Here is a 57671-nt window from a genome sequence, read left to right as displayed (position 1 = left end):
AATTCAATGAGGCTGTTGATACTTATGTTGAAAACTTGGGCATTGAAGGGGGAAGCAGAGATGAGTTTTTGTTTAGGCTTAATCTCAATAAAATACAGGCAGACCCTAATAGCAATAGGGTATTGAATAAGAAAGAGCATGGTATCCGAAAACAAATTTCGGATCTCGAAAACAATATTACCCTTTGGAAAAATAACCTTGAATTTTTCGCTTCTTCCAAAACAGCGGATAAGCTAAAAGATCAATTTGATCAAAAGATTCAAAAGGCAGAGAAGGAAATCGATAAGCTTAAGAAAAAACTTTCCATCCTTAGGGAATTTTAATGTACTCATAAATAAGGGGATAGTGAAAATCCCCTTATTTTTTTTCAAAAACCTTTTGTGCAAATAATCTATCCACATATATTTGCACCACGTTTTCGGTCAAAGTACTGGGAAAAAATAAAAAAAGCCTCCTTAGCTCAGCTGGTAGAGCAACTGACTTGTAATCAGTAGGTCGCTGGTTCGATCCCGGCAGGGGGCTCTTAAAGAGGCTGTCTCATAAATAGGGACAGCCTCTTTTCTATTCGGGCAGGTATCTGATCAAATTTTATATAGCCAAATCTCAGAGTCTTTATTTGATTTATGATACAACCTCTTTTTTTTGCTAAAATGTCAACTTATAAAGATTAAAACCGGGGTATTCATTAGAATTTCAACGTCAGGGCCAGGTTATTATGAGTTCTTATGACACAGTTGACAGTGGACATAATCAATCCTTTAACTGAAATTGCCCCATTCACCATAAAGAATGATCATTCTTCATTCGCTTAATTTTTGATTATTCTTTTCATCGATACCTTCGAACCGAAGTGATTATTCGAGTTAAATATATTGTGGAAATTCCCTTTAAATTAATTAGGCTTAAAAGCAGGTACAAAAGGATAGCGATTTACAAAAAAAAACCTCAGCTTCTAACTGAGGTTTTGCGGAATGGACGGGACTCGAACCCGCGACCTCCTGCGTGACAGGCAGGCATTCTAACCAGCTGAACTACCACTCCATTTTATTTTAAATATAGAACTTCATAAAGTTCTTGATTTCTAAGCGGAACGGACGGGACTCGAACCCGCGACCTCCTGCGTGACAGGCAGGCATTCTAACCAGCTGAACTACCGCTCCATGACTTCCTTTTGAAGTGCTGCAAAGGTAGTCATTCATCTTATTATTGCAAAAGCTGCTTTTAAAAAAATATACAAATATTTACTATGTGGTTCTATTTCAATATAATAAAATTGGTTTCCTTAAATCATTTTAAAAATCATTTGAAATGGTTTTGTGATTTCCATGATTTTGGATAAGCTAAAAATTAAAAATTTTTCTTACTAGGATTATTTTTATCTTTGTCCTATTCAAATAAACCAAGTATGCTATTAGAATTCGAAAAACCAATTGCTGATTTGGAGCTGAAACTTCAGGAAATGAAAGATTTAGCTAAAGGTAAAAATATTGATTTATCTACCGATATTCAGTCGTTGGAAGAAAAGATTCAGACTTTGAAAAAAGAAACTTTCCAAAATTTAACCAGATGGCAGCGTGTGCAATTATCAAGGCATGCGGATAGACCTTATTCCTTGGATTATATTTATGAAATCACGAGTGACTTTATCGAGCTTCATGGAGACCGTACAGTAAAAGACGACAAAGCCATGATTGGTGGAATAGGTGATATTGAGGGGCGGACAGTAATGTTCATTGGTCAACAAAAGGGAAGGAATACCAAGCAACGTCAGGAGCGTAATTTTGGAATGGCCAATCCCGAAGGATATAGAAAAGCTTTAAGGTTGATGAAAATGGCCGAAAAATTTGGCAAACCCATTGTAACCCTCATTGACACGCCAGGTGCTTTTCCTGGCCTAGAAGCCGAAGAAAGAGGACAAGGTGAAGCCATAGCTAGGAACCTCAAAGAAATGTTCATGCTTAAAGTACCTGTAATCTGTATCATTATTGGTGAAGGTGCCTCAGGTGGTGCATTAGGTATAGCCATTGGCGACAGGGTGTATATGCTTGAAAATACATGGTATTCAGTGATCTCTCCCGAATCCTGTTCTTCTATTTTATGGAGAAGCTGGGATTATAAGGAACAGGCTGCAGAGGCTCTCAAACTTACAGCCACAGACATGCAGAAAAATGGGCTTATTGATGGTATTATTGAAGAGCCTTTGGGGGGAGCCCATAAAGATATGAAAGCCATGGCCAAGACACTGAAGGCTACTATTTTGGAGGCATTGAAAGAATTGGATAAAATTAAACCGGAGAAAAGAATAGATCAGCGTATTGATAAGTTCTGTTCTATGGGAGTATTTGTAGAATAAGCCCGATAAATAAAAATTCCCACATTTTTTTTAAGGAAAAGTATTTCTTAGCCAAAAAATGTGGGAATTTTCATGCAATAGATGATCATGAAATTACATGTAATTAATACTGGATTTTTTAAACTTGATGGTGGGGCCATGTTTGGTGTAGTTCCTAAGGTGCTTTGGTCAAGGACTAATCCAGCCGATGCAAACAACCTTTGTACTTGGGCCATGCGCTGCCTATTGGTGGAGATTGGAGATAAGCTTATCCTTATTGATAATGGGATAGGAGATAAACAGGATGCTAAATTTTTCTCTCATTATTATCTTCATGGAGAAGATAACTTGGAAAAGTCTTTACGTGAGAAAGGTTTTTCATTTAATGACATTACGGATAACTTTCTTACCCATTTGCATTTTGATCATTGTGGAGGAGGGGTGCGGTACAAAAATCATGATGCCTCACAATTTGAAATGACCTTTCCAAACGCCAGGTACTGGACCAATAAAAATCATTGGGATTGGGCAACACAGCCTAATGCAAGGGAGAAAGCCTCTTTTTTGAAAGAAAATATTCTACCCATGCAGGATAGCGGTCAGCTTTCTTTTTTGGATTTACAAGAAAGAAAACTTATGAATGGATTCGAGTTTTTTACTGCAGATGGTCATACCGATAAACAAATGATACCAAAAATTTCCTATAAAGGGCATACGCTGATATTTGCTGCGGATTTGCTGCCCTCAGTAGGCCATATCCCTTTACCTTATGTCATGGGCTATGACACCAGACCCTTGATAACCCTAGAGGAAAAAAGACATTTTCTTGAAGAAGCGGCCCTCAATCAGTATGTTATATTTTTAGAGCATGACCCTATCAACGAATGCTGTACAGTTAAAATGACGGAAAAAGGTGTTAGATTAGACCAAACATTCTCCTTGGATGAACTCTGATAAAAAAATAGGCATCGCCCTTTCAGGCGGTGGTGTGAGAGGAATTTCCCACCTTGGTGTTTTGAAAGCACTCAATCAAAGGGGAATATTTCCCAATAGAATCAGTGGCAGCAGTGCCGGTGCCATTGCAGGAACACTATATGCTGCTGGTCATCACCCTGATGAAATTCTCGAAATCATCGTCAAAACAAATTACTTTAAGTTTTTGAGGCCTGCCATTAGTTGGACTGGGATACTCAAAATGGACACTGTTGAAGAACTTTTTAAAAAGTATCTTCCTGAGAATTCATTTGAGTCACTTCAATTGCCCATGACCGTAGCTGTTACTGATATCAAACGTGCCAAGGTGGTTTATTTTTCAGAAGGAGAGCTGATCAAACCATTGATGGCTTCTTCTTGTATACCCGGTATGTTTGACCCCATAGCCATCGGGAAGCATTATTATGTGGATGGAGGGGTTTTGAATAACCTGCCCGTGGAACCGCTAGATGGTGTATGTGATGTGATAATTGGAGTGAATTGCAATCATCTCCCGGTTGAACATAATATCAAAAACATCAAAAGCCTAATTGAAAGAACTGTAATCATGTCCATGAATTACAATGTTTATAGCAGAAAGGATAAATGTGATTTTTTTATAGAACCCAAGGGGCTGGCCAAGTATGGTGTTTTTGATATCAAAAAAGCGCAGGAAATCTTTCAAAGTGGTTATGAAACGGCTTTATCCTATATAGATGAAAACAAAGAAATCAGTGAATTGGCTTTAAAAACAAAAGTAAAAGCATGATGAAGTTATTGTCCAGGTTTGTTTTTTGGATTTCAGGATGGAAGCTAAATATCGGCTGGCCTAAGGGTGTGAAAAAAGCAGTGCTAATTGCGATTCCGCATACCAGTAATTGGGATTTACTCTATGCAAGGGCAGCATTTTACCTGATGGATATTCCAGTACGATTTACCATTAAAAAAGAAGTCATGGTAGGCCCTTTAGGTTGGCTGATAAAATCTCTGGGTGGAATTGCTATTGATAGAAAAAGAATTCCAGGAGGTCGAAAGCAAACCTACACAGAAGCCATGACCAATATGCTGAAAGAAGCGGAAGAATTGGTTATCATGGTGACTCCGGAGGGTACAAGAAGTTACGCGCCAAAATGGAAGACCGGGTTTTACCATGTGGCGTTAGGTGCAGATGTGCCAATCGTTGTCGGCTACCTGGATTATAAAAAGAAAGAAGCCGGGATAGGACCGGTAATTTATCCAAATGGTCTGATGCAAGAGCAGATTGAAGAAATGATGGTTTTTGGCAGGACAGTAACTGCCAAGTATCCTGAAAAGGGAATTCGTTAAATTATTCTACAGTCAGGGTTACATCGTCAAAATAAATTTTTCCTGTTACCCTTTGCCCCATAACCAGAAATACAGATAAAGATTCTACATCTTCAGGTACACTGTTAACTACCAAATCTATTGGCCGCCAATCAAAAGTACCTTCTACCCTGATTTGCTGTTGTGAAGTGATAAACCGGCCAGCCAATGAGCCCCGGCTATCCTGTACAGGGGAAAACCTCAATGAAATAAAAACATTACTATTTGGTGTAAATAACCTAATATCTTCCCCTTTTAAAAACGCCCGAAGCCTAACGGTTTGACCTGGCTTAGGTAGGTTTCTATTATATACCTGAGTCCAAGTTCCCGTATTTTCATTGAAAATATCTCTATTCTCAATGAACACAGACCGGCTGCCAGACCTAAACACATCATCACTTATTCCGAGGCTAAATCCTGGAGAGCCAATAGGGACCCATGGAGAAACATTGTCCATGCTATTGGAAAAATCCGTGTTTTTAAGTAATTCAGTTCCAACTGGTAGTAAGGCTTGCTGTTCAATACAGCTTGAAAGCAAAATCATGGCTATCAATATCGGTTTACGTAATTCCATACCCTAGAAATTTAACAATATTACGATTAAAAATTTGCCATTGTTCAATTCTAATTGATTTTGATTTTTGTCTTTATATTACAGATTGCTATCTTAGGTGGATTGCCCTTTAATGGTTACAGAATGAAAAAATATGCCCGGGTTTCTTTAATTATTTTTAGCGCTTTTGTTCTATTTCTTCTTGTATATACCTTTTTTAAATTTCAGGACCGACATCCGGATAATAATTTAAATATTTCTTACAAAAACTTCGAAGAAAGGGAGATTAATTCCGTAGGACCGGAGACTGCACCAATTCTTCATAAAAACATGCTTGAAATCCTTAAAAATTTCACTTCCAATAAACCCTAACCTTATGCAAGAAAGTATATTGACTGCTGTGTTTTTGCCTTTAGCCCTTGCGTTTATCATGCTAGGAATGGGGCTTTCCCTAAGTATAAAGGATTTCAAAAATATTATCTTATTTCCCAAAGCGGGAGTGATTGGTTTAGTCAATCAATTGATTCTTTTACCCATATTTGGCTTTGCTTTGGTAAATCTTTTTGGATTAAGTGGCGCTTTGGCAGTTGGGGTAATGATCCTTGCCGCTTGCCCTGGCGGGGCCACTTCCAATCTGATTACCCATTTATCCCGAGGTGATATAGCGCTTTCTATCAGCCTTACAGCGGTCACTTCATTCATTACGATAGTTACCATCCCTTTGATTGTCAATTTCGCCATCATGCACTTTGGAGAAGAAGGGAGTATTACTTTGCCTATTGGTGAAACAATCATTCAGATCATGGGTGTTACAGTAATTCCGGTTTCTATAGGGATGTTTTTAAAGAAGCGATTCCCAGGTCTCTCCCAAAAGGCAGATAGGCCTGTAAGGATTGCATCTGCTGTATTTTTCACTTTGATTATTCTGGCTGCCATTCTCAAGGAAAGGGATTCAATTGTTGCCTTTTTTATCCTCACAGGTCCAGTGATGCTCAGCCTGAATGTACTTACTTTAGTGGTAGGCTATTTTATTGCTACAGCTTTTGTTTTGCCCAAGCGCCAAAGACTCACGATTTCAATAGAGTCAGGTATTCAAAACGGCACCCTCGGGATAATGATTGCAGCGACTTTGTTGAAAAATTCAGAAATGACCATTCCAATTGCCATTTATAGCCTGATCATGTTTATGACGGCTACCCTGGTCATTTTCTTTGCTAATAAAAAATCCCAGGCTTGATGGCCTGGGATTTGGTTTTTTATTTGATACCGTAAAGGGCTTTGCTTACCTCTTCATATTTATCTCCCTCATTCCATTTTGGTCTTTCACTCCAATTGGCAATGTTTTCTGCTGATAAGAGGTAGCTTTTCCAATATAATACCGCATAATCCAAATCGAAACTGTCCACTTCATCGGACGGTTGGTGGTAGTGTCTACTGATTTCATCATCAAAAGCGGTAAAACCAAGACTAAATGTAGGAGCCGGGATACCTTTTCTTGCAAAATTCACATTGTCTGAGCGATCATAAAGCCCCTGCTCTGGTGAAGGGTCAGCAATGGCTTCCAGTCCAAAAGCAGCAGTTGCCTCTGAGATTAAATGATCTGCAGAAGTTCTGCCCAAACCAACCACGGTTACTATAGAAGTATCATTGTAGCCGGCATTGTCAATATTCAAGTTAAAAATAATCTGATTTAATGGAACCAATGGATTTTCAGCAAAATATGCACTGCCTAGTAACCCCTTTTCTTCTGCAGTCCAGGCACAAAGTAAAATGGATCTTTTGGGTGGGTTTTGTGCGAAATACCGGGCAGCATTGATAACAGCAACAGTTCCAACGGCATTATCCCTGGCACCATTGTAGATGGAGTCCCCCTCGGCATTGGGTCTGCCTACACCAATATGATCATAATGGGCAGAAAGCATAACATATTCGTTTTTGAGAACAGGATCAGTACCTTCAATGACTGCCACTACATTTTTACCAATGATGCTTCTATTCACCTTTCCGGCAATATTGAATTTTGCCTGGGTGATTTCTCCTTTCCCAATGGCATTAATTTGGGTATTGCTCAGGTCCCTTAGCCATATGTAGGGAATACTTTCTTCGCCTGGATTAGTGTCTACTGTAAGTTGCGTCCTGTTTAGGAAATTGGATACCAAAGCCCATGGCACTGTAGGCACATTGTATATTTCAATGATACCAATGGCGCCTTTTTGTTTGGCCAAGGCTGTTTTTTCCCTGCCAGCTGCAAAAAGGTCTGAGGGACTCAATCTGTTTGGGGCACCTACATTGGTGACCACGATTTTGCCCTGCACATCTTTCCCCTCATAATCTTTTTCCAAACCAAAACCCAGAACCACCAGTTCGTAAGAACCTGCCAGTGAGGGTCCGTCCAAAACCAATAAATCATCTCCCTGAGAAAAAGTATGATCTCCCAGAATTACTTCTCCCATACTTGGAGGCGAAGAGAGACGAAATGGTATATTTTGGTAATAGCCATTTGCACCCGGAATTTCTTTAGCCCCATATTTCCAAAACTGTTCGGCAATGTATCTGGCAGCAGCATCAATCTCAGGTCTGATAGGATCTCTTCCCATCAGTTCATCAGAGGCCAAGAACCTAAAGTGTGAAATACTTGCTCTTTCATTGAAATTGGCTTCAATGGCCTCTTTTCCATTCTGGCAAAACGCTGTAAAACTAAACAGCGATGCAAGAATAAGCAGGCTTATTTTTTCTCTAATCATGATTTTGGAATGTTTATTGGGCTAATATAGCTAATTAACTTTTTTTCAAGGGGCTTTTTATATGGCTTTTGAATTCAATCCAAAATAGCAGTCTTTTACATTAGGTGAAGTTCAGTCCCAGTGTTTTTAGGATTGCTTCAAAGTAGGGAGGTAAAGGCGCTTTAATAGTTATATTTTTTTCCGAATGAGGATGCTTAAAGTTTAATTTCCAAGCATGTAAAAGCATGTGATGAAAATCAAATTGTCTTCTGAAAAAATTGTTCTGCTTATTATCTCCATGGGTGTTGTCCCCAATAACATAGTGTCGTGCATGGGCCATATGCCTTCGGATTTGGTGCATCCTGCCAGTATGTGGATAAACTTTAATTAAAGAATACCTACTTGTGGAATACCTAGGGGAAGAAGCAAAAGGGATTTCCGTTTGACTGAGTCTCCAAAATTCCGTTTTGGCCTCTTGTAATTCACCATGTAGCTTTTTCTTAAGGGGTTGTTCGATAATGCCATGTTCAGAAACATACCCTCTGACGACACTCAAATACAGCTTGTTCACTTTATCGGTTGGGAAAAGCGGTTGCAACATGGAGGTGGTTTCCGAATCTTTTCCAAATAATAATACACCGCTTGTAGGCCTATCAATTCGATGGAGAGGATAAACCTTCTTTTGGATTTGATTTCTCAGCATTTGAACTGCCAGTAATTCCTCTTCCTCTTTGGCCAGGCTGGTTCTGTGTACCAAAACACCTGCAGGTTTATTGATAGCAATCAAATGGTCATCTTCGAAGATAATCTCTAGCTTTTGACTCAAAATCGCAATATTTAACAAATAACGCCTGAACCAATGCTTTCCGACCCACTGTACCAAGCCACAAACTGACCTGAGGCAATCCCACGCTGGGTTTCATCAAATATCACATAAAGTCCATTTTCCCGCATGATTAAAGTGGCCCAAGTTAATGGTTGCCTGTACCTGATTCGGGCCTGGTATCTCGCTGAGCTCCCCACTTGAAGAGAAAGGTCTTCCCTGATCCAATGAATATCTTTATTGGGCACGAATAGTCCATGCCTGTTCAATCCGGGATGATGTTCTCCTAATCCAGTGTAGATCAGGTTTTCCCTTGTATCCGTTGCAATGACAAACAAAGGCTTACCTGTCCCACCTACTTGGAGGCCTTTTCTTTGTCCAATGGTAAAATAATGTGCTCCATTGTGTTCACCAATGACTTTACCCTGATCTGCATGGTATTGAATAGGCAAACACAAGGCATCTAAAGTTTCATTATCAAAATCTTCTATATCGAGTCCAGCTGGTATCTTTTGTTTATCATATACCGATAAATTTTCAGGTACAACCAAGATTTTGCCCTTTTTGGGTTTAAGCTGCTGCTGTAAAAAATCAGGAAGTCGGACTTTCCCAATAAAACATAGCCCCTGGCTGTCTTTTTTGTCAGCCGTAATCAAATCCTGCTCTTTCGCAATTTGTCTAACCTCTGATTTTTGGAGGTGTCCAATCGGAAAAAGTGCCTGGGTCAGTTGCTCTTGATTCAACTGACATAAAAAATAACTCTGATCTTTATTGGGGTCTGCCCCAGCCAACAATTGGTAAATGGTTTTTCCATCTTTTTCCAATTCACCTTTTTGACAATAATGACCTGTAGCCACAAAGTCAGCTTTTAGCTTTTGGGCTGCTTTTAGAAAAATATCGAATTTGATTTCTCTATTGCAAAGAATGTCAGGATTTGGCGTTCGGCCTGATTCGTATTCGGCAAACATATAATCCACAATCCTTTCTCTATATTCTTCGCTGAGATCAATGGCCTGAAAAGGAATGCCTAATTTTTCAGCTACCAGCATAGCATCGGTACTATCCTCCATCCAAGGGCATTCATTGGAGATGGTAACGGATTCATCATGCCAGTTTTTCATAAACATGCCGATGACTTCAAATCCTTGTTCCTTGAGAAGGTAAGCTGCAACCGAGGAGTCCACTCCTCCTGATAGTCCTACGACTACCCTTTTTTTGTTTTCCATTGTTTTGAAATTAGTCATGGAGTAAAGGTCCATGAGGTTTCACTAGGTCAAAACAGTTTGAATTATCCTATTGGTTCACAAAGGTAGCAATCAATCTTTATTTCTTACATAAATCAATTTGTGCCTTCCCTTTGAACTTTCCCTTTGTTCAATTTCAAAAACCGGAATGGCACTGATAAGAGGCGTAAGTTTCTGAAATCCATAATTTCGGGAATCAAAGTTTGGCTGTTTTTTCTGAATCAGGTTACCCACATCTCCCATAAATGCCCAACCATCATCATCTGCTAAATCAGAAATGGTGTTATGGATCAAACGGATAAGTTTCGGTGTAATTTTATCTACTTGAGGTTTAGTTTTAGTCTTGGATTTATCGCCTTGGCTATAAGGCTCTTCATTTTGAAGGATCTCCACATAAATAAATTTATCACAGGCCACGATAAAGGGTTCAGGTGTTTTTTTCTCCCCCATACCTATGACCAACATCCCTGCCTCTCTCAGTCTGGTTGCCAATTTGGTGAAATCACTGTCACTGGACACCAGGCAAAAGCCATCCACTTTCTCGGAATATAGAATATCCATAGCGTCAATGATCATAGCAGAATCCGTAGCGTTTTTACCACTGGTATAACTGTATTGTTGAATAGGATTGATGGCATTTTCCAAAAGCACATTTTTCCATTTGCCAAGCTGGGGTTTGGTCCAGTCGCCATAAATTCTTTTGATTGTTGGATTCCCGTATTTGGCGATTTCTTCCATCATTTCTTTGATAGGATGAGCAGAAACATTGTCTGCGTCGATCAATACGGCAATTTTGAGGTCTTTTTCCATTTAAAAATTCATTAAAAGTTTCAAGTTAATGATTAATAATCGTTTTTAAGCTTTTTAAATCAAAAGGGAATCCAAAAGCAGATCTAATCCTGATTTTTGGACATTTTTTTTGTAAGTTGCAATGTAACCTATTTCAACTATGAGTAAAAAGAAACTTTTAATTGCTACCGGTGGTGGCGATTGTCCTGGTTTAAATGCAGTTATCAGAGGAATCTGTAAAAGGGCTAAAAAATCCAAAGAATGGGATGTTTATGGAAGTAAAGAAGCTTTCAATGGGGTATGGTCTGAACCTCCTTATATCATACCCTTAACCTCAAAAAGGACAGCAGGTATCCATGTAAAAGGCGGGACGATTTTAAAGACTACCAACAAGGCAGATCCTTTGCACTATCCTGTAAAAGATGAATCCGGAAACGTAAAGTTTGAAGATAGGACAAAAGAACTAGTGGAGCGTATTAAAGACCTGGGTTTTGATGCGGTTATTAATATTGGAGGCGATGGTTCTCAGCGGATATCAAAAGCACTTTATGATCATGGTTTGCCTGTGGTAGGTGTTCCCAAAACCATCGATAATGATTTGGCAGGAACTGATATGACATTTGGTTTTCAGACGGCTGTTCAGATAGCCACTGACAGCTTTGATAAGCTGGTTACTACAGCAGAAAGCCACCACCGAGTGATGATTATGGAGGTCATGGGTAGAGATGCCGGGTGGATAGCTTTACATACAGCTATTGCTGGAGGTGCAGAAATCTGCCTTATTCCGGAAATTCCTTATGATATCAATAAACTTGTAAAAAGAATCGAATCCCGATATGAAAAAGGGCGTGGTTTTGTCAATATAGTGATTGCAGAAGGAGCAAAACCTAAAGACGGAACGGTAGTATCCAGAGAGGGTGAAGTGGGTTCCAAGCATGTCAAATTAGGAGGTGTAGCTTTTGAACTTTCCAGTCAATTGAAAGAAGTGGGTGTGAGGGCTGAGATCAGGGAGACTGTATTAGGGCATGTGCAGCGTGGTGGCACTCCTTCAGCATTCGATAGGGTTTTGGCTTCTGCCTTTGGCGTGAGGGCTTTTGAAATGGTCATGGACGGTGCATTCGGTAAAATGGTAGCATTTGTCAACAATGATTTTGTAGAAGTACCTTTAGATGCAGCTACTAAAGAAAATAAAGTCGTCAATCCTGAGGGCTTTTTGGTGCAGGCTGCAAAGGGGTTGGGAATTTCATTTGGTATCTAAGATTAAGTGTTATGAAGGATTCATTGATATTTTATTTTGATAGGGATTTGAGCAAACTAAAGAATGAACTCAAAGCCTATAAAAATGAGGAGGACATTTGGAAAGTAAAAGAGGGAATTTCTAATTCCGCCGGTACCCTTGCTGTCCATTTGATTGGGAACCTCAACCACTATATCGGAGCCAATATGGGCAATACAGGTTATGAAAGGGATAGAGAGGAAGAATTTTCGGGTAAACCGGTGCCATTGAAAGAAATATTGGAAGAAATTGAAGAAACCCGACATGTGGTAACCAAAGCACTGTTGGAGTTCCCTGAAGACTGGTTCAGTAGGAAATACCCTTTAGAGGAATTTGGTTATCCCATGACCTATGAATACTTCATGACCCATTTGGTAGGGCACCTTAATTACCATTTAGGACAAATCAATTATCATCGGCGTCTATTGACGGATAGTCCGGAGTAAGACGTAAATTCAATTGTATGAAAAGAAATAATCTTTTGCTGTTGTTTTTCACTGTGATTCTTTTTTCCTGCAGTAACCCTCAGGGAAATAATGAAACATCAATCATTCCAAACATCATCCTCATTTTTACAGATGACCAGGGGTATCATGATGTAGGAGTTTATGGTGCTTCTGATATTGAAACCCCTCATTTGGATCAATTGGCAAGTGAAGGGTTACAATTCACCAATTTTTATGTGGCGCAGGCGGTATGTTCTGCTTCACGGGCTGCATTACTTACTGGTACATACCCCAATAGATTGGGGATACACGGGGCTTTGGATCATAGTAGTAAACATGGTCTTCATCCTGAGGAAGCAACTATTGCAGATCTTTTAAAGCCTTTGGGTTATGCCACTGCGGTATTTGGTAAATGGCATTTAGGGCATCACCCCGAATTTCTTCCAACCAATCAGGGTTTTGATGAATACTTTGGAATTCCGTATTCCAATGATATGTGGCCAAATCATCCGCAGACTAAAGATTACTATCCGCCCCTTCCAATTTATCAAAATGATAAGGTCGTGGATACCATTTGGAATGACCAAAGCATGTTTACCACTTGGTTTACTGAAAAGTCAATTGATTTTATTGAAAGAAATAAGGATAGGCCATTTTTTCTTTACCTGGCGCACCCCATGCCCCATGTTCCGTTATTTGTGTCCGATAAATTCAAAGGGAAATCCAATAGAGGACTATATGGGGATGTGATCATGGAAATTGACTGGTCGGTGGGTCAAATTATGCAAACCTTAAAACAAAATGATCTCGATGAAAATACAATTATCATTTTTTTGTCTGATAATGGTCCGTGGCTTTCCTATTCAGAGCATTCAGGGTCGGCTTATCCCCTTAGAGAAGGAAAAGGTACATCTTGGGATGGAGGGGTAAAAGTCCCTGCCATCATGCGTTGGAAAGGTACTTGGCCTTCTGGCTTGGTTCAGAAAAACCCGGCAATGACCATCGATATTTTGCCCATGCTTGCGCATCTGACCGGAGCTGAATTACCTGTTAAAAAAATTGATGGACAAAGCATACATCAAATGATGAAAGATGCTGATGCCAAATCGCCTCAAGAAGGCTATGCAATTTATTATAATAGGAATGAACTGCAGGCAATTGTTATGGAAGAGTGGAAACTTTATTTTCCCCATCTTTACAGAAGTTTAGCCCCTGATCAGGAACCACGTGCTGACGGTTTTCCTTTGGATTATACCATGATAGGCCTTGAAGAAATGGAACTGTATCATATTCCTTCTGATCCTTCTGAAGTAAATAATGTAATTTCAGAGCAACCTGAAGTGCTGGAAAGCATGCTTCAATTTGCTGATAAGGTCAGGCAAGATATAGGCGATGAGTTAAAAGAAATCAAAGGCCAAAATATCAGATTGCCGGGACAAATTTTAGAATAGTCACAAAAACAGGCCTGAAATTTGCGTTCAATTAGGAGTTACAAATGTCATTTATGAAACGGAAAATACTGGTCATTACAGGTTTTATTGCCATACTTTTTTTGCTTATCCTACCTTCAATAGCCATAAGTATTGCTTATTTCAATCAGAAGAGTCTCACACAGAAATTGGTAAGGACATTGAATGAGCAATTTGTAGGGGAATTAAAAGTAAGGGACTCGCATATAGCCCCCTTTGCTCAATTCCCGTATATCTCCATTGATTTGGAAGACTTGGTGTTTTATGCGGATAAGGTCAGCCAGTCAGATACCATTTATTACGCCAAAGATTTTTATGCAGGATTTGGCATCTGGGACCTGATCAAAGGAGATTTCATCGTCAAGTCCATCAAATTAAGTCAAGGAGATATCAATTTAGTGAAAAATGAAGCAGGACAACTCAATATACTGACAGCAAAAGGAATCCAAACTGAGGATAATGATGAAAGTTCAGAAGGATTTAATTTAGATTTGGCCTCCATTATTTTTTCAGATGTAGAAATCAAGTTTGAAGACTTGGGTAATTTGACCACCCTGTTTTTTCATATAGGAAAAGCAGAGGCAGGACTCAAAATTGATCAAGATCAGATCAAGGCCAAGCTGATCAGTAAATTGATTTTTGATTTGGAGGTGGAAAAGGAACCTACTTTTTTTTCCAATAAACATGTCAGTCTAAACTTTGACTTATTGTATGATCAAGCAATACAGAAAATTACCCTAAAGCGTTCAGATCTTTATTTGGAGGGCGCTTTGCTAGGGGTATCAGGTGAATTGGATTTGGAAAATGACATGGATTTGGATGTTCGTATCCAAGGGGAAAAACCTGATTTTAATCTTATTGCAGCCTTTTTGCCACAGGAGACAGGTGACTTTGTCAGGAGGTATAAAAATGAGGGAGAGGTTTATTTCCAAGGGAGAATCAAAGGGAAATCTGCTGCTGGTCAGATGCCTTCTATCGCGTTGGAATTTGGCTGTGATAATGCCTATTTTCTCAACCCTTCCAGAGATAAAAAAGTGGATGATTTGAGGTTTGCTGCTTTCTATACCAATGGGGAGGAAAGGAATTTGAAAACATCAGAGTTTCAGCTTTTAAATTTCAATGCCAAACCCGAACAAGGAATCTTTCAGGGAAAACTTATTGTAAGAGATTTCACCAATCCTTACATAGATATCAATTTGAATGCGGATCTGGACTTAGACTTTTTAGGAGAGTTTTTTTGAAATAGAAGGACTTCAGGGAATAAGCGGTCAGGTTTTGGTCAATATGGACTTTAATGAACTGATAGATCTTGAGGTGCCGGGGGTTTCTGGATTTGAGAACAGCATAAGGAGTGAGCTGATCGTCAAAAACCTAAATTTCTCCCTTCCGGATTTCCCTCATCAGGTAAAAAATGCCAATATCACGGCTGCTTTGGAAAAAGGGGACCTTTTTCTCGAAAAAGCAGCCTTCGGAATTTTGGATTCCGACTTTTTATTTTCCGGGAAGGTCCAAAATTTCCCCTCCATTTTTCATGGAGAGGACTTGCGTGTAAAGGCAGACCTTAAAGCCAGCTCCAAACAGATTGATCTGGAGGGGATGTTCAGTCATGACAGTACCATGTGGAAAGATGTAATTTCAGATTTTGAAATCAAACTCGCATTTGAGTCAACCGGAAAAGAACTTAAGGATTATGTGCATTTACCTAAAGGAGAGTTTTTTATTGATGACTTCCACGCCAAATTGAAGAATTACCCCCATGCTTTTCATGATTTTCATGCAGATGTCATCATTGGAGACAATGATCTTGCCGTGATTGATTTTACGGGGGAAATAGATAAAACTGATTTTCATTTTACGGGTAAGCTTCAGAATTATTCGAAATGGTTTCAGGACCATCCCCGTGGAAAAAGTATATTTGAATTTGACCTCCTCTCCAATCATTTGGCCGTTAGTGACTTGCTGACTTATGCTGGAGAAAATTATTTACCTGCTGATTATCAGAATGAAGAGGTAGATAAGTTAAAGCTGAAAGGAAACTTGGAACTGGTTTTTGATAGTGCTTTTCAATCGGCTGATCTTTGGCTGACCCATTTGGAAGGACAAATGAAGATTCACCCGCTAAAACTGGAAAAATTCAAAGGCAGAATCCATTATGAAAAAGATTACCTCACATTGGAAAACTTCCAGGGAAGCATGGGTATATCTGATTTCGAGATTCAATTGGGTTATGCGATGGGAGAAGAAAGTGAGATCAATCAGCCTAAGAATTACTTTCATTTGACTTCTGACCGCCTTGATTTGGATGCCTTGATGGGCTTTGATGGACTCGATAAAGAAAATAAGCATGAAGATGCCTTCAATATTTTTGAAATCCCCTTTACAGAATTGGATTTCTCCGCCTCTATAAAGAAATTCAATTACCATACCTTTTGGCTGGATGATTTTCTTTTAAAAGGTAGGACCAATACAAACCACTATGTGTATTTAGATACCTTGGGACTAAAAGCAGCAGATGGTACACTGGGAATCAAGGGTTATTTTAATGGTTCTGATCCCAATGAAATTTATTTTCACAGCACTCTGGTTGCTGATAAACTGGATCTTGATAAACTGTTGTTCAAATTCGAGAACTTTGGACAGGATTATATGGTCAATGAAAACCTACAAGGATTGGTGTCAGGAACCATCGTCAGTAAATTTTTGGTATACCCTGACCTGACGCCTATTATTGACCGATCCGAAGCCAAAATGGATCTGACGGTTTACCAAGGGAGATTGGTGAATTTTGGTCCCTTGCAGGCGATGAGTGATTACTTTAAAGACCGAAACTTGAGAAATGTCCGCTTTGATACCCTTTCCAACACTTTTGAACTTAAGGAGGGTATACTCAATATCCCCAAGATGAATATCAATTCAAGTCTTGGTTTCATAGAAGTTTCCGGTAAGCAAAGTTTGGACATGAAAATGGAATATTTTTTAAGAATCCCGCTTGGCCTGGTTACGCAGGTAGGTTTTAGGTCCTTGTTTGAAGGAAAGGGTAGAGAAGAAATTGATCCTGAACAAGAAGATTCCATAGTTTTCAGAGATCAAAACAGAAGGGTAAGGTTTGTAAATGTCACCATGCGGGGAACGCCTGATGATTATGAAGTAGGACTTGGAAGAGATCGGGGAAACTAAATTAAAAAACCGCTAAGCTTTAGCGGTTTTTTAAATGTCAGTATTAGCCCAACCAATTTTCCCAAGGAATTCTGCTGAGAATCAAAACCAAACCAATGGCATAAAGCATGTAAATTGACCTGAACTTCGCCCTATCCTCGGCAAATTTTTTGGCTCTTGTATATCCAATGGTAATCACTACAATGGCAAGAATATTGATAACAGGGTGTTCCAGTGCAGTTAATCTTGCTGCACTATCTGACATGGCACCACCTCCTGTCAATAAGGAAAAACCCAAAGGGCTTACGAAATAAAGAATCAGGCCTACTAACAGTTGCACGTGCGCAAGTATAAATGCCACCATGGCTATTTTTCGGTCTCTTTCTGTAAAAGGCCTATTACTTAGTGCTCCAATTAGCGCATAAATGACTACTATGGCCAAGGTGAGTAAGGCCAGATAGGCTAAACCTGAATGCAAATGTTTTAATCCTATGTACATGATCGATTGTTTTTTTATTTAAAGTAAAAGATAAAGTCCAATAATTACCAAACTTCAACCTTCGAATTCAAAAAAAGGTTGCTTTGAGGCTCAATTAATTTTCTATTTATTCAACGTATAACACTAGGCCTTTCAAATACTCAGTTTCCGTATGGAATATATTTATCGGATGATCAGGGGGTTGTGAAAGGTAATGCAATATTTTTACTTTCCTGCCAGATTCCAAAGCAGCGGCTGTTACAGTGTGGGCAAATAATTGTTTGTCAACTACCTGAGAACAGGAAAATGTAAAGAGTAGACCTCCGCTTTTAATTTTTTTCAAGGCTTCTCCATTGAGTCTTTTGTAAGCCTGTACAGCGTTATGTCTTGCTTTGATGTTTTTAGCAAATGCAGGGGGGTCCAACACAATGATATCAAAGTCATCGGTTATTTCCCGAATGTATTTGACCACATCAGCCACAATGGCGGTATGCCTGCTTTTGAATTTTCCGTTTAAGGCGACATTGGCCTCTGTAAGGGCTATGGCTTTTGCAGAGATGTCTACAGAATGGACTTCTTTTGCACCTGCTTTGAGTGCAGCCACCGAAAAACCACCGGAATAACAAAAGGTGTTCAACACTTTGCGGTCTTTACTATATTGGGCCAATAAGTGCCTGTTTTCTCGCTGGTCAACAAAGAATCCGGTTTTTTGCCCTTTTTCCCAGTCGATTTCATACTGACAGCCATATTCCAAGACTGTTTGGGTTTTAGGTTGTCCAAAAACCAAACGGTTTTCCACCCCGTAATTTTTAGGAAGGGTCTCAGCGCTTTTATCGTACACCGCATCTAATTTTTCTCCATATACCGCTTTCAAAGCTTGGGCTATTTCCTTTACCTGTCGGTACATGCCAATATGGTGGGTCTGTATTACTGCTGTACCATGGTACAAATCTATAATGAGACCGGGGAGTCCATCGCCCTCCCCATGGATCAGACGGTACACATTGGTTTCCGGGTTATGGATTAGGCCCAAAGTTTCCCTTAACCTAAAAGCCGTATTTATTTTTTTTATCCAAAAATCCGTATTGATGGTTGCTGATTCAAAACTGATCAAACGGACCATAATGGAACCATATTGAAAGTGGCCTACTGCAAGGAAATTGTCTTTATGGTCAACCACTTGTACCAATTGTCCATTCTGAAGGTCCTCGTCTTTTTGGGCTATGGCTCCTGAGAATACCCAGTGATGCTTCCGTTGGATAGAAATCTCTTTGCCTTTAAGCAGCTTTATTTTTGGATAGATTAACATCATGATTTGTTTTTTCGGGGAAAATTATAGAACCCATTACCATAGCAAAGGCACTGATACCGAGCGCTGGTAAATGGGGGTAAAAAGGGAGATCTATAGCTGATAATCCCAAATAGGCAATCATTCCAAAAACAATGGACATGATGGCACCCATTTCGGAAGCTCTTTTCCAGTACAGACCTGCTGTCAGTGGAATAAATAAGGAAACTAACATTAAAATAGAAGCACTAGCTACCAGTTCATAAATATTTGTTTTCCATTGTGCCATAAGGGTAGCAATGATGGCCACTGAGATGATATTGATTCGTAGAATCCAAAGGAAATGTTTGTCTTTTAACCTACTTCCAAAATAGGGACGGATAAGGTTTTCGGATATGATGGCAGAAGGTGCCAATAAACCTGAGCTTGTCGTGCTCATAATTGCCGACATTAATGCGCCGAAAAATAATATCTGTACATGCATGCCGCTGTGTCTTAATACCATTTCTGGAAGTAATAATTGCTTGTTTTCAAGATAGATTTCAGGGTACAGGTATTTTGCGCCTAAAGCTATGAACAATGGAAGAAGACCTATGGTTACATAAAATCCTCCGGCAAGATAGGTAGATCGGATGGCCACTTTTTCAGATTTTGCAGACATTACCCTTTGGTAGATATCCTGGCTGGGAATACTTCCCAAGCCAAGAATTATCCATGCACCCAAGTAATTCATCCAAGAAATGGGATTGGCATCAGGGAAGAACTGAAAACTACCTTCTGGTGCAGCATCTAAAATTGGCATTACCCCTCCGGCTTTTTGGGCTACCAAAATGGCAACCCAAATCAAACCCACCACGATCAAGGTTGTCTGAATAAAATCTGTGATAGAAATAGCCCACATGCCACCTAAAAAAGTGTAGAAAACCACAATTCCCGCACTGATTATGATACCTGTGGAAATACTGATGTCGGCTACGGTAGTAAATATCAAGGAAAGGGCCACTAATTGGGCGGCAACATAACCAAAGTAGGGCGGAATCATAAATATAGAAGCAAAAAATTCTACCCGCTTTCCGAATAATTGTTTGTAAACATCACCAATGGTCAGCACATTCATTCTATACATGGGTCTGAGATAGAACATCCCGAACAAAATCAAGCATAAGGCACCTCCAAAGGGATCTTCAATGACACCTTGGAGACCATGGTCCAAGTATTCGGAAGAAGCACCAAAGATGGTCTCAGAACCAAACCAAGTAGCAAAAAGGGCGGAAGCAGACAAAAAAAGAGGAAGCTGCCTGCCCGCCAAAACAAAATCATTCGAATTTTTGATCAGTTTGGACGACCAGGCACCTATTCCGACTGTAATCAGAATGTAAATGATGATTGCTGTTAAGAGCAAGCTGTATTGTGTTTAGGTTAGAGGCGAAACATAAGGCATAAGACACAAGACATAAGACACAAGACACAAGACATAAGACATAAGAAGCTAGAGACTAGAAGCGAGAATCAAATGTACCAGGTATCAAGTACCATGTACTAAGTACCATGAACTTGGTACTTGGTACATCAATCTTGAGTCTTAATTCTTAAGTCTTGTGTCTACTAACTATACATCTTGTCCCTCAAAGCCTTGATTTCTTCAGATTCAAGGTAATCATCATAAGGCATTCTTCTGTCAATCGTGCCTTTCGGTGTAAATTCAATGATCCTATTGGCAGTGGATTGTACAAAAGCATGGTCATAAGAAGTCAGCAAAACTGTTCCGTTGAATTCAATGATCGCATTGTTGAAGGCGGTAATGGACTCCAAGTCCAAATGGTTGGTAGGCTCATCCATCAGCAACAAATTTGGGTTCTGAAGCATCATTCTTGAAATCATACAACGTACCTTTTCACCACCGGAAAGTACTGATGCTTTTTTCAAGGTTTCTTCTCCTGTAAAAAGCATTCTTCCCAAGAATGTCCTCACATAAGCTTCTTCCTGATTGCTTGAATATTGTCGTAGCCAATCAATCAAATTCAATTCTGTTTGGAAATACTTGGAGTTATCATTGGGCAAATAGGCTTTGTTGATAGTAACTCCCCACTTGAAACTGCCTTTTTGTACCGGGATATCTTCCATAATGGTTTGGAAGAATTTCGTGACCGCCTGTTTGGTTTTAGAGATAAAAGCAATTTTGTCTCCCTTATCCACCATCAGGTTGACGTCGGTGAAATAGATGGCATTTTCATCTTTCAACTCCAATCCCTCCGTCATGAAAATCTGGTCGCCTGCTTCTCTTTCCGGTTTGAAAATGATCCCAGGGTATTTTCTGGTAGAAGGTTGGATGTCGTCCACGTTCAATTTTTCCAGCATTTTTTTCCTGGCAGTAGCCTGCTTGGATTTCGCCACATTGGCAGAGAAACGGGCAATGAATTCCTGAAGCTCTTTTCGCTTTTCTTCAATCTTCTTATTCTGATCGGATTTTTGCTTAGCTGCCAACTGCGAAGACTCGTACCAGAAGGTATAGTTACCGGAATAGATACGGATTTTTCCAAAATCAATATCGACAATATGGGTAGAAACAGCATCCAGGAAGTGACGATCATGGGAAACCACGATGACCAAGTTTTTAAAATTAACCAAGAAATCTTCCAACCAATTGATGGTCTCAGTATCCAGGTCATTGGTAGGTTCGTCCAGGATAAGGATGTCCGGATTACCAAACAAGGCTTGGGCCAAAAGTACCCGCACTTTTTGGTTACCGGCCAACTCTTTCATTTGCAGATAGTGTAAGTCTTCTGAAATACCAAGGCCTGACAGCAAGGCTGCTGCATCAGACTCGGCGTTCCAACCATCCATCTCAGCGAATTCAGCTTCTAATTCGGAAGCCTTTATTCCATCCTCCTCTGAAAAATCTGCTTTCATGTAAATAGCATCTTTTTCTTCCATGATGGAAAACAGCTTTTTGTGACCCATGATAACAGTTTTTAAAACATCCACTTCGTCAAATTCAAAGTGATTCTGTTTTAAAACAGCCATACGTTGTCCAGGAGTAATATTGATTGTTCCTGTGGTACTGTCCTGTTCACCGGAAAGGATTTTCAAAAAGGTTGATTTTCCGGCTCCATTGGCACCTATGACACCATAGCAGTTACCTGGAGTGAATTTTAAATTAACGTCTTCAAATAAGGTTCTTTTACCGAACTTTAAGGAGAGATTATCTACTGAAATCATGAATGGCTATTATTTTTAGAGGGGCAAAGATAGACATTTTGATTACAAAGAGCAGGGTAAAATTGATAGATACTGATTAGAAATTAGTAGATTTCTTTTCTAAATCTAACTCCTGTATCCAAATATTACGGTAAAGTACATTGTGGCCCTCTGCCTGTAGCTTAATTCCCCCGGGTCGGTCAGTAATTCCTTTCCCGCCATCATTTCCTCCATCCAATCCAGAATTGGGACCTCCCCATACCTGCTGTATCTCCCTATCCTCGTGGATTTTTTGACCGTTAAAGTAAACCGTTACCCGGGCTTTTTCGGTCAACTTACCATTTTCAAACCGGGCTGCCCTAAATTGGATATCATAGGCATTCCATTTGCCTACCCCATGGTATGCCTGAACCGTTGGTAAGTGCTCATTGATAATGGCAGCCATGCCATGAAGGCCATAATCTCCATCTAAAATCTGTATCTCATACCTGTTTTGTAGGTAAACACCTGAATTGCCACCTTCTTGCTGTACTAAAAATTCCACATGTAATCTGAAATCTTTGAACTCCTGCTTGGTGACAATATCGGCTGCACCATACAGGCCTCCGGCTGCTGCAGGGTCATTGCTGTTCATGGCAAAACCTTCATCGACCGGATCCTCAACAATTTGCCATTTTATGGGAAGTTCTGCTTTTAGCCTTGGCCCCTCCCAATAAGTCCATTTCTCATCTAACATCTCCCTGCTGCCATCGAACAATTGGATGGCACCATCTGGTTTTTTTGCATTTACCCCAATTTGTGCTGGCAGATTCCAGTATATGAGGAAACATAATAAGGTTAGTACCTGGGTTTTCATAGGTTTGTTCAAAGTTTGAATTGGCCCAAATAAGCAAATAAATTAACTTGTTTTTATGTCATTCATGGAATTTTTCATTAATTGATTGGAAAACTGCTTAATTTTCCGCTGTTAATTTAAAATTTAGATGAAGATAAAAGCTTTGATTTCAGGTTTGATCTGGTTGATTGTGGCGGCCTGTGGCCAAAACCATCAGATTTCTAAAGAAGCGCATTTGGAAGAAATCAATGACTGGCATGAAAAGCAAATGGCTTCATTAACCTCAGAGACCGGTTGGCTGAATTTGATAGGTCTGCATTGGTTGGAAGAAGGATTTACTTCCTTTGGGTCAGGGGACAATATGGATTTCAAATTGGAAGCTCCACATTTTCCAGAGGAAATAGGGAAATTTGAATGGGTTGAAGACAGGGTGTTTTTCATTCCAGAAGTCCAGGGAGTAATGGCGGAAGATGTTGAAATTCAGGAAAAAACCTTGATTTTTGATGCTAATGCCAGTGTTTCCCAAGCTATATCCTTTGGAAGCCTTCATTGGACCATTATCAAAAGATCCGATGCGTATGGGGTTCGTCTCAGAGATTATGAAGCAGAAATTGTAACATCTTTCACAGGCGTGGATCGCTTTCCTGTAGCCCTTCAATGGAGACTTATCGCTGATTTTGTCCCTTATCTACCAGCTAAGGAAATCCCCATTACCAATGTGATTGGCCAAACAAGCCCAAATTTGTCCCCTGGATATATTGAATTTCAATGGGAGGGGGAGTCTTATCGAATAGATGCCCTAGGAAATGAAGGGGATAAGGAACTGTTTTTGATCTTTGCAGATGAGACGAGCGGGGTAGAAACATATGGTGGTGGTCGCTATATGTATGTTAAGCGGCCTGATGCTTCCGGTAAAATTATTTTGGACTTCAATAAGGCGTACAATCCACCCTGTGTGTACACGCCTTATGCAACCTGTCCGCTGCCCCCAAGACAAAACATTTTAAACCTTGCCATCAGATCGGGTCATAAAAATTATGGGCACCACTAAGAAGCGGCCTCTAATTCAGTTTCCTCGTATTTAGGAGGCTTGACTTTTGCAACATTTTCCAAAAACAGTATTGTTTCATTTAAAACTGATTCCCAGTCTTCCGATGTGATACTTGATGCAATGACATGGTCACCTGTATCAGGAAAGGAAACCCTTCTTTTCATCCTGTCCGGTGTTTTTAACCTGTCAAACATTTCCAGCATTTTTGGAACAGAAACCACAAAATCCTGTTCTTGATCACTTTTATAATAATATCCCATGAAAACAGGGAGCTCTATTTTTAAAAATGTATCACCCACCATTTTACTCCTTAAAAGTACAGCTAAACTTTCAAAGCCATTAACATGATACTGTTCAGACCAGTATTTAGCTTTATCACCCTCCCTTGGGGTTATTCTTACCCCATTTTCATACACAAACCTTTCAGCCAAAAACTTGGTCCATGGTCGGAAAAATTGTTCCAGCGCATCTCCTCCTTCACGGATGGCAGGGGAATAAAGCACAAGCGCTTTCATATCCGCTCTTTCAGAGGCAAGGACCAAAGACAATGCCCCGCCCATGGAGGTGCCGATCACAATGACAGAATCCCCCAAACTTTTTCCTATCATATAGGCCTCGCGCACATCATCCACCAATTTCTGTGCAGTAAGGTGCTTCATAGCATCTTCCCGATCGATACCATGTTCCGGTAGCCGTACCAGATAAAGATTGGAACCAAAATGCTTGGCGACTTCCCTGTGCACGGGTGAACCTTCCATTTCACTGGCCCCAAAACCGTGTATATAGACGATTGAATAGGAAGTTTTGCTTTTATTAACGCTATCCGCCCAGACAATTTTTGCCTTGTTGCCGGGTTTTAATCCTTTTACCGTATCCTCTTTACTTGTTACATAGGCTTCCAAATCATACATTCTCGTAGGTACTTCTGGGTAATCGCCGGAAAGTGGTTCTATGGAAGCTTTTGGTCCCAGCATATAGGTGACTGCCAAGGCTATGGCCAGAAAAAGCAAGACTTTTAGTACGGTTTTCATAGAATGGTTTAAATTGTTGGTAAAAATAGGATTAAAAAATAAAAAGGTTCAAATATCTGATATGATTGGATGGAAATCTTAGGAATTGAAATTTTGTTATTTTTGGAAAAATCATCTCAATCAATATGTTCAATAGTAAATTCACTAAAGTACCGCTGATATTTTCAGCATACTTGTTTTTTTTGGCCTGTGCCGAAAAAGAAAGCCAAGAATTTTCCTTCAAAGTGGAAGATTTTGAACCCCATGTGATTGCCCTTTCCTCTGACGAATTTATGGGGAGAATGCCTTTTTCAGAAGGGGAGACTTTAACCTTAAATTATTTGGAGGAACAATTCAGAAATTTGGGTTTTCAACCGGGGAATGGGGACAGTTACTTTCAGGAAGTTCCCATGATGTCTATTACTTCAAGGCCTGAAGAAAATATGCGCATCCGTCACCAAGACGGTGAATTAAGTCTTCAAGGATTCCGTGATTATGTCATCTGGACTCAGCGTACTGATCAAAAGGTCAGCTTCGAAGATGCTGAAATAGTGTTTGCCGGATACGGCATTGTTGCTCCAGAGTATGGGTGGAATGATTATGAAAATCTTGATGTGGAAGGAAAAATCGTCATGGTAATGGTCAATGACCCAGGCTTTGGCAAAGACGAAACGGATCTTTTTAGGGGAAATACCATGACTTATTATGGAAGATGGACTTATAAATTTGAAGAAGCTGCCAGACAAGGGGCTTTAGGCACACTAATTATCCACGATACAGGTCCTGCAGGTTATGGTTTTAACGTGGTGCAAAATGGTTGGAACTCTCCAAAGCTTTACTTAGACTCAAGAGGTAAGGAAAAGTATAATCCTGTTTTCGAAGGCTGGGTGACCTTACCAATAGCCAAGCATCTTTTCACTTTGGCAGGTTTAGATGGGGATGCCTGGATGGAAAAAGCCAGTTTACCGGATTTTCAACCTATTCCATTGGAAATTAAAGCAAGTAGTGAGATATCTGTAGAGGTTAACTACGATCAGTCAAAAAATGCGATAGCATTGATTGAAGGTTCAAAAAGACCTGATGAATATTTGATTTATACTGCTCATTGGGATCATTTGGGCATAGGAAAGGCAGATGAAACCGGTGATAGTATTTATAACGGTGCGCTGGATAATGCCAGTGGGGTAGCAGCACTCTTGGCTTTGGGTAAGGGATTCCAGTCTGATCCACCGGAAAGATCAGTTGTCCTATTGATGGTAACTGCTGAAGAACAGGGTTTGTGGGGCTCTGCCTATTATGCAGAAAACCCTATTTTTCCAAAAGAAAAAACCGTGGCCAATATCAATATTGACGGTGTAAATCACATTGGTAAAATGAGGGATGTGTCTGTTATCGGTGTAGGGCAATCTGATCTTGAAGATCTTTTGGATGATGAACTTCAAAAACTTGGCAGATACAGTGCCCCTGAGCCTACTCCTTCCGCGGGTTATTACTATAGATCAGATCATTTTAATTTTGCTAAAATCGGTATTCCAGCGCTTTATTTTGGTACAGGAATAGATCACGTAGAATTGGGGAAAGCATATGGACTAGAAAGACAGATGGATTTTACATTAAACCATTATCATAAGCCATCAGATAAATATATTCCTGGTGAGTGGGACTTGGAAGCTGCTTTAGATGAAATTAAGCTCTACTACCAGGTAGGCCTAAGAATAGCCAATAGCAACGCTTGGCCTCAATGGAAAGATGGCTCAGAATTCAGGTCCATAAGAGAAGCATATATGAAAAGGTGACTATTTAGGGTATGGTGAAAACAGCTAAGGTGTTTTAAATTATAGTTTACTGGAAAACCTTAATAGATCAAAGTGCAAGTTTTTTCAGCAGACCCTATTTAAAGTTCCAATTAACCACATGAAGTTGTATCATAAGTCAAATGAAGGCCCTTAAATTTGGCTGGATGAAATTTGATTCAGATACCTTCTTGAATAAAAAAAACAGGCTGTCCCTATTAATGGGATAGCCTGTTTTTTATTCTTATTTATCGTACTGTCAGACTTAATTTGGGTTGTTTTTTAATAAAAATTAATAAAAACTATTGCGTGTTCATATAATTCAATGATTTATATAAATGATAATCAGGCACTTAATATAAGAGGTTGTATTTTTTTGTGAGTGGTGCAAACTTTTTATACAATAGAGTAAACTTTTTGTGAGGGTGATCCGTTAGTGCTGTGTTTGCAACAGTAAAATATGGAGAGCATTTTACAAAAAATCCGAGTGGATGTCAATGAGGATATTTACCTCAAAGATCCTTTCAGTTCTGATTTAGGAAAAGAAATAATCCGTAATTCCATTCATATGATGATGGATTTGGGATTTGAAAATTTTTCATTCAAAAAACTTTCATTGCAGATTGGTTGCACAGAGTCAGCAATTTACAGGTATTTTGAAAATAAGCATAAATTACTTTTGTATCTTACTTCTTGGTATTGGGGTTATGTGAGACAGAATTTTATTTTCGGAACAGCCAATATGGAAGACCCCAGGCGCAAATTAGAAATTGCCATAAAAATTCTAGTTAAAGGACCCATATTCACTAAAAATGATTTTATAGATCCTTTGTCTCTTAGAAGGCTATTGACAGACGAAGCAGCTAAGGCCATTATGACCAAAGAGGTAGATGAAGAATATCAAAAAGGCTTTTTCAACCACTACTTCAAATTGGGTGAAATCATAGCCGAAATTATCAAAGAAATCAACCCCTGTTTTCAATATCCCAAGACCTTGGTGTCCACGGTCATGGAATCCAGTTTGATGCAGTCTTATTATTCAAGACATTTGCCTGATATGACTGAGCACCAACCAGGTGATGAGAGAAGGGTTGATTTTTTCAATCAATTAGTTTTTAAAACGATAGCAAATGAAAATTGATTTAGCAGTAACCCCTTTGAGGAGGTTTTTCAAACTCATCGCTGAAGAAAAGAAGGAGGTATACGCCATATATTTCTACTCCATTCTGAATGGTGCTGTTTCCTTGATCTATCCATTAGGTATTCAGGCCATCGTCAACTTTGTGTTGGGAGGAAGAGTCAGTACTGCTTGGCTTTTGATGGTACTGGTAGTAGCAGTAGGTATCACCTTTGGTGGGTTTTTACAAATTTCCCAGCTCTACCTTACGGAAAAACTTGAGCAGCGCGTTTTTACAAAAACAGGCTTTAGTTTTGCATACAGGTTACCAAGAATGAAGTTGGATGCGCTTCAGGATAAATTTACGCCAGAAATTGTAAACAGGTTTTTTGATGCAGTAAATCTGCAAAAAGGAATGGCTAAAATCTTGATTGACGTTTCTTTTGCGACGGTTCAGATATTTTTTGGTATGATACTTTTGGCCTTGTACAATATATTCTTTGTTATTTTCAGCGTAATCCTGATTGCATTGGTTGTGCTGGTATTTTATTATACCAGTCCAAAAGGTATGGAAACAAATCTTAAAGTTTCCACACAAAAATATAAAACAGCCTATTGGTTAGAAGAGATAGGCAGGACGATGGCTACTTTCAAACTGGCCGGAAATTCAAAACTCCCCTTCAATACCATTGACAAGCTGCTGGCCTCTTATGTGGATTTCAGGAACAAGCATTTTGCTGTCCTTGTCTTACAATATAAGGTTATGATTGTCTTTAAAGCATTAATTGTAACAGTATTATTGGTTGTAGGTAGTTTGCTTTTGATTGACAATCAAATCAGTATAGGTCAGTTTATTGCAGCTGAAGTGGTTATCATTCTAATAGTAAGTTCTGTTGAAAAGGTAATCCTTTCTTTGGATACGGTTTACGATACATTGACTGCTGCTGAAAAAATCGGTCAGGTTTTGGACTTGCCGCTTGAAAGACAGGAAGGAACGGAAAAATCCCTTTCCACAAACAGCCAAAGTCTAAAGTTTGAAGTCAGGGATTTAGGTTATAAATCGAAGGACACCAGTTTTGATATTCTCAAGAATATCAATTTTTCCATCAATCCTGGTGAAAAAGTAATCCTTACAGGAGGAAGCGGTAGTGGAAAGAGTACTTTATTATACCTTATGGCAGGACTTTTTGGAGAACATGATGGCAGAGTCATTGTCAATGACCTGCCAATAGACACCATGAATCTTGACCGATTGAGAAGTTATATAGGTGATAGTTTGTCTCACCAGTCTATTTTCAATGGTTCTATTTATGATAATATCACTTTACACAAAGATGTCGGTGAAAAGCATGTACGGGAAATCATTGATTTGGTGGGTTTGAAGGAGTATATCTACAAACTTCCCGAGGATTGGGATACCATTTTATTGCCAGAAGGTAAAAATCTTAGCAAGCATATTATCAGTAAACTGATTTTGGCTAGGTGTTTGGTCAATTACCCTAAAGCTTTGTTGTTGGAAGATATCATTTCTTGCTTCAACAAAGAAGAACAGGAAGCCTTTATTAAGTATCTCCTCGATGGTAATTGGACCCTAATTATGGTGTCAGAAGATCCTGAAATTATAAAGAAATTTCCAAGGGTTTTAGTACTTGATCAAGGTAAGCTATCTTTTGATGGATCCTCTGAGGTGTATTTAAAGAGTAAAAAAATATAACCCCATACGTTATGTTAGATATATCAAAAAATAAAATTGGGGATAAGATCAAAGTTGATGGCTATAAAAGCCTTGGAATGAGCTTCCCCACTGGAGAAAGTAGAAAAAGAATACAAATTCTGGTTTGGTCACTTGTTGGTGCTTTTTTGTTCCTTTTTCTTCCATGGACACAAAATATCCGATCTCAAGGATTTGTGACAGCATTGAGACCGGATCAAAGGCCTCAAACTGTACATTCTATTATTGCAGGGAGGATTGAACAATGGCATGTCGGTGAAGGTGATTATGTTCAAAAAGGAGATACGGTTTTACTTATTTCTGAGATAAAAGACGATTATTTTGATCCTATGCTTTTGGACAGGACAAGGCTACAGGTAGACGCCAAGTCCATGGCGGCAAGGTCTTATGCTGAGAAAGTAAAATCATTGGATGTTCAAATTGGAGCACTTCGTGAAAACAATGTCCTTAGGAGGGAGCAGGCTGAAAACCGTTTGAAAATGGCCGAGTTACAGGTTACTTCAGATAGTATCAAATTTGAGCAGGCTAAAGTGAATTTTAAAATAGGTGAAGAACAGTTGAAGCGGGCTGAGAAGTTGTTTGAAGAGGGTTTACGTTCTCTGACTGACTTTGAACAAAGACAATTACGTTTTCAAGAGGTTCAAGCTGGTCTTATCGCTTCAGAGAATGACCTGCTTAAAAGTATCAATGCAAGAATTGCGGCGCAGATAGAACTTAATGCCATTGATAATGATTTTAGGGACAGAATGGCTAAAGCCACGGCAGATATGTATGAAGCCATGTCCGCGCAATTTGATGCTGAGGCGACCGCTACTAAATTGGAGAATCAATATACCAATTATGAGGTAAGAACCGGATTTAGGTATATCCTTGCTCCACAGGAGGGTTATATCACGAGGGCCATTCAGGTAGGTATAGGTGAGACAATCAAAGAAGGTGCAGAAATTATCAGTATACTTCCAGGAAATGCACAGTTGGCTGTAGAAATGTTTGTTCAGCCTGTAGATTTTCCATTGATAAGGATTGGAAATAAAGTGAGATTCATATTCGATGGTTGGCCTGCCATAGTATTCTCAGGCTGGCCTCAGATCACCAATGGAACTTTTGGGGGGGTCGTACATGCCATAGATAATTTTGCAGGACTAAACGGCCAATACCGAATACTTGTGGTAGAGGATCCCGAGGATAAACCTTGGCCAGATGCTTTGAGAATTGGCTCCGGCGCAGATGGTATCGCCTTGCTGAATGATGTACCGCTCTGGTATGAGATATGGCGACAACTCAATGGTTTCCCACCAGACTATTATACAAATAGGGAAAAGGCTGACAATAGAAAGGCGAAATAATCCATGCGTAAACTATTGATAATCATTTTATTGCTAGGTACTCATGCATTGCATGCACAGGAGGAGCTTTCCTTTGAAATGTATATGGACTGGGTTAGGTCATATCATCCTGTTGCTAAATTGGCTGATATAAATCTCCGGTTTGGCGAGCAGGAGCTTCGTGCCGCAAGGGGTGGTTTTGATCCTAAAATCTTTGCAGATTACAGTACTAAAAGGTTTAAAAATACAGAATACTACGATACTAGGGTAGGGGGTGTTGGGATCCCCACTTGGGGCGGTGTGGAGTTAAAAGGGATACTTGAACAAAACTCCGGTGCTTTCCTTAATCCCGAGCAAACTGTCCCTTCTGATGGACTGTTTGCCTTAGGAGCTTCTGTAAACCTTGGACAAGGCTTATTCATAGATAATCGAAGGGCGGCATTAAGACAGGCTCAAATCTTCCAAGAAGCAACCAAAGCGGAACGACAGCAAATACTGAATGACCTGTATTTGGATGCCACTGACGCCTACTGGAAATGGGCAGCAGATTACAATAACCTTAATGTTTTCGAGGAAGGATTAAGGTTGGCGGAAGAACGTTTCGAAATGGTAAAGGAAAGCTTTATTCAAGGTGATTTCCCAGCTATTGATACGGTCGAGGCCTATACCCAGGTTATGGATAGAAAGTTCAGCCTGCAGACAGCGCAAATCAACTTCTTTAGGACTACACAGTTGATCAATACTTTTCTTTGGGATGAAAATGAAGAACCAATAGATCTGGTGGAGACTATTTTTCCAGAAAACGTATTGGATCCGATGCTTTATGATTATAGTAAGGAGTCTTTAAGGCAGTATGTGCTTTCACACCCTGAATTGCAACTAAAGGATTTTGATATTGCTACAACAGAGGTAGAGAGGAGGTTTAAAGCAGATTTGCTGAAACCTGTGGTCAGGGTGAATTATAATTTCCTGACCGAAACGATCAATCCCATACAAACCTCGCCCTTCCTGGAGAATGATTATAAAATGGGGCTGACTTTTGCCATGCCCTTATTTCTGAGGAAGGAAAGAGGAAGTTTGGGTTTTACAAAGGCGAAGTTAGACTTCAAAAATTATGAAAGGGAACTGAAACTGTTCCAATTGAAAACAAAATTGGAAGGTGAGATATTTAACTTTGAAACTGTGGATGAACAGTTGGTGGTCTTTACCAATAATGTCAGTGGACTAGAAAGGTTACTTGAAGGTGAAGTAATGCGCTTTGAGATGGGGGAAAGTTCCCTTTTCTTGGTAAATGCACGGGAGGTAAGCTTATTCAATGCTCAGGTAACGCTCAACAATCTTGCTGCAAGAAGGAAGACAGCCTATGCCAAAATGCTTAATGCTGCAGGTTTAGGTTTTGATGAATAATTGCCTATTTATTTTCATCCTGAAATTCTTTTATCAATAAAAAGGGCTTACCAAGTATTATGGAGGGTAGGCCCTTTTGTTTGGTTTATTTTTTACGCTGGGGACTTTGATTAGTTAATTGAGATAAGAATTCGAAGTCTTCCAGACAATTCAGAGGTTTCTCGAGCTTTAGGTATGCTCCGATTAATCTAAAAATTGCTTCTTTTTTATTTCCGGATTTTCTGAGATTGCGTATGGAAGTAGCGCCAAATGATTTGGAAAGTTTTTTATTGTCGGGGCCTTTGAACAAGGGATGATGTAAAAAAAGTGATTTTGAAAAATTATTGGAAGGAAGTTGTGAGGCTATTGAAACCTGAACCAAGCTTGAAGCCCAGAGGTCCCTACCCCTTACAATGAGATCTGTGCCATAATGAAGATCATCTACTAATGAGGCAAGTTGGTAAGCAGGTAAACCGTCTTTCCTTCTGATGATGCAAAATGCAATTTCTTGAGGGACTTTACTTTCCACCCTTCCCTTCAAAAGATCATTTAAAATGATTTTACTTGATCCATCAAGCCGCATTCTCCATGCCACATCAGGTGATTCAAATTCAAGGTTTCTTTGATGGCAATATCCAGTATAGTACCCTTTGGGATGTAAGTTCCGGATTTTTTTTCTGCTACAATCGCAGGCAAATAATTGGCCTGAGTCTTTTAAAGTTTCTACTGCTTTATCGTATAATGAACGCCTATTTTGTTGAGAATATTCCTCCTTGAACTCTTTTATGTTTTTTGGTCCCAAATGATAAGGGAGTCCGAGAAAATCTAAGGTATCAAAAATGTCCTGCAGGTATTTATTTTTAACCCTTTCACTATCCAGGTCATCAATTCGAAGTTGGATCTTTGCATCAAATCTTTTTGCTATATGATAGGTAAAAATAAAAGAAAATATATTGCCCAGGTGCAAGAAGCCACTGGGGGTAGGTGCATATCTGGTCAATTTGAATTTAAGCTGCTCCTGCAAAACCTTCATTTTTACGTTATGCAAAATACTCAAATTGATTAAATTGAAATAAAAAGAGCAGTTCAACTTAATAATTTTTAACGCCTATAATTTTTTCTGATTGAACCCAGTATGTAATTTCGGGAAGTGAAGCATGTAAAAGGTCTAATTATTGTTTTTCTCCTGTGTTATGGCAGAATCGCTATAGCCCAAGTGGTTACAGGCAATGTAATAGATGGCCTTGACCGGAATTTTTTAGATAAGGTATGGGTGGTAAACCTTCAAAATATGGACAGTAGCCTTACCAATGAAAGGGGCTATTTCAGGGTATTGGCCAATGAAGGTGATAGTCTATTGTTTTCAAGAAATTATTACCTGCAAAAGAGAATAGTGGTTGGAAAAGACAGGCATATCCTGACAGAAGTTTACCTGGACGCGAGGACCTTACCTAGGTTTGACCTGTATGCTGACCAATTGGTGATTCCATTTAATGCCGGTAATCTTTCAAATATGCGTTCTTTAGGTGATCGGCCTACTGGACCGGGTAAAATGTACCTTGGAACTTCAGAGCAAGGTGGGATGGTTCCGGGAATTACATTGGATGGTCCCATTTCCTATTTCATGAGGTCGGAAAGGCAGAAGCGCGAATATGCAAGAAAACTGGCCTTTATGGCTCGTCAAAAGGATTACCTTGAACTTATTCAGTCAGACTCTGTGATGCAGGAATTGAAAGTAATTTATAACCTAACCGATAAAGACTTGGACGACCTAATCATCGAGTTTAACATCCAAAACCTTACTCACCAGTTTTTGGATATGGATTGGCAGCGGGTTGAAAATCTATTGATCAATTTTTTAAATCAAAGGACAAGGTATCGAGAGGAAAATGAAATCTATCCGGAAACAAAAACTTCTAATAGAAGAAAGGATTGATGATTTGACCATGGTATCCCCATGGATAAAAGTAAAGCCATCCGGAGTCCAGATGGCCTTCAACCTATACAAAAGGCAACCAGCAAAATAAGGTGTTAAGCAACTTAAAAAAATTAACACGAACAGATTGAACTCAACTTAACATTTGGCATAAGCCAAAATTAAACCTGAATGAAGTTTTTCAGGTAAATGGTGCCTGGTATCACTGAAGAGCGAAGTGTGAATATGGAGAGAACACAATTTTTTCAGGAACCAGGTCTTAATTATGAATAACGGCATGATTATCTGTCTATATACAAAAAGTTTATACCCTTTATTTCAAAGAAAGGTTACCTCATTTCTATTAATAGAATTTATGCTTTTATAAAAATTTGTTTATGATTTTCGTTTAAATGACCAAGTGACAAAAAATTTGGCTACAACTTCTCCTGATGGGTTAGTTCCCGTTGAAATCATGGTCAGTTTCCCTGTTTCATTGGGTTTGAGTCCATCAATCAACTCATTTAATACCTTCCCTTGGTCACACCTGAATGTTATCTTTTGGTTTGCTTTTTTATGGTATTCTGCTCTGAAATCGACCACCAACATGCTAAACTTTCCTTTACCTGCCAAAGACAATTGACAGAGTGCACCTGTGCTCAGTTCAGCAGCCCCGGCCAATGCTGCAAAATAAATTGAATTGAATGGGTTTTGTGACCTCCAAAAATAGGGAATAGTCACTTCGCATTGATCCATGTCGAGTTTAGTAACTTTTAACCTCCAAAAAACGGCTGAAGGAAGTTTAAAAAGCATTGCCCACCAGAATATCAGTGGATTATTCATTCTACTTAGGTATTTTTTTGCAGCAGTATTCATTAGCAATTGGTTTTATGTGATGAAAATAAGAAAAAAGTAAATATATACTTTGAAATGGCACTCTTTTTGGGCTAATTTCGTAGTAAACTTAAACAGTATGTGGAAGAAAATTATCTTTTTAATGGCATTGGGGTTATTCATTTATTCCTGTGCGAAAGTACCCATGAGTGGTAGAAGTCAATTGGCTTTGGTGAGTAATGAAGAGCTGTTACCATTGGCTTATGAGCAGTATGCCCAAGTTTTGAAAGAGAATAAAATAGTTACCAATACCCCCCAGGGGCAAATGATTGTAAAAGTGGGGAGAAGGATTGCAGAATCTGTGGAAAAGTATATGAGGGAGCAGGGCTACGAAAAACAACTGGAAGGATTTGCTTGGGAATTCAATTTGATTGAAGATGATATCGTAAATGCCTGGTGTATGCCAGGAGGAAAAGTGGCTTTTTACACAGGCATCATGCCTATTTGTCAAGATGAGGCTGGGGTGGCAGTTGTCATGGGGCATGAAGTAGCGCATGCTATTGCCAATCATGGTAGGGAAAGGATGTCTAATGGTCTTTTGCTTAACGGTCTTTTAGGAGGAGCTCAGGCCGCAATGGGACAAAATCCCACCTTGACCCAAAATATTTTCTTACAGGCATTTGGCGTGGGTGGACAATTGGGCATGTTGAAATTCTCCAGAAGGCATGAATTGGAAGCCGATCAACTTGGTCTCAATTTTATGGCAATGGCAGGCTATGACCCTAGGGTAGCACCAGGTTTCTGGGACAGGATGAGCGAAGGGAAAAATGGGGCTCCACCAGAGTTTTTGTCAACACACCCCGGTCCGGGAAAAAGAAAAGAACAACTTGAAAAACAAATGCCGAAAGCCATGGATTATTACGAAAATAGTGAATACAAATAGAAACTTGGCCTTAATGGATTTCGGTATTTGAATGAAACAAAAAGAGGCTGTCTTATAAATAGATCTTCACATTTGTTACCCAAACAAAATTCTGTTTAAGAAACAATCCCTTTGTGATTTAGTGGCTTTTTGGCTAAAAATGCCACGAATGCTCTAAGACACAAAGTTTTACTAAATAAACACCATATAAAATTTGGGCAATGTTGTGAGGCATTTATTTATGAGACATCCTCATTTTTATTTAGTGTTGATTAAAGGCTCTGAGTTTTACCTGAGTAAATTTTCTTTTGGTATCCAAAGGAAAATCCCCCTTCATCATCCAATCGTAGTAAGAAGGTTCTTCTTTAAGTACCTGTTCAATGGTTTTTCCCTTATGTTTGCCAAAGTTAAAGCATTCTTCCCCGCTCTGATTAAATATAAACCTACCCGCAAGATCAACCATTTTTTCGTTTAAGATACTGTGGATTTTCTTCATGTCATTTTCAAATACCCCCAGTTTATTACCAAGCAAATCTTCAGCTTCTTCACCATTATAACGCTCCACCTGTGCTTTGAATACTTCATAAGTAGCTATTGTATCAGCTTCTGCACTATGTGCATTTTCCAGGGTTTTTCCGCAATAAAACTTGTAGGCTGCAGCTAGGTTTCTTTTCTCCATCATGTGGAAAATCTTCTGTGCATCCAGGATATTCCTTTTTTCTATGTCAAAGTCTATACCTGATCTAAGGAATTCTTCCACCAATAAGGGAATGTCAAATTTTAACACATTAAATCCTGCAAGATCTGCACCAGCCAAAAATTGATGTAAATCTTTGGAAAGTGCTTTGAAGGTGGGGGAGTCCTTCACATCTTCATCATAAATCCCATGAATGAGTGAAACTTCCCTTGGGATCGGAATGGTTGGGTTTATTAAAGCTGTTTTTATTTCCTCTTTCCCGTTAGGATGAACTTTTAAAATTGAAACTTCAACAATTCTATCTGTTGAAATATTGGTTCCGGTTGATTCCAGATCAAAAAAAGCTATGGGAGTTTTAAGATTTAAATTCATCAGAGATGTTTTTTATTGATAATTGATTGTAATGTTGTCAAATCCATATCATCATAATTGCCCGAACTCATCAGGAGCAGGTTGCAGTGATGATAATCCTGTTCTTCAAGATATTTTTTTAATTTTTCGATAACTGTAAACAGTTGGAGGTCTTTCCTTTTGAAAGCTGCTCTCAGTGTGGCTTCATCCATCAGCTCCAGTTTTTTCAAAGATACGGCTTTTGGATTTAAATAGATAATCGCTGTATCAGCAGCATCAAAAGAGTTGGCGTAATTATGGATAAAGTCTTTGTTTAAAGAACTGTAGGTATGGAGTTCCTGCACGGCGATAAGCCTTCGTTTGGGATATTGCATTTTAACAGCTTCTACAGTTGCCTTTAATTTGGAAGGCGCATGGGCAAAATCCCTGAATAGAATACTGTCGGAGGCCTTAGCAAGTACTTGTTGTCTTTTGGCAGCTCCTTTGAAGCTTTGTATGCCCTGATAAAATTGTTTTGTCTTTATGCCAAGGCTTTTACAAATCTCCAAAGCACCCTGAAGGTTCTGAAGGTTGTGTTTCCCAAAAACATTAATAGGCAGCTCCCCTTCCTCTGTTAAAAGAAAGGTCTGCCCCTCCTTTATGATGGCAGGGTGTTCTGCATATGGTATTTTTTCGGTTTTATTGACGGGTAATGACTCAGCTATTGTTTTGACATAGGGATCACCTTCAAAGAATATGAAAGTGCCATTTTCAGGAGTCATCTGTGCCAGTTGGGAAAATTGATCTGCATAATTTTTAAAACTGGGGAAAACATTGAAATGGTCCCATGCAATACCGCTCATTAATAATATATCATGGTGGTAATGGAAGAATTTTGGCCTTCTATCAAGCGGAGAAGTCAGGTATTCATCTCCTTCAATAAGAATAAGTTTTGCATCTGAAAGCCCCACCATCAAGTCAAAACCTTCAATTTGTGCGCCAACCAGATAATCAAAATCCATACCTGAGGTTTTTAGCACATGAAGTATCATTGAGGTGATGGTAGTTTTGCCGTGACTTCCTGAGATTACTACCCTCTTTTTATTTTTGCTTTGCTCATAGATGAATTCCGGAAAAGAATAAATAGGGATTTTTAGTTCTTTAGCCCGAATCAGTTCCGGGTTATCAACCTTCGCATGCATGCCCAGAATAATTCCTTCAAGTCCTTGATGTATTTTTTCGGGAAACCAACCTTTTTGTTCAGGGAGAATTCCGGCCTCCTTCAACCTAGACCGTGATGGTTCATATATTTCATCATCTGATCCAGTAACTTCATATCCTTTGGATAAAAGTGCCAATGCGAGGTTATGCATTACTGCTCCTCCAATGGCGATAAAATGGTATTGTTTAGACATAAGAAATCAAGAATTCACCAAAGCAACCTGACAAATCTGCTCAAGGTGTAAGGTTTTTTATTTGACCAACCAAATTAAGGGAATCTTAGCTTTTAGGTCGATGGAAAAACATTTTTCTTTTTAAAAAAATGAGGCAATACTATTTTTTGACCTTCGTTTTTTATTAAATGTTTGAAATTGAGGTCCTAGCGGCTAATGTGGATATCGCGTGTATAAATTGTTCAAAAACATTTGATCAAAGCCCTTACATTTGTTTATATGGCAGATAACAAACCAAGCAATACAGGTAGGAACCTGGGAAGGAAAAAACCGGACCTCAACATAGGTGCAGGAATGGGGAAACTACCTCCCCAAGCAGTAGATTTGGAAGAAGCTGTTTTAGGTGCTTTGATGTTAGAAAAGGATGCCCTGACGACCGTTGTGGATATCTTAAAACCTGAAAGTTTTTATAAAGAGGCCCATAAAGTTATTTATTCCGCCATATTGGATCTTTTTTCTGATTCACAGCCTATAGACCTTTTGACTGTTACCAACCAATTGAGGAAAAAAGGACAGCTTGAGTTGGCAGGTGGAGCATTTTTCATTACTGAATTGACTTCCAAAGTATCTTCTGCGGCCAATATTGAATACCATGCCAGGATTGTTACTGAGCAGGCTATGAAAAGGGAGATGATCAGTATTGCCTCTGAAATCCAGAAGGATGCTTATGAGGATACCACAGATGTTTTTGAGCTTTTGGATAAAATGGAGCAGTCTCTTTTTGAAATTTCGGAAAAAAATATCCGAAAAAATTATGCTGACATGCGCTCTATCATGAAGGAGGCCATTTTGGAGCTGGAGTCCAAAAAAGGGCAAAAGGATGGACTGACCGGTGTTCCAAGTGGATTTACAGCATTGGATAGGGTGACGTCAGGCTGGCAGAAATCTGACCTTGTGATCATTGCTGCCCGTCCGGCGATGGGTAAAACAGCTTTCGTACTTTCTGTTTTAAGAAATGCAGCGGTGGATCACAATAGGCCTGTGGCCATTTTTTCTCTGGAAATGTCCTCTGTACAGCTGGTCAACCGTCTGATATCCTCAGAGGCAGAATTGGATTCTGAAAAAATAAAAAAGGAAACCTGGCAGATTATGAGTGGGAACAATTGGTACATAAAACTGCCAAGCTTTCCAAAGCTCCTTTATTTGTAGATGATACACCCGCACTTTCCATTCTGGAACTTCGTGCCAAGTGCCGTAAGTTAAAAGCGCAGCATGATATACAGATGATTGTGATTGATTACCTCCAATTGATGTCTGGAGACTCCAAATCAGGAGGAGGAGGGAACAGGGAACAGGAGATTGCCAGTATTTCCAGGGCCCTGAAGAAAATAGCAAAAGAACTCAGTATACCTGTGATTGCATTATCCCAGTTGTCAAGGGCTGTGGAAACAAGAGGAGGAGATAAGAGACCTCAATTGTCTGACTTAAGGGAATCAGGCGCCATTGAACAGGATGCTGATATGGTAATGTTCCTTTACAGACCGGAGTATTATGGAATTACTGAGGATGAGGACGGCAATTCTACCATGGGTGTAGGCGAAGTAATTATCGCCAAGCACAGAAATGGTTCTCTTGAAAATGTGAAATTGAGATTTATAGGTAAATATACCAAATTCACTGATTTGGAATTGAATGTGCCTTATAAACCTCAGGATGTGTTGTACGGGAGTAAATTCCCCAGTGGAACAGGCTCGCAGGATTTTGAGTCGGGGAATATGATACGCATGCAAAGTAAAGCCAATGGTGGTGACCTTGATGATCCTTTCCCAGGTGGACCTGGAAGTAATGAGCCTGCCCCATTCTAATTATCTTTAAATTATAAATTAAAAATCATTGAAAGCCATTGTTTTAAATAGAAAGACATCAAGTAAAATAGAGCTTGTTGATATAAACCTGCCTGTACTTGAAAAGAATCAGGTAAATGTTGGAATTAAGGCAGCTGCACTCAATCATAGGGATGAGTGGTGCAGGCAGGGACTTTATCCTAATTTACAGGATGGCGTGGTACTTGGCTCTGACGGGGCAGGTACAGTCATTGAGGCAGGAAGTAAGGATTTAGAGAAATGGATAGATAAAGAAGTGATCATTAATCCTGCCATGTATTGGGGACAGGATGAAAACGTGCAAAGTCATGATTTCCAGATATTGGGTATGCCGAGCCATGGTACCCTGGCGGCATCTGTTCATGTCACAGCGGATAGAATTCATGAAAAACCGTCATTCATGAGTTGGGAAGCTGCTGCTGCCCTACCATTGGCAGGATTGACAGCATATAGGGCATTGATGGTGCAAGGAAGGGTTAAAAAAGGAGAAAAGGTCTTAGTTACCGGTTTTGGTGGAGGTGTCGCCCAATTTGCGGCACAGTTTGCAGTTGCCCAGGAGGCGGAGGTTTATGTTAGCAGCAGCAGTGAGGACAAAATTTCAGCTGCATTGCAACTTGGAATACGTGGTGGATACAAATACAGTGATGAGAAATGGGTAAAACAGGCATTGGAAGAAACTGGAGGTTTTGACCTTATTGTGGACAGTGCTATGGGAGATACCCTCAATAATTTAATCAATGTGGTGAGACCTGGAGGAAGAATTGTTTTTTATGGAGCCACCAAGGGTAATCCCAGCGGGTTTAATGCCAGGAAAGTATTCTGGAACCAGATTAAAATTATGGGATGTACGATGGGAAGTGACCGGGATTTTGAGGCCATGTTGTCTTTTGTTAATTCCCACCAAATAAATCCAGTTGTCGATCAAGTATTTACCTTGGAGGAAGCCGAGAAAGCTTTTGACCGCATGAAAAATGGTCAGCAGTTGGGGAAAATTGTCATTAAGGTCTAAATTGAAAGACTTTTTGCTTTAAATTCAGTCCTCCATATCATTTTCAAAAAGAAAATTTTGGTAGCTGTTTTTCAGTTCCCGCAAAGTATTGTTTTCGTTTTTTTCAAGCGCTAAGGCAATTCCATCTTCATAAGTCTTTTTCGCCAAATCAATTGACCCGTTTTCTGAAAAAAAAGCGGCAGCATGGTAATAGGTAGGAAGGTAACCTTTATGCTCTCCCAGTAGTTTATGATAGAGTATGGATGCTTTATCGGGCTCTGAGTCCTGGAATTCGAGTGCCAAGGCGTACCAATTGAAGGGGTTTTCGGGTTCTTGCTCTGCAAACGATTGTAACATATTTATGCGGGACAATTTGCTCATGAATTCTTTTTTTAATTATGATTCAATTACTAAATTCACGCAATTTAAATATAAATAACTTAAAGATTTATAAATGAAAATACTTGTTTGTATAACGCACGTGCCAGACACGACTTCAAAAATCCAGTTTACAGATAACAATACTAAGTTTGATAAAAACGGTGTACAGTTTATAATCGGGCCATATGATGATTATGCTTTGGCCAGAGCAGTGGAACTCAAAGAACAGTTGGGCGCAACGCTGACAGTAATAAATGTGGGTGAAGCTGAAACGGAACCAACATTAAGAAAAGCTCTTGCCATAGGAGCTGATGATGCCATCCGGGTCAATGCTTTTCCATCTGATTCTCTATTTGTAGCTAAACAAATAGCAGCCATTGCCAAAGAGAATAATTATGATCTGATCATGATGGGCAGGGAGTCGATTGATTTTAATGGTGGGATGGTGCATGGCATGGTTGGAGAGATGCTGGGAATACCATCTGTTTCACCTGTAATGAAACTAGAGATTGAAGGTGATACTGTAAAAATGGCGAGAGAAATTGAAGGAGGCAAGGAACATTTGGAGGCTAAATTGCCTTTGGTAGCAGGTTGTCAGGAGCCAATTGCTGAGTGGAAAATTCCAAACATGCGCGGCATCATGTCAGCCCGAACCAAACCACTGCAAGTAGTAGATCCTGCGGGAGAAGAAATAGCAACGGAAGTCACCACATACCAATTACCTCCAGCAAAAGGTACAGTGAAACTAGTAGATAAAGACAATGTTGAAGAGTTGGTGAAATTATTGAAAAATGAAGCAAAAGTGCTTTAATCTTATCTTGTTAAAATCCTGAAATTAAATAAGTTATGTCAGTATTAGTATATATAGAACACGCGGAAGGTTCCGTTAAAAAAACCAGTTTAGAGGCCGTGTCTTATGGAAAGGCCCTTTCAGAAAAACTTTCAGCTGGAGAGGTTATCGCAGTTGCTTTAGGACGATTGGATTCAGGTGAATTGGCCAATGTGGGACAAGCGGGAGCGGATAAAGTCATTCATGTAGATGATGAAAAGTTGAATGCAGGTGTAATTCAGGCCCACGCAGAAGCTGTGGCAAAAGTATACCAACAGTCAGGATCCAGCACGCTTGTTTTGGCCAAAAGTTCTATGGGAGATGCTGTTGCAGCCAGATTAGCAGTAAAACTTGGTGCGGCTTTAGTGTCAAATGTAGTGGATCTTCCAGATACCAGTAATGGTTATAAAGTGAAAAGAAGCATTTATACAGGAAAAGCTTTTGCAGAAACTTCAGTTAATAAGGAACACAAAATCCTTGCTGTAAAGAAAAATGCTGTGGACCTTAAGATGAATGGTTCTGCTGCTCCGGTAGAAAAAGTGGACTTGGACATTGCCCCTGCTAACTTTGTAACGGAAATTACATCTACAGATAAAGCTACAGGAGAGGTATTGCTTCCAGAAGCAGATATAGTGGTTTCAGGTGGTCGTGGAATGAAAGGCCCTGAAAATTGGAATTTGATTGAAGATCTTGCCAAAGAACTTGGCGCTGGAACTGGTTGTTCTAAACCAGTATCAGATATCGGTTGGAGACCTCACCACGAACACGTAGGGCAAACAGGAGTAAAAGTTGCGCCTTCTTTGTATGTAGCTGTTGGAATTTCGGGAGCTATTCAACATCTTGCGGGTGTAAATTCTTCAAAATGCATTGTTGTTATCAATAAAGATGCAGAGGCGCCATTTTTCAAGGCCGCTGATTACGGTATTGTTGGTGACGCTTTTGAAGTATTACCAAAATTAACCGAAGCTGTTAAAGCATTAAAATAAAAATTAACCTGTGGATCAAACTGTTGAGTTAGAAATTCTAGGATTGTCTTCCAATCATTCACAATCAGGGTCGTTTACCTTGGTAATGGGTGAGGTAGGTAGCAATAGAAGGCTACCCATTGTCATCGGTATGTTTGAAGCACAGGCCATTGCCATAGAAATAGAAAAGATAGTTCCTAACAGGCCGATGACGCATGATCTGTTCAAGTCTTTTGCATCAAGCTTCAATTATTCGATAGATCACATTTTGATATCTGACATGAGGGAAGGCGTATATTATGCCAATATCATTTGCAAGTCCGGAGGAAAGAAAGTTGAAATCGATGCTAGACCTTCTGATGCAATTGCAATTGCGGTGAGATTTGATGCGCCTATTTTCTGTGCAGCGAAGGTTATGGAAGATTTTGCTTCGGAATACATTGAAGAGGATGAAAGGAAAGAATATGAAAAACCGGCCCCAAGCAAGCGGCCTGCAGCGAGTAGTTCTTCCAAATCGACGGATACCTTAAAAGACTATAGTCTTGATAAATTGAATCAATTACTGGAAAAGGCCATCAATAATGAAGATTATGAAAAAGCCGCCAGGATAAGGGATGAAATCAACAGGAGAAATTGAAAAAAGCCTGGTATTTAGCCAGGCTTTTTTTGTTGTAATTGAGTTGCCCCACTAAAATTAGCATAATTTAAGACTACACGCATTCTAAATGGATTATTTCAGAGGTTTAATAGGAATCATAGTACTTCTGGCTTTTGCATTGATTTTTTCAGCCAATAAAAGAGCAGTCGATTGGAGATTAGTAGGTATTGGCGTGATACTACAGGCCTTATTTGGAATTTTGATCACCAAAGTAGATTTTGTTGCCGATATATTTGCTACGGTCAGCAGGGCATTTGTGAAACTTTTAAGTTTTTCCGAGGATGGAGCGATGTTCATTTTTGGCGATTTAGCAACAGATACCTTTGGGTTCATTTTTGCGTTTAAGGTCCTACCTACGATTATATTCTTCTCTACAGTATCTGCCGGATTGTATTATTTGGGCGTTCTCCAGAAAATAGTATTTGGAATAGCTTGGATTATGTCTAGGACTATGCGTTTGTCTGGGCCGGAAAGTCTTTCGGCAGCAGGTAATATCTTCCTTGGACAAACGGAAGCTCCACTTCTAGTAAGGCCTTTTATACCTACCATGTCCAGGTCAGAATTGATGTGTTTGATGACAGGTGGCATGGCAACCATAGCAGGAGGAGTCTTGGCAGGATATGTGGCATTTTTAGGAGGGGACAGTTTGGAGGAACAGAGTAGGTTTGCCGCTTATCTTTTGGGCGCTAGCATCATGAATGCTCCGGCAGCGATCGTCATGTCGAAGATTATGATCCCCGAGCAGGACAAGGAAATCATCAATGACAAGTTGGAAGTTAATGAAGAAAATATGGGTGTAAACCTAATTGATGCCATGTCGATTGGAGCATCAGAAGGCTTGAAGTTGGCGCTCAATGTGGGAGGTATGTTATTGGCTTTCATTGCAGTAATTGCAGCCTTGAACTTTATTCTTTCAGGGCTAATAGGTGAATATACAGGTTTGAATGCCTGGGTATTGTCCAGTACGGGAGGTCAATTTTCAGGCTTTTCATTAGAGTATATTTTGGGACAGGTTTTCAGGGTATTTGCTTGGGTGATAGGCGTTGAATGGAGTGAGACACTGCAAGTGGGTTCTCTTCTTGGACAAAAAACCGTAATCAATGAGTTTGTGGCTTATTTGAGTCTGGCAGATATGAAAACTGCCGAAACTCTTTCTTCCAAATCTATTGTTATTGCAACTTATGCACTTTGTGGATTCTCTAATTTCAGTTCTATCGCCATTCAGGTAGGAGGCATTGGAAGCATTGCTCCCAATCAGCAGGGTAATTTATCCAAACTGGGCATGAGGGCCTTATTGGCAGCAACTTTGGCATGTTTGATGACAGCAACCATTGCAGGTGCCTTAGTGGGATAATAAATAAAATTTTATAAAAAAAGCCCATGAATTGAATCTCAATCATGGGCTTTTTTAGTTTTAATCAGGTAATTATTCCTCTATTACTGTGATTTTATCAATCTTATCACCTTGTTTGATCTGGTCAATAATGTCCAGGCCTTCTATTACTTTTCCGAAGCATGTATGTCTTCTGTCTAGGTGTTGGGTGTTGTCTCTGTTATGGCAAATGAAAAACTGAGATCCACCGGTATTTCGGCCAGCATGTGCCATGGACAGCACTCCTTTTTCGTGATATTGATTGTCTCCATCTAATTCACAATCAATTTTGTAACCAGGTCCACCAGTACCATTTCCTATGGGACAGCCTCCCTGAATCACAAAGTTAGGAATGACCCGGTGAAAAGTTAGCCCGTCGTAAAATCCTTTTTGAGCTAATGAAATGAAGTTTTCAACAGTTTTTGGAGCATCTTTTTCATAAAATTCAACTTTCATGATGCCCTTTGGGGTATGTATTTCTGCAGTTTTCATAAGAATAATTTTGATCAAAATTAATAAATACTCGCTTATCCTTCCAAGGATAGTAATGAAAAAGGAGTGCCAAGCACTCCTTTTAATTTGGGTTTATTTTTCCTCTAAAGGGATCAGGTTACCACTTTGGTGCTCCGGCAAGGATATCCTCTGTGGCAAATTCTTTATATTTTTCAAAGTTTTCAATAAAGGCAGCTCCCAGTTCTCTCGCTTTTTTATCATAAGCCTCTTTATCCTCCCATGTAGCTCTTGGACTTAATACTTCATCCGGTACATTTGGACAATTTTCAGGAATCTGCACACCAAAAACGCTGTGGGTTCTGTAATTTACATGATCCAATCTGCCCTCCAGTGCTGCAGTAATCATAGCCCTGGTATATTTAAGTTTCATCCTGCTGCCTACGCCATAAGGACCTCCTGTCCAGCCTGTATTGACCAACCAAACATTGACTTGGTGTCTTTCCATTTTTTCACCAAATAACTTGGCGTATAGGGTAGGATGGAGGGGTAAGAATGCAGCACCAAAACATGCAGAAAAGGTTGTTTTGGGTTCTGTTACGCCCACTTCGGTACCTGCAACTTTTGCCGTGTAGCCAGAAATAAAGTGGTACATCGCCTGACTTTTATTCAGTTTCGAAATGGGAGGGATAACGCCAAAAGCATCCGCTGTAAGGAAAAAAATGTGTTTAGGAATACCTGCCTTGGATGGAACCTGAGCATTTTTAATGTGATGGATTGGATAAGAGGTACGGGTGTTTTCGGTCACCTCTTTGTTGCTATAGTCAACTGTTCTACTGCCAGGAACAAATCTGGTATTTTCGACAATGGCACCAAAATTAATGGCATCCCATATTTCAGGCTCCTTTTCCCTACTCAAGTCTATTACTTTTGCATAGCAGCCACCCTCAAAATTGAACACTGAATCTTCGTTCCATCCGTGTTCATCGTCACCAATAAGTGCCCTATTGGGATCTGCAGATAAAGTGGTTTTCCCTGTTCCCGATAATCCAAAGAAAACCGCAGTGTCTCCATTTGCTCCAACATTGGCAGAGCAGTGCATGGATAGTACCTTGTGCTGATAAGGTAAGAGGTAATTTAAAACAGAAAAAATACCTTTTTTCATCTCACCTGCATAAGCTGTTCCACCGATAAGCAAGATCCTTTTGCTCAGGTTTATGATGGCAAAATTGGACTGCCGTGTACCATCTGTAGCAGGATCGGCCTCAAACTCAGGAGCGCAAATTATGGTAAAATCTGCTGTAAAGTTTTCCAAGTCCTCAGGGGTGGGACGAAGAAACATGTTGTAACAAAAAAGATTATGCCAAGCTAATGTATTAACTATTTTGAGATTCAGGCGGTATTGAGAATCAGCACCGGCAAATGCTTCTCTCACGTAGAGATTTTTATCCTTCAGAAAAGCCATCATTTTTGAATGTAAATGATCGAACTTTTCTTCATCAAAAGGAATGTTGATGTCTCCCCACCAAATGGTATCAGTGGTCATGTCATCTTTTACTATGAATCGATCTTTTGGAGACCGGCCAGTGAATGCTCCAGTATCTGCCATTAGGGCACCGGTATCCGTAAGTTGTCCTTCTTTGGAAAGAATGGCTTGTTCTACCAGTTCCGCAGGGCTGAGGTTCCAAAAAATAGTGCCTTTAGTACTAATTCCTAAATCAGATAAATGCTTTTTTTCTGATTTTACTTCCAGTGCTAACATAAGAATGAAGTTTCTATTTGGTTTTAAATTACCGATTCAAATATAGGGATTTAAAAAAAGTAAAAACAATAAAAAAATGCCTTTTTTTACGTTTTCAATCGATTACGAAAATAAAATTTGGCATATAAAGGATAGGGTAAATCCGTGCTTAAAGTGGGCGTAAAACCTGAAATTGAATAACTTAAGATTTGATATTTAAATTGTTTGATTGATAGCATGATAAGAGAATTTTAGAAAATTCTCTTATCATTGCATTCCTTTGTTATTTCAGAAATATTAACTTAAAAGAATTTTGAATAATCAACAGAAAACACCTGATAGTCTCTCAGGGACAGATTTATTTCCTGGACCTACCTTATTTGGGCACCCCAAAGGCCTGATGACCCTGTTCTTTACCGAAATGTGGGAAAGGTTCAGCTATTATGGCATGCGTGCACTTCTAATTCTTTTCATGACGACCGCTATTGTAGATGGTGGTTTAGGATTTGATGACAAGACATCAGGTGCGATTTATGGGCTTTACACAATGGGTGTTTATCTTTTTGCTTTACCCGGTGGTTGGTTTGCTGACCGGTTGTTTGGGCTCAAGAAATCTGTTTGGTACGGTGGAATCATCATCGCCATAGGCCACTTCACAATGGCTTTACCAGGCTTAGCGAATCTTCTTGCTGTTGGTTCAACTTCTCCAAGCGTACAATTATCCACTTTAGATACCAATTCATTTTTTCTGGGACTCATCCTTATTGTTATCGGAACAGGCTTGCTTAAGCCCAATATCAGTTCTATAGTCGGCCAGCTCTATCCGGTAGGAAGCTCTAAAAGGGATGCAGGCTTTTCAATATTTTATATGGGTATCAACATAGGGGCATTGATTGCTCCTATTGCCTGTAGTACTTTGGCTACTTTTGATTGGCATTTGGGATTTGGTCTTGCCGGTTTAGGAATGGTCTTTGGTCTAATTCAGTACCGGCTAACCGGTAGCAGTTTGGAAGGATATGGGGAAGAAGTTTCATTGGTCACAGAAGACGAGATCAGGGAACGTGAAAAAATCAAAAAGATTTTAATAGGAATTGGAACAATGAGTTTACTTTTCCTAGCTGTATTGTTTTTGGGATATGTTCCTATTAATGTTTCTGCCATAGCAGGAGCTTCTGGGACTATCATTGCCGTAGTGGCTTTCGTCTACTTGGGATATGTGATTTTATTTGGTGGATTGAATGAAGATGAAAGGAGAAAGGTAGGAGTAATCGCCATTCTCTTTATTTTCTCGGCTTTGTTTTGGTCTGGCTTCGAACAAGCTGGGTCTACACTTAATCTATTTGCTGAAAGGTTTACAGACAGGAGCTTTTTAGGCTGGGAAATACCTGCCGGGTATTTTCAATCCATCAATTCTATGTTTATCATTATTTTTGCGCCATTTTTTGGGGCTCTATGGGTATGGCTTGGCCGTCAGCAGTTAGAGCCCAGTTCACCACTTAAATTTGCCATGGGCCTGCTTCTTTTGGGTATAGGCTTTTTAGTGATGTATTTTGCTGCTAAAATTGCGGCATCGGGGGATTTGGCTGCCCCAACTTGGTTAATCTTTACGTATATGTTGCATACATTTGGTGAGTTGAGCCTCAGCCCTGTTGGATTGAGCTTGGTCACTAAGTTGGCACCTGCTAAATATGGAGGACAAATGATGGGAATTTGGTTCCTTTCTGTTTCCTTAGGTAATTTGTTTGCCGGATTGATTGCCGGGGAAGCCAGCGGTGGAACGGAAGAGGCTTTAGCCCGAATGCCGGATCAGTATATGTTGATTGTTTATACTGCTGTGGGTGCCGGGGTGATATTGCTGCTATTAAGCAAGCCTATTAAAAAACTGATGGGTAATGTCCATTAAAAAAGGTCCTTTCGGACCTTTTTTATTTGTCTTCAGATTCTTTTGGTGCTGAGGTGTTTTTGAAATCCATTGCAGATAAACCTGCACCTAAACCGGCTAGAATACAAACGATCAGGAGGAACAATTGTGCACCTGATGCTATGGGAGAACTGAATATCTCTAGTAAAGTCATATGATTGAAATTATAGGTTCTACTTAATTTTCACGCAATATAGGACAGAAGAGTTTTGCTACAAAATGGGAAAACAAAAAAAGCAGGTTAATCCATGATGCACCTGCTTTCCATCCTTAAGAATCAATCAAGATCGTCATCGAAGTCATCATCATCCTCGAAGTCGTCATCTAAATCATCGTCTTCAAAGTCGATGAAGCTATCATCCATCAATTCACTTTCTTCGTCGATGTCATATACTTCATCCTGAAACTCTTCAGCGAATTCATCCTCTTCTTCTAAATCGTCGAATTCATCGAAATCATCGTCAAAATCCTCCATAGCGTACTGTTAAGTTAATGGTGCAATATTAAATTGGATTGTATTGCTAAGTACGATAAAATCAGGATTTATACAAATACCTGATGTGGGATATTTTTTTCTTTGCTGATGATTAATTCGCTATCATGCTTATTCAACCATTCATGCTCAAGCATTGAGACCCAAGTCTCTAGGTAAAGAATAACATCTTCTTTGACATTTTTCTTTAAATGGTGCCTTCTAGCTAAGGGTATATTTGCCAATATTTTCTGATCTGAAAGTCTCTCAAGATGTTTTAATTCATCAATAGTCAATCCCGATTCTATCATTTTTGAAATCATCAAATCCATGGGATATCCACTTGTAGGACAATAATCAATAAGTTGGTCATTCCAATCACCTGATTTTTCCAAGGCATATTGATGGATTTCTCCTTTGGTCAACTGTGTAAGCTCCTGCGCTAAATTACCACAGTTACAAGCTCCCATATGCCCCCATTGATAAGGGGCATTATGTTTGAGTTTATGGATTGTTCTTCTAAAAGCAGCTATCAGGTTTGCAGATACTCTTGCCATAATATCAATGTTTTATTTTAACATTTAACAGTTTGTATAGCGCTGGTGTTTTGAAAGAAATATTAAAAGTTAAAAAAAAAGACCATCAGTTGAAGATGGTCTTGATATACTTTTTTACCAAAGGTTTCGATAAATACTGCTTGACAAGACTATAATTACTGGCTTTGTCTATGTCCCTTTCATCTACTGAACTGCTGAGGATATAGACTTCAGGATTGCCTTGAGTAGGATGGTATTCCTCAAGAAAGTCCCAGCCTGTCATTTCCGGCATATTGAGGTCCAAAAACAAGTAGTTTGGGTCTATTCTAGGAATTTCCTTTAAAGCATTGATGGCGTTGTCGTATTTAAAAATCTCATAAGGCACCTTTATGTTTTTTGAAATCAATTTTTCAGTAACAAAGGTACTTATCGGATCATCATCTATTAAAACTATCCTTACCATTATACAGCTTGGTGATTAATTATTTTGGCTTAAATCTTAACAAAGATAAGAACAAATTCATTAATTGCAACATTTCAAACCATAAATTTTGTATTTTACACTTACTTTTTTGGAGAAAAGCGTTCTTTGCCAATCAGTAAATGGAAAAACATTACAAAATCAGAGGCCAAACTGTAAAATGGGTATTTAAATGTTGCCGGCTTATTTTTTTCATAAAAGAAATGGCCTACCCAAGCAAAGCCATACCCCACGACAGGTATCAATAAGAGTAGCCAAAAATTACCATAGAATATTGCTGTGCCAAGTATTAAGAACAAAAGACCTGTTCCAATGAAATGTAATTTTCTACATGTTGGATCCTGATGTTCTGATAGGTAGTAAGGATAGAATTCTTTTAAACTTTTATATTTTGTTTCCATAGGTGTTTAACGTTTAAAGCTCTGAATATGTGTTATATAGGTTTCTGCTACTTTTTCTACTGACTTTCTGACTTTTCTTTTTTTATCTTTTGGGTTGTGGATTTCCGAAACAGCAGTGATTTGCATAAGCATCTTATCGTTTTTGGTATCTATAAAATCCACTATAAGTTGCATAAGTTCATAATTTTTGGTGGAATACATGCCCCGGTTATTATTAAACCTTGGGTCAAAAAAGAAAGGATCCCATACCCTCCATCCCCACATCGGATACATATTGTTCATTACTTCCCTTTCTCTTAAGTCCTCATTGGATGAATACCGGATAATAAGATCAGGGTTATCTCTTTCATAAACCAAACCTTGATCTATGAAAAGCTGGTAAAGTCCATCTGATACCAATGCGTCAATTAAATCATCATTGAAGCCCTTAAAACCCACCTCCCGGTTTAATATAACAAAACTACCATATTCCTTGTAGGGCTTGATTTCTATTTTTTCTTTGAAGATCTCAATGGAACTACAGGATGAAAATAGAATGAATAAACCGAAGCTAAGCAATATTTTTCTTATAAATGGATGCATTGGGTAATGGATTAATATTTCAAAATTATTAACGTAATACTAATGAAAAAATGTTTTTGATAACTTCAGATTATCTACTTTAAAGTTTTACATTTTGATGTTATTTCAGAATTATCATATAATTTAGCGTGATTTTACATTTAAAATAATATTTATATGAAAAAAATGTTTATTCTTTATTTGTTTTGTGTGCCTTTTTTAACTTTAGCTCAAGAAGCAGAAGTGGGTTTGATCGATACCCTGCAATCTTCAAAAAAAGACACTACTTATTGGAATTCCGGATTATCCATAGGTTTAAATTTTAATCAAGCTTCTTTTTCGGGAAACTGGAAGGCTGGAGGCGTCAACTCCATTGCTCTTGGTTCCATAATTAACGGAAAGGCAAATTATGCCAAAGGCAAATGGTCTTGGGACAATCAGTTGGAATTGATTTATGGTTTGGTCAAAAATGAAGGACAGGATTTCCGAAAATCAAATGACAGGATCTTTTTTGACTCCAAGTTAGGTAGGCAAATCTCCAGTAAATGGGGCTATTTTGCATCATTGAACTTCATTACCCAATTTGCACAGGGCTTTGATTTTTCTCAGGACGAACCTGTTTTGATATCAAATTTTTTCGCACCTGCCTTCATCACTACAGGATTTGGTATGGAATATAAGCCAAATGATGAATTTGCTTTGAGGTTTGCACCATTCTCACCTAGATTTACTTTTGTTACAGATCGGAGTATCATCAATAATGTACCGGAAAATTATGGAGTTCCGGCTGGTCAGACCCTTCGTCAGGAATGGTTGGCCTTTCAAATATTCATGACCTACAACAAAACCTTTAATGATAATTTCACCATCAACTCCAGGTATCAAATGTTTTCCAATTTGGAAACACTGGCTTTCAGAACCATTGACCACCGACTTGATGTCACCTTGATTGCCAAAATCACCAAATTTGTAGATGTAACCTTTACCAGTATCAATGTGTATGATATAGATATGACCTCAGGTATTCAATTTAGCCAAGGCTTAGCTTTAGGTATTTTGTATAAAGTAGGTAATTAAAAGAAGGTGATTTTCTAGGTTTTTTTTAAATAATTTTGAAATTTACATTTATGTATTATTTTTGTTTCAATTGTGGTAGTTAAATAATAGTTGGTTTAGTTTTCATATAAAGGGCAGGGGACTTTCTCCTGCTTTTTTATTTAATGCATTTCTTTTGGTCTTATCCTTTTTTATGCAAAAAAAAGCAGCCAAAAGGGCTGCTTTCCATGAAACTGGGCGAAATACAATTTATTTCTTCGGTTTCCTAATACTGATAACCGGTAACTCTGTCATAGCAATCAGATTTTCGGTAATACTTGGAGAGAAATATTGCATCAGGTCAGATTTACCGGAAGTGATTACTGCAATACCGTCAGCATCTATTTTTTCTGCAAACTGTATGATGCCCCGTTCTTCTTTAAAAGCATTGATAATCTCAATATCGTAGGTATAATTTCCAAATTCTTCCAAGTAGGAATTGCCTATGTTGATAATGTCATTTGTTTCCATGAAATAAGTCGGGGTATTGACAAACAATACCTTAAGCTTTGCCCCTAAGGTTTCAGCAATTGCCTCTGCAGCTTTAAAGGATTCACCTGTTTCCTCCCTAAAATTGGTTGCAAATACCAATGTGTCTAATTTATGTTTGGGGTTGTTTTCCTTTACAACAAATACTGGAACAGAAGACCTTCTAAGCATACCGTACGTATTGCTTCCTAAAATATGCTCTCTGAATCCATATGTACCGTGGGAACCCATCACGACCAGGTCAATGTGTTCGGATTCTACATACTTATGGATTTTTTCATTCCCATCATTAAATACGAGGATCTTTCTGGCAGTCAATCCCTTTTCCTCAGCCTGATGGATCAAATCTTTTAATTTTTCCTTAGCGCTTGCAATGGAGGCCTTTGTTTCTGGAAATAAGTTTTCCTGGTCCTTAGTAAGTTTTGTCCAATCGACCGGTGTGATAACAATGTGCAGAAAAATGATTTCTGCTTGCATCTTTTCAGCCAATTGTAATCCGTAGTTTTCCGCCGCATTGGCACAAGTGGAAAAATCTGTGGGGATCAGTATCTTTTTCATGACTACTTGGGTTTGGTTTTATGATTTGCATAAAGTTAGGTTTGTTTGAAAAACTATTTGCTATCCCTAATCATTGAAAAATATGATAAAAATCATATTAAACCCAAAAACAAAAAGCCCTTTGCTATGCAAAAGGCTTATGTGCACCCGGAAGGATTCGAACCCTCAACCCTCGGAGCCGAAATCCGATATTCTATCCAGTTGAACTACAGGTGCTGTTGAGGCGATTCTAACTGAACCGCCAAATATCATTAGGCAATCGCTGCCCTTACTTTTTGTGCCGCTTCTTTCAGGGTGATGGCTGAAGATACTTTTAGTCCAGACTCGTCAATTATTCTGGCTCCTTCCTCTGCATTGGTTCCCTGAAGTCTTACGATAATCGGTACTGGAATGTCTCCAATAGACTTGTAAGCTTCCACTACGCCGTTGGCAATTCGATCACATCTTACAATCCCACCAAAAACATTGATCAAGATGGCTTTAACATTGGGATCCTGTAGAATAATCCTAAAACCGGCCTCTACAGTAGTGGCATTGGCACCACCTCCTACATCAAGGAAGTTAGCAGGCTCACCGCCAGAAAGCTTAATCATGTCCATAGTAGCCATTGCCAAACCAGCTCCATTTACCATACATCCCACATTTCCGTCAAGTTTTACGTAGTTCAACCCTGATTTACCCGCCTCAACTTCCAAAGGATCTTCCTCAGCCAAATCTCGTAATTCAGCCAAGTTTTTATGTCTGAATAGGGAATTGTCATCCAGGTTCACCTTGGCATCTACTGCAAGGATTTTATCATCAGAAGTTTTTAAAACTGGGTTGATTTCAAATTGAGAAGCATCGGACCCAATGTAAGCACTATAAAGAGAAGTAATGAATTTAACCATCTCTTTGAAGGCATTGCCTTCTAATCCCAATTTGAAGGCTACTTTTCGGGCTTGGAAGCCTTGAAGTCCTACCTTAGGATCCACCCATTCCTTAATGATTTTTTCGGGGTGCTTTTCCGCAACTTCTTCTATGTCCATTCCACCCTCAGTAGAGGCCATGATAACATTGCAGCCTTTTGCCCTGTCCAACAAAATGGAGAGATAATATTCTTTGGGTTCTGATGCACCAGGATAGTACACGTCTTCAGCTACCAAAATTTTGTTCACTTTTTTACCTTCGGCACCTGTCTGAATGGTCACTAAAGTTCCTCCAAGGATATTTTTTGCCTTTTCAGAAACATCTTCAAGCTTTTTTGCCAAAACAACACCATTGGAATCGGTTTCTTTGACTTTCCCTTTTCCTCTACCTCCCGCATGGATCTGTGCTTTGATCACATACCAAGAAGTTCCTGTTTCTGCATTCAGTTTTTTGGCTGCTTCCAGTGCTCCTTCCGGGGTATCAGCAACGATACCTTCCTGAATTCTAACACCATAGCCTTTCAAAAGTTCTTTCGCTTGATATTCGTGTATGTTCATCCTTGTGAAATTTTTGCCCGAAGTTAAGCGCTACTGTTTGATTTTTCAAGTCAAGCATTCCTCTTTTTAGGAAATAAGTAGCATTTTTGAACCTTATTACTTAGACGGCAATTATCTTACCATATAATTTGACTGGCAAATGCTGAAGGCAAAAGGAATTCAAAAATACTATGGAGACCTACATGTACTTAAAGGTGTAGATGTGGAAATATTTGACACTGAAGTGGTTTCTATTGTGGGTGCTTCGGGTGCTGGGAAAAGTACCTTGCTGCATATTTTGGGAACTTTAGACCAAGCAGACCAAGGTGATGTTTGGATAGGAGATACCCTTGTCACTAAATTAAAAGGAGATAAAATGGCTGATTTTAGGAATAGTCAGATCGGATTTATTTTTCAATTTCATAACCTTCTCCCTGAATTTACAGCCGAAGAAAACATCCTTATTCCAGGCTTAATAGCCCAAAGACCTGAACAAGAACTTAGAAAAAGAGCTTCTGAACTGGCGAAGCTTTTAGGTTTCTCAGGAAGGTTATCCCATAAACCTTCTGAACTTTCCGGAGGGGAACAGCAAAGGGTAGCTGTTGCTAGGGCCTTGATCAATGATCCCAAAATTGTATTTGCAGATGAGCCCAGTGGCAACCTGGACTCTCAAAATGCTGAAGCGCTACACAAGCTTTTCTTTACTTTAAGGGATAATTTTGGGCAGACCTTTGTGATCGTCACCCATAATCAAGGGTTGGCTAAAATGGCGGACAGAACCCTGACCATGCAGGACGGAAAAATCTTATCTCTGGAAAAAAATATTAAACTTTAATTTGTATTTAAAAGATAACATATAGAGTTCCAATCTTTGGATTTCCTTTTAGGTTGGATTTTCTATTTACCATTAACTTCTCCGGTAAAAGACAATATTTTGGGAAATAAAAGTATACAACACATGATCACGGCAGGGTTACTCTTTTCCCTGATGAATGTTTCCGTGAAACTGGTTGCACATATCCCCGCCATTGAAATCATTCTCTTTCGTTCAGTCTTCAGTTTGGTTTTTACTTATTTTTTGTTGAAAAGGGCAAAGGTGCCAGTTTTAGGTAGCAATAGGCTCCTCCTGGTATTAAGAGGTATAGTAGGCTCCATCGGCCTTATTGCATTTTTTTACAATCTCCAGTCTATCCCCTTGGCTTCGGCGGTGACCATCAATTACCTAGCGCCTGTATTTACAACCATTCTAGGTATTTTTATTGTTAAAGAGCGGGTCAGGCCCATACAGTTTTTATACTTCGGCATATCTTTCGTGGGAGTAGTTATCATAGAGGGTTTTGATCCAAGAATCTCTTTTTTTGATCTCGGGGTGGGGTTAATAGCGGCATTGGCCATGGGTTTTGCTTATAATCTGATTCGGAAAATCAGCAATAGAGAACATCCTTTGGTAATCATGTTCTATTTTCCATTGATAACGGTGCCAATTGCGAGTATTTGGTCCAGTTTTGTATGGGTGATGCCAATTGGATGGGACTGGCTTATCCTTCTGGCTGTTGGATTACTTACTCAGTTTGCCCAATATTTTATGACCATGGCTTATCAGAATGCACAGCTTTCTAAAGTAGCCAGCCTGAGTTACCTGGGTATTGTATATGCTTTAGGCTTTGGATATTTTATTTTTGATGAAACCTTTACTTTGTTGGCATTTTCCGGCATGTTCCTGGTGTTGGCAGGTGTGTTGTTAAATGTCACCTCCAAAAAGTAAAAAATCCGCTCCTGCTTTTCTTTTCAAAAAAATGAAAAATAATTAATCAGTCATTAGAAAAGAAATCAAGGCTGCAGGAGCGGGGTGGTTTTATCTATTAGGGTTGCCTGTGTTTTGGGGTTTTCCTTTTTGCTGAATTCGGATCATCAATTGACCTCTTGAAAGGTCATGGATTTTGGCTTTGACGATATTGTAAATTTCCACATTGTAATCCGGATTAATCAGAATCACGCCATCAACCAATTCTGCCT

General features: G+C 39.3%; 54 protein-coding genes, 4 tRNA genes and 1 pseudogene (1 of these 59 running past the window's edge). 30 read left to right on the top strand and 29 right to left on the bottom strand.

Annotation, left to right across the window (positions count from 1 at the left end; all coding sequences use genetic code 11):
• Both B879_RS08220 and B879_RS08215 read left to right on the top strand, forming a co-directional pair.
• A protein-coding gene (locus B879_RS08220; protein WP_009184702.1) for a DUF349 domain-containing protein crosses the window boundary here: on the top strand, positions 1-323 show its 3' portion. Its footprint begins 1531 nt before the window's first position; 323 of the gene's 1854 nt are visible here — the last part of the coding sequence; its start codon lies beyond the left edge, outside the window; it ends in the stop codon at positions 321-323.
• Positions 324-449: 126 nt separating this feature from the next.
• Positions 450-522: transfer RNA gene (locus B879_RS08215), tRNA-Thr, on the top strand.
• 445 nt (positions 523-967) lie between these two features.
• Here B879_RS08215 and B879_RS08210 read toward each other — a convergent pair.
• Together B879_RS08210 and B879_RS08205 are read right to left on the bottom strand one after the other, a co-directional pair.
• Positions 968-1041, bottom strand: a tRNA-Asp gene (locus B879_RS08210).
• A 45-nt stretch (positions 1042-1086) separates the two neighbouring features.
• Positions 1087-1160, bottom strand: a tRNA-Asp gene (locus B879_RS08205).
• Between the two features lie 245 nt (positions 1161-1405).
• Here B879_RS08205 and B879_RS08200 point away from each other — a divergent pair.
• The 4 genes from B879_RS08200 to B879_RS08185 all read left to right on the top strand — a co-directional run bounded on the left by B879_RS08200 (position 1406) and on the right by B879_RS08185 (position 4630).
• On the top strand, positions 1406-2353 hold the full coding sequence (locus B879_RS08200; protein ID WP_009184701.1) for an acetyl-CoA carboxylase carboxyltransferase subunit alpha: 948 nt from the start codon (positions 1406-1408) through the stop codon (positions 2351-2353).
• Positions 2354-2440: 87 nt separating this feature from the next.
• On the top strand, positions 2441-3286 hold the full coding sequence (locus B879_RS08195; RefSeq protein ID WP_040400379.1) for an MBL fold metallo-hydrolase: 846 nt from the start codon (positions 2441-2443) through the stop codon (positions 3284-3286).
• Positions 3276-4073, top strand: a complete 798-nt coding sequence (locus tag B879_RS08190; RefSeq protein WP_009184699.1) for a patatin-like phospholipase family protein — start codon at positions 3276-3278, stop codon at positions 4071-4073. The genes B879_RS08195 and B879_RS08190 overlap by 11 nt, the downstream gene beginning before the upstream one ends.
• Complete coding sequence (locus B879_RS08185) at positions 4070-4630, top strand: 1-acyl-sn-glycerol-3-phosphate acyltransferase (RefSeq protein ID WP_040400378.1); 561 nt, start codon at positions 4070-4072, stop codon at positions 4628-4630. The genes B879_RS08190 and B879_RS08185 overlap by 4 nt, the downstream gene beginning before the upstream one ends.
• A 1-nt stretch (position 4631) precedes the next feature.
• Here B879_RS08185 and B879_RS08180 read toward each other — a convergent pair whose 3' ends face one another.
• A complete protein-coding gene (locus B879_RS08180; protein WP_009184697.1) occupies positions 4632-5222 on the bottom strand; it encodes a hypothetical protein in 591 nt (196 codons plus the stop codon).
• A 355-nt stretch (positions 5223-5577) separates the two neighbouring features.
• Between B879_RS08180 and B879_RS08170 the strand changes: the two genes are divergently transcribed.
• Positions 5578-6438, top strand: a complete 861-nt coding sequence (locus B879_RS08170; RefSeq protein WP_009184695.1) for a bile acid:sodium symporter family protein — start codon at positions 5578-5580, stop codon at positions 6436-6438.
• A gap of 19 nt (positions 6439-6457) precedes the next feature.
• Here B879_RS08170 and B879_RS08165 read toward each other — a convergent pair whose 3' ends face one another.
• From B879_RS08165 to B879_RS08150, 4 genes are all read right to left on the bottom strand, one after another.
• The gene (locus B879_RS08165; protein WP_009184694.1) at positions 6458-7945 is read right to left on the bottom strand and encodes a M28 family peptidase; all 1488 of its coding nucleotides are present in this window, start codon (positions 7943-7945) and stop codon (positions 6458-6460) included.
• A 100-nt stretch (positions 7946-8045) separates the two neighbouring features.
• A complete protein-coding gene (locus B879_RS08160; RefSeq protein WP_009184693.1) occupies positions 8046-8750 on the bottom strand; it encodes a pseudouridine synthase in 705 nt (234 codons plus the stop codon).
• Between the two features lie 11 nt (positions 8751-8761).
• Positions 8762-9973 carry a tRNA 2-thiouridine(34) synthase MnmA gene (mnmA, locus tag B879_RS08155; RefSeq protein WP_009184692.1) on the bottom strand — a complete coding sequence of 404 codons (1212 nt, stop codon included), beginning with the start codon at positions 9971-9973 and terminating at the stop codon, positions 8762-8764.
• A gap of 90 nt (positions 9974-10063) precedes the next feature.
• On the bottom strand, positions 10064-10801 hold the full coding sequence (locus B879_RS08150) for an NYN domain-containing protein (protein WP_009184691.1): 738 nt from the start codon (positions 10799-10801) through the stop codon (positions 10064-10066).
• Positions 10802-10940: 139 nt separating this feature from the next.
• Here B879_RS08150 and B879_RS08145 point away from each other — a divergent pair, with 139 nt between their 5' ends.
• From B879_RS08145 to B879_RS23165, 5 genes are read left to right on the top strand one after another with little or no spacing between them, the layout of a single operon-like run.
• Positions 10941-12038 (top strand): 6-phosphofructokinase, encoded by a 1098-nt coding sequence (locus tag B879_RS08145; protein WP_009184690.1) that lies wholly within the window; start codon positions 10941-10943, stop codon positions 12036-12038.
• Positions 12039-12049: 11 nt separating this feature from the next.
• Complete coding sequence (locus tag B879_RS08140; protein ID WP_009184689.1) at positions 12050-12502, top strand: DinB family protein; 453 nt, start codon at positions 12050-12052, stop codon at positions 12500-12502.
• A 17-nt stretch (positions 12503-12519) separates the two neighbouring features.
• Complete coding sequence (locus B879_RS08135; RefSeq protein WP_009184688.1) at positions 12520-13953, top strand: sulfatase family protein; 1434 nt, start codon at positions 12520-12522, stop codon at positions 13951-13953.
• A 53-nt stretch (positions 13954-14006) separates the two neighbouring features.
• Positions 14007-15212, top strand: a complete 1206-nt coding sequence (locus B879_RS23170) for an AsmA family protein (RefSeq protein ID WP_009184687.1) — start codon at positions 14007-14009, stop codon at positions 15210-15212.
• 43 nt (positions 15213-15255) lie between these two features.
• Positions 15256-17148 carry an AsmA-like C-terminal region-containing protein gene (locus B879_RS23165; RefSeq protein ID WP_238542105.1) on the top strand — a complete coding sequence of 631 codons (1893 nt, stop codon included), beginning with the start codon at positions 15256-15258 and terminating at the stop codon, positions 17146-17148.
• A 43-nt stretch (positions 17149-17191) separates the two neighbouring features.
• Here B879_RS23165 and B879_RS08125 read toward each other — a convergent pair whose 3' ends face one another.
• The 5 genes from B879_RS08125 to B879_RS08105 form a co-directional block, all read right to left on the bottom strand.
• On the bottom strand, positions 17192-17626 hold the full coding sequence (locus B879_RS08125) for a hypothetical protein (RefSeq protein WP_009184685.1): 435 nt from the start codon (positions 17624-17626) through the stop codon (positions 17192-17194).
• 106 nt (positions 17627-17732) lie between these two features.
• Entirely contained in the window at positions 17733-18914 is a 1182-nt protein-coding gene (locus tag B879_RS08120) for a class I SAM-dependent rRNA methyltransferase (RefSeq protein WP_040400376.1), read from the bottom strand.
• Positions 18883-20295, bottom strand: coding sequence for a high affinity choline transporter 1 (locus B879_RS08115; RefSeq protein WP_009184683.1), 1413 nt, complete (start codon positions 20293-20295; stop codon positions 18883-18885). Before B879_RS08115 ends, B879_RS08120 begins: the two co-directional genes overlap by 32 nt.
• Positions 20296-20498: 203 nt before the next feature.
• Positions 20499-22112 carry an ABC-F family ATP-binding cassette domain-containing protein gene (locus B879_RS08110; RefSeq protein ID WP_009184682.1) on the bottom strand — a complete coding sequence of 538 codons (1614 nt, stop codon included), beginning with the start codon at positions 22110-22112 and terminating at the stop codon, positions 20499-20501.
• A 76-nt stretch (positions 22113-22188) separates the two neighbouring features.
• Positions 22189-22947, bottom strand: coding sequence for a 3-keto-disaccharide hydrolase (locus B879_RS08105; protein ID WP_009184681.1), 759 nt, complete (start codon positions 22945-22947; stop codon positions 22189-22191).
• Positions 22948-23074: 127 nt separating this feature from the next.
• On the opposite strand from B879_RS08105, the gene B879_RS08100 reads away from it, so the two are divergent.
• Complete coding sequence (locus B879_RS08100; protein ID WP_009184680.1) at positions 23075-23977, top strand: DUF1684 domain-containing protein; 903 nt, start codon at positions 23075-23077, stop codon at positions 23975-23977.
• On the opposite strand, the gene B879_RS08095 is transcribed toward B879_RS08100, so the two are convergent.
• The gene (locus B879_RS08095) at positions 23974-25008 is read right to left on the bottom strand and encodes an alpha/beta hydrolase (protein ID WP_009184679.1); all 1035 of its coding nucleotides are present in this window, start codon (positions 25006-25008) and stop codon (positions 23974-23976) included. The genes B879_RS08100 and B879_RS08095 overlap by 4 nt on opposite strands.
• Positions 25009-25133: 125 nt before the next feature.
• On the opposite strand from B879_RS08095, the gene B879_RS08090 reads away from it, so the two are divergent.
• The 5 genes from B879_RS08090 to B879_RS08070 all read left to right on the top strand — a co-directional run bounded on the left by B879_RS08090 (position 25134) and on the right by B879_RS08070 (position 32361).
• Positions 25134-26783 (top strand): M28 family metallopeptidase, encoded by a 1650-nt coding sequence (locus B879_RS08090; protein ID WP_009184678.1) that lies wholly within the window; start codon positions 25134-25136, stop codon positions 26781-26783.
• 457 nt (positions 26784-27240) lie between these two features.
• Complete coding sequence (locus tag B879_RS08085; protein ID WP_009184677.1) at positions 27241-27921, top strand: TetR/AcrR family transcriptional regulator; 681 nt, start codon at positions 27241-27243, stop codon at positions 27919-27921.
• A complete protein-coding gene (locus B879_RS08080) occupies positions 27911-29611 on the top strand; it encodes a peptidase domain-containing ABC transporter (RefSeq protein ID WP_009184676.1) in 1701 nt (566 codons plus the stop codon). Before B879_RS08085 ends, B879_RS08080 begins: the two co-directional genes overlap by 11 nt.
• An 11-nt stretch (positions 29612-29622) precedes the next feature.
• A complete protein-coding gene (locus tag B879_RS08075; protein WP_009184675.1) occupies positions 29623-30975 on the top strand; it encodes an HlyD family secretion protein in 1353 nt (450 codons plus the stop codon).
• Positions 30976-30978: 3 nt separating this feature from the next.
• Positions 30979-32361, top strand: a complete 1383-nt coding sequence (locus B879_RS08070; RefSeq protein ID WP_009184674.1) for a TolC family protein — start codon at positions 30979-30981, stop codon at positions 32359-32361.
• Positions 32362-32446: 85 nt separating this feature from the next.
• Here the strand turns inward: B879_RS08070 and B879_RS08065 are convergent, their stop codons facing one another.
• On the bottom strand, positions 32447-33388 hold the full coding sequence (locus B879_RS08065) for a glutamate--tRNA ligase family protein (protein ID WP_238542104.1): 942 nt from the start codon (positions 33386-33388) through the stop codon (positions 32447-32449).
• A 102-nt stretch (positions 33389-33490) separates the two neighbouring features.
• On the opposite strand from B879_RS08065, the gene B879_RS08060 reads away from it, so the two are divergent.
• On the top strand, positions 33491-34276 hold the full coding sequence (locus B879_RS08060; protein WP_009184672.1) for a hypothetical protein: 786 nt from the start codon (positions 33491-33493) through the stop codon (positions 34274-34276).
• A gap of 375 nt (positions 34277-34651) precedes the next feature.
• Here B879_RS08060 and B879_RS08055 read toward each other — a convergent pair whose 3' ends face one another.
• Entirely contained in the window at positions 34652-35131 is a 480-nt protein-coding gene (locus tag B879_RS08055) for a PaaI family thioesterase (protein ID WP_009184671.1), read from the bottom strand.
• A gap of 97 nt (positions 35132-35228) precedes the next feature.
• On the opposite strand from B879_RS08055, the gene B879_RS08050 reads away from it, so the two are divergent.
• A complete protein-coding gene (locus tag B879_RS08050; protein ID WP_009184670.1) occupies positions 35229-36032 on the top strand; it encodes a M48 family metallopeptidase in 804 nt (267 codons plus the stop codon).
• 241 nt (positions 36033-36273) lie between these two features.
• Here B879_RS08050 and B879_RS08045 read toward each other — a convergent pair whose 3' ends face one another.
• Both B879_RS08045 and B879_RS08040 read right to left on the bottom strand, forming a co-directional pair.
• Positions 36274-37080: a 3'-5' exonuclease gene (locus B879_RS08045; RefSeq protein ID WP_009184669.1), complete on the bottom strand. Its 807-nt coding sequence runs from the start codon at positions 37078-37080 to the stop codon at positions 36274-36276.
• A complete protein-coding gene (locus tag B879_RS08040; RefSeq protein WP_009184668.1) occupies positions 37080-38453 on the bottom strand; it encodes a UDP-N-acetylmuramate--L-alanine ligase in 1374 nt (457 codons plus the stop codon). The genes B879_RS08045 and B879_RS08040 overlap by 1 nt, the downstream gene beginning before the upstream one ends.
• A 258-nt stretch (positions 38454-38711) precedes the next feature.
• Here B879_RS08040 and dnaB point away from each other — a divergent pair.
• Together dnaB and B879_RS08030 are read left to right on the top strand one after the other, a co-directional pair.
• Positions 38712-40297: pseudogene (gene dnaB, locus B879_RS08035) on the top strand (replicative DNA helicase).
• A 28-nt stretch (positions 40298-40325) separates the two neighbouring features.
• On the top strand, positions 40326-41324 hold the full coding sequence (locus B879_RS08030; RefSeq protein ID WP_009184665.1) for a zinc-binding dehydrogenase: 999 nt from the start codon (positions 40326-40328) through the stop codon (positions 41322-41324).
• Positions 41325-41348: 24 nt separating this feature from the next.
• Here B879_RS08030 and B879_RS08025 read toward each other — a convergent pair whose 3' ends face one another.
• A complete protein-coding gene (locus B879_RS08025; RefSeq protein WP_009184664.1) occupies positions 41349-41684 on the bottom strand; it encodes a hypothetical protein in 336 nt (111 codons plus the stop codon).
• A 73-nt stretch (positions 41685-41757) separates the two neighbouring features.
• Between B879_RS08025 and B879_RS08020 the strand changes: the two genes are divergently transcribed.
• The 4 genes from B879_RS08020 (at position 41758) to B879_RS08005 (ending at position 45490) form a co-directional block, all read left to right on the top strand.
• Positions 41758-42495 carry an electron transfer flavoprotein subunit beta/FixA family protein gene (locus B879_RS08020; RefSeq protein ID WP_009184663.1) on the top strand — a complete coding sequence of 246 codons (738 nt, stop codon included), beginning with the start codon at positions 41758-41760 and terminating at the stop codon, positions 42493-42495.
• 35 nt (positions 42496-42530) lie between these two features.
• Entirely contained in the window at positions 42531-43499 is a 969-nt protein-coding gene (locus tag B879_RS08015; RefSeq protein ID WP_009184662.1) for an electron transfer flavoprotein subunit alpha/FixB family protein, read from the top strand.
• 10 nt (positions 43500-43509) lie between these two features.
• The gene (locus B879_RS08010; RefSeq protein ID WP_009184661.1) at positions 43510-44115 is read left to right on the top strand and encodes a bifunctional nuclease family protein; all 606 of its coding nucleotides are present in this window, start codon (positions 43510-43512) and stop codon (positions 44113-44115) included.
• 88 nt (positions 44116-44203) lie between these two features.
• Complete coding sequence (locus B879_RS08005) at positions 44204-45490, top strand: NupC/NupG family nucleoside CNT transporter (RefSeq protein ID WP_009184660.1); 1287 nt, start codon at positions 44204-44206, stop codon at positions 45488-45490.
• A gap of 72 nt (positions 45491-45562) precedes the next feature.
• Here B879_RS08005 and B879_RS08000 read toward each other — a convergent pair whose 3' ends face one another.
• Both B879_RS08000 and pckA read right to left on the bottom strand, forming a co-directional pair.
• The gene (locus B879_RS08000; protein ID WP_009184659.1) at positions 45563-46000 is read right to left on the bottom strand and encodes a peptidylprolyl isomerase; all 438 of its coding nucleotides are present in this window, start codon (positions 45998-46000) and stop codon (positions 45563-45565) included.
• 118 nt (positions 46001-46118) lie between these two features.
• The gene (gene pckA, locus B879_RS07995) at positions 46119-47720 is read right to left on the bottom strand and encodes a phosphoenolpyruvate carboxykinase (ATP) (protein ID WP_009184658.1); all 1602 of its coding nucleotides are present in this window, start codon (positions 47718-47720) and stop codon (positions 46119-46121) included.
• A 379-nt stretch (positions 47721-48099) separates the two neighbouring features.
• Between pckA and B879_RS07990 the strand changes: the two genes are divergently transcribed.
• On the top strand, positions 48100-49602 hold the full coding sequence (locus B879_RS07990; protein WP_238542106.1) for a peptide MFS transporter: 1503 nt from the start codon (positions 48100-48102) through the stop codon (positions 49600-49602).
• Positions 49603-49624: 22 nt separating this feature from the next.
• On the opposite strand, the gene B879_RS22875 is transcribed toward B879_RS07990, so the two are convergent.
• The 6 genes from B879_RS22875 to B879_RS07965 all read right to left on the bottom strand — a co-directional run bounded on the left by B879_RS22875 (position 49625) and on the right by B879_RS07965 (position 52092).
• Entirely contained in the window at positions 49625-49774 is a 150-nt protein-coding gene (locus B879_RS22875) for a hypothetical protein (RefSeq protein ID WP_009184655.1), read from the bottom strand.
• Between the two features lie 123 nt (positions 49775-49897).
• Complete coding sequence (locus B879_RS07985) at positions 49898-50095, bottom strand: hypothetical protein (RefSeq protein ID WP_009184654.1); 198 nt, start codon at positions 50093-50095, stop codon at positions 49898-49900.
• A gap of 68 nt (positions 50096-50163) precedes the next feature.
• The gene (locus tag B879_RS07980; protein WP_009184653.1) at positions 50164-50649 is read right to left on the bottom strand and encodes a hypothetical protein; all 486 of its coding nucleotides are present in this window, start codon (positions 50647-50649) and stop codon (positions 50164-50166) included.
• An 85-nt stretch (positions 50650-50734) separates the two neighbouring features.
• On the bottom strand, positions 50735-51091 hold the full coding sequence (locus B879_RS07975) for a response regulator (RefSeq protein WP_009184652.1): 357 nt from the start codon (positions 51089-51091) through the stop codon (positions 50735-50737).
• 101 nt (positions 51092-51192) lie between these two features.
• Positions 51193-51510 (bottom strand): Mpo1-like protein, encoded by a 318-nt coding sequence (locus tag B879_RS07970; RefSeq protein ID WP_009184651.1) that lies wholly within the window; start codon positions 51508-51510, stop codon positions 51193-51195.
• A 6-nt stretch (positions 51511-51516) separates the two neighbouring features.
• Entirely contained in the window at positions 51517-52092 is a 576-nt protein-coding gene (locus B879_RS07965; protein WP_009184650.1) for a DUF4136 domain-containing protein, read from the bottom strand.
• A gap of 156 nt (positions 52093-52248) precedes the next feature.
• On the opposite strand from B879_RS07965, the gene B879_RS07960 reads away from it, so the two are divergent.
• Entirely contained in the window at positions 52249-53148 is a 900-nt protein-coding gene (locus B879_RS07960) for a DUF3078 domain-containing protein (protein WP_009184649.1), read from the top strand.
• Between the two features lie 228 nt (positions 53149-53376).
• Here B879_RS07960 and B879_RS07955 read toward each other — a convergent pair whose 3' ends face one another.
• The 3 genes from B879_RS07955 to sucC form a co-directional block, all read right to left on the bottom strand.
• Complete coding sequence (locus B879_RS07955) at positions 53377-54213, bottom strand: universal stress protein (RefSeq protein ID WP_009184648.1); 837 nt, start codon at positions 54211-54213, stop codon at positions 53377-53379.
• A gap of 142 nt (positions 54214-54355) precedes the next feature.
• Positions 54356-54429 (bottom strand) — tRNA-Arg (locus B879_RS07950).
• 35 nt (positions 54430-54464) lie between these two features.
• On the bottom strand, positions 54465-55676 hold the full coding sequence (gene sucC / locus B879_RS07945) for an ADP-forming succinate--CoA ligase subunit beta (protein WP_009184647.1): 1212 nt from the start codon (positions 55674-55676) through the stop codon (positions 54465-54467).
• A 139-nt stretch (positions 55677-55815) separates the two neighbouring features.
• On the opposite strand from sucC, the gene B879_RS07940 reads away from it, so the two are divergent.
• On the top strand, positions 55816-56490 hold the full coding sequence (locus B879_RS07940) for an ABC transporter ATP-binding protein (protein WP_009184646.1): 675 nt from the start codon (positions 55816-55818) through the stop codon (positions 56488-56490).
• 123 nt (positions 56491-56613) lie between these two features.
• On the top strand, positions 56614-57420 hold the full coding sequence (locus tag B879_RS07935; protein WP_009184645.1) for a DMT family transporter: 807 nt from the start codon (positions 56614-56616) through the stop codon (positions 57418-57420).
• The last annotated feature ends 251 nt before the right edge of the window (positions 57421-57671 follow it).

The organism is Cecembia lonarensis LW9, from assembly GCF_000298295.1.
GTDB lineage: Bacteria > Bacteroidota > Bacteroidia > Cytophagales > Cyclobacteriaceae > Cecembia > Cecembia lonarensis.
Note: the sequence above shows the minus strand (reverse complement) of the source record. Positions and strands in the feature narration are given on the sequence as shown.

What these genes read in the sequence shown, in the direction of transcription:
- B879_RS08185 (WP_040400378.1), top strand. Translation starts at nt 4,070, where the DNA reads ATGATGAAGTTATTGTCCAGGTTTGTTTTTTGGATTTCAGGATGGAAG.
- B879_RS08040 (WP_009184668.1), bottom strand. Translation starts at nt 38,453, where the DNA reads ATGTCTAAACAATACCATTTTATCGCCATTGGAGGAGCAGTAATGCAT.
- B879_RS08000 (WP_009184659.1), bottom strand. Translation starts at nt 46,000, where the DNA reads ATGAAAACTGCAGAAATACATACCCCAAAGGGCATCATGAAAGTTGAA.
- B879_RS08090 (WP_009184678.1), top strand. Translation starts at nt 25,134, where the DNA reads ATGTTCAATAGTAAATTCACTAAAGTACCGCTGATATTTTCAGCATAC.
- B879_RS08145 (WP_009184690.1), top strand. Translation starts at nt 10,941, where the DNA reads ATGAGTAAAAAGAAACTTTTAATTGCTACCGGTGGTGGCGATTGTCCT.
- B879_RS08045 (WP_009184669.1), bottom strand. Translation starts at nt 37,080, where the DNA reads ATGAATTTAAATCTTAAAACTCCCATAGCTTTTTTTGATCTGGAATCA.
- B879_RS07970 (WP_009184651.1), bottom strand. Translation starts at nt 51,510, where the DNA reads ATGGAAACAAAATATAAAAGTTTAAAAGAATTCTATCCTTACTACCTA.
- B879_RS08055 (WP_009184671.1), bottom strand. Translation starts at nt 35,131, where the DNA reads ATGAATACTGCTGCAAAAAAATACCTAAGTAGAATGAATAATCCACTG.
- B879_RS23165 (WP_238542105.1), top strand. Translation starts at nt 15,256, where the DNA reads ATGGACTTTAATGAACTGATAGATCTTGAGGTGCCGGGGGTTTCTGGA.
- pckA (WP_009184658.1), bottom strand. Translation starts at nt 47,720, where the DNA reads ATGTTAGCACTGGAAGTAAAATCAGAAAAAAAGCATTTATCTGATTTA.
- B879_RS22875 (WP_009184655.1), bottom strand. Translation starts at nt 49,774, where the DNA reads ATGACTTTACTAGAGATATTCAGTTCTCCCATAGCATCAGGTGCACAA.
- B879_RS08120 (WP_040400376.1), bottom strand. Translation starts at nt 18,914, where the DNA reads ATGTTAATCTATCCAAAAATAAAGCTGCTTAAAGGCAAAGAGATTTCT.
- B879_RS07965 (WP_009184650.1), bottom strand. Translation starts at nt 52,092, where the DNA reads ATGCATCCATTTATAAGAAAAATATTGCTTAGCTTCGGTTTATTCATT.
- B879_RS08195 (WP_040400379.1), top strand. Translation starts at nt 2,441, where the DNA reads ATGAAATTACATGTAATTAATACTGGATTTTTTAAACTTGATGGTGGG.
- B879_RS23170 (WP_009184687.1), top strand. Translation starts at nt 14,007, where the DNA reads ATGAAACGGAAAATACTGGTCATTACAGGTTTTATTGCCATACTTTTT.
- B879_RS08105 (WP_009184681.1), bottom strand. Translation starts at nt 22,947, where the DNA reads ATGAAAACCCAGGTACTAACCTTATTATGTTTCCTCATATACTGGAAT.
- B879_RS07935 (WP_009184645.1), top strand. Translation starts at nt 56,614, where the DNA reads ATGATCACGGCAGGGTTACTCTTTTCCCTGATGAATGTTTCCGTGAAA.
- B879_RS08140 (WP_009184689.1), top strand. Translation starts at nt 12,050, where the DNA reads ATGAAGGATTCATTGATATTTTATTTTGATAGGGATTTGAGCAAACTA.
- B879_RS08050 (WP_009184670.1), top strand. Translation starts at nt 35,229, where the DNA reads ATGTGGAAGAAAATTATCTTTTTAATGGCATTGGGGTTATTCATTTAT.
- B879_RS08005 (WP_009184660.1), top strand. Translation starts at nt 44,204, where the DNA reads ATGGATTATTTCAGAGGTTTAATAGGAATCATAGTACTTCTGGCTTTT.
- B879_RS08095 (WP_009184679.1), bottom strand. Translation starts at nt 25,008, where the DNA reads ATGAAAACCGTACTAAAAGTCTTGCTTTTTCTGGCCATAGCCTTGGCA.
- B879_RS07985 (WP_009184654.1), bottom strand. Translation starts at nt 50,095, where the DNA reads ATGGAGGATTTTGACGATGATTTCGATGAATTCGACGATTTAGAAGAA.
- B879_RS08180 (WP_009184697.1), bottom strand. Translation starts at nt 5,222, where the DNA reads ATGGAATTACGTAAACCGATATTGATAGCCATGATTTTGCTTTCAAGC.
- B879_RS07955 (WP_009184648.1), bottom strand. Translation starts at nt 54,213, where the DNA reads ATGAAAAAGATACTGATCCCCACAGATTTTTCCACTTGTGCCAATGCG.
- sucC (WP_009184647.1), bottom strand. Translation starts at nt 55,676, where the DNA reads ATGAACATACACGAATATCAAGCGAAAGAACTTTTGAAAGGCTATGGT.
- B879_RS08070 (WP_009184674.1), top strand. Translation starts at nt 30,979, where the DNA reads ATGCGTAAACTATTGATAATCATTTTATTGCTAGGTACTCATGCATTG.
- B879_RS08110 (WP_009184682.1), bottom strand. Translation starts at nt 22,112, where the DNA reads ATGATTTCAGTAGATAATCTCTCCTTAAAGTTCGGTAAAAGAACCTTA.
- B879_RS08020 (WP_009184663.1), top strand. Translation starts at nt 41,758, where the DNA reads ATGAAAATACTTGTTTGTATAACGCACGTGCCAGACACGACTTCAAAA.
- B879_RS08150 (WP_009184691.1), bottom strand. Translation starts at nt 10,801, where the DNA reads ATGGAAAAAGACCTCAAAATTGCCGTATTGATCGACGCAGACAATGTT.
- B879_RS07960 (WP_009184649.1), top strand. Translation starts at nt 52,249, where the DNA reads ATGAAAAAAATGTTTATTCTTTATTTGTTTTGTGTGCCTTTTTTAACT.
- B879_RS08200 (WP_009184701.1), top strand. Translation starts at nt 1,406, where the DNA reads ATGCTATTAGAATTCGAAAAACCAATTGCTGATTTGGAGCTGAAACTT.
- B879_RS08015 (WP_009184662.1), top strand. Translation starts at nt 42,531, where the DNA reads ATGTCAGTATTAGTATATATAGAACACGCGGAAGGTTCCGTTAAAAAA.
- B879_RS08170 (WP_009184695.1), top strand. Translation starts at nt 5,578, where the DNA reads ATGCAAGAAAGTATATTGACTGCTGTGTTTTTGCCTTTAGCCCTTGCG.
- B879_RS08025 (WP_009184664.1), bottom strand. Translation starts at nt 41,684, where the DNA reads ATGAGCAAATTGTCCCGCATAAATATGTTACAATCGTTTGCAGAGCAA.
- B879_RS08125 (WP_009184685.1), bottom strand. Translation starts at nt 17,626, where the DNA reads ATGTACATAGGATTAAAACATTTGCATTCAGGTTTAGCCTATCTGGCC.
- B879_RS08100 (WP_009184680.1), top strand. Translation starts at nt 23,075, where the DNA reads ATGAAGATAAAAGCTTTGATTTCAGGTTTGATCTGGTTGATTGTGGCG.
- B879_RS07980 (WP_009184653.1), bottom strand. Translation starts at nt 50,649, where the DNA reads ATGGCAAGAGTATCTGCAAACCTGATAGCTGCTTTTAGAAGAACAATC.
- B879_RS07990 (WP_238542106.1), top strand. Translation starts at nt 48,100, where the DNA reads ATGACCCTGTTCTTTACCGAAATGTGGGAAAGGTTCAGCTATTATGGC.
- B879_RS08075 (WP_009184675.1), top strand. Translation starts at nt 29,623, where the DNA reads ATGTTAGATATATCAAAAAATAAAATTGGGGATAAGATCAAAGTTGAT.
- B879_RS07975 (WP_009184652.1), bottom strand. Translation starts at nt 51,091, where the DNA reads ATGGTAAGGATAGTTTTAATAGATGATGATCCGATAAGTACCTTTGTT.
- B879_RS08080 (WP_009184676.1), top strand. Translation starts at nt 27,911, where the DNA reads ATGAAAATTGATTTAGCAGTAACCCCTTTGAGGAGGTTTTTCAAACTC.
- mnmA (WP_009184692.1), bottom strand. Translation starts at nt 9,973, where the DNA reads ATGGAAAACAAAAAAAGGGTAGTCGTAGGACTATCAGGAGGAGTGGAC.
- B879_RS07940 (WP_009184646.1), top strand. Translation starts at nt 55,816, where the DNA reads ATGCTGAAGGCAAAAGGAATTCAAAAATACTATGGAGACCTACATGTA.
- B879_RS08165 (WP_009184694.1), bottom strand. Translation starts at nt 7,945, where the DNA reads ATGATTAGAGAAAAAATAAGCCTGCTTATTCTTGCATCGCTGTTTAGT.
- B879_RS08085 (WP_009184677.1), top strand. Translation starts at nt 27,241, where the DNA reads ATGGAGAGCATTTTACAAAAAATCCGAGTGGATGTCAATGAGGATATT.
- B879_RS08135 (WP_009184688.1), top strand. Translation starts at nt 12,520, where the DNA reads ATGAAAAGAAATAATCTTTTGCTGTTGTTTTTCACTGTGATTCTTTTT.
- B879_RS08190 (WP_009184699.1), top strand. Translation starts at nt 3,276, where the DNA reads ATGAACTCTGATAAAAAAATAGGCATCGCCCTTTCAGGCGGTGGTGTG.